General features: G+C 36.8%; 65 protein-coding genes (1 of these 65 running past the window's edge). 60 read left to right on the top strand and 5 right to left on the bottom strand.

Annotated features, from left to right (window positions below; translation table 11 throughout):
* The 6 genes from RV14_RS01950 to deoD form a co-directional block, all read left to right on the top strand.
* A protein-coding gene (locus tag RV14_RS01950) for an ABC transporter ATP-binding protein (RefSeq protein ID WP_071854657.1) crosses the window boundary here: on the top strand, positions 1 to 1,366 show its 3' portion. It extends 197 nt beyond the left edge of the window; 1,366 of the gene's 1,563 nt are visible here — the last part of the coding sequence; the start codon falls outside the window, past its left edge; it ends in the stop codon at positions 1,364 to 1,366.
* Positions 1,359 to 2,492 (top strand): ABC transporter permease, encoded by a 1,134-nt coding sequence (locus RV14_RS01945; protein WP_071854656.1) that lies wholly within the window; start codon positions 1,359 to 1,361, stop codon positions 2,490 to 2,492. The genes RV14_RS01950 and RV14_RS01945 overlap by 8 nt, the downstream gene beginning before the upstream one ends.
* Entirely contained in the window at positions 2,492 to 3,448 is a 957-nt protein-coding gene (locus tag RV14_RS01940) for an ABC transporter permease (protein ID WP_071854655.1), read from the top strand. The genes RV14_RS01945 and RV14_RS01940 overlap by 1 nt, the downstream gene beginning before the upstream one ends.
* A 96-nt stretch (positions 3,449 to 3,544) precedes the next feature.
* Positions 3,545 to 4,711 carry a phosphopentomutase gene (gene deoB / locus RV14_RS01935; RefSeq protein WP_071854654.1) on the top strand — a complete coding sequence of 389 codons (1,167 nt, stop codon included), beginning with the start codon at positions 3,545 to 3,547 and terminating at the stop codon, positions 4,709 to 4,711.
* Between the two features lie 201 nt (positions 4,712 to 4,912).
* The gene (locus tag RV14_RS01930) at positions 4,913 to 5,731 is read left to right on the top strand and encodes a purine-nucleoside phosphorylase (protein ID WP_071854653.1); all 819 of its coding nucleotides are present in this window, start codon (positions 4,913 to 4,915) and stop codon (positions 5,729 to 5,731) included.
* A gap of 20 nt (positions 5,732 to 5,751) precedes the next feature.
* Positions 5,752 to 6,456, top strand: coding sequence for a purine-nucleoside phosphorylase (gene deoD / locus RV14_RS01925; protein WP_071854652.1), 705 nt, complete (start codon positions 5,752 to 5,754; stop codon positions 6,454 to 6,456).
* Positions 6,457 to 6,544: 88 nt separating this feature from the next.
* Here deoD and gpmA read toward each other — a convergent pair whose 3' ends face one another.
* The 3 genes from gpmA to rpiA all read right to left on the bottom strand — a co-directional run bounded on the left by gpmA (position 6,545) and on the right by rpiA (position 8,912).
* Positions 6,545 to 7,231 carry a 2,3-diphosphoglycerate-dependent phosphoglycerate mutase gene (gpmA, locus tag RV14_RS01920; protein ID WP_071854651.1) on the bottom strand — a complete coding sequence of 229 codons (687 nt, stop codon included), beginning with the start codon at positions 7,229 to 7,231 and terminating at the stop codon, positions 6,545 to 6,547.
* A gap of 287 nt (positions 7,232 to 7,518) precedes the next feature.
* Positions 7,519 to 8,100 (bottom strand): recombinase family protein, encoded by a 582-nt coding sequence (locus RV14_RS01915; RefSeq protein WP_071854650.1) that lies wholly within the window; start codon positions 8,098 to 8,100, stop codon positions 7,519 to 7,521.
* Between the two features lie 107 nt (positions 8,101 to 8,207).
* Positions 8,208 to 8,912 carry a ribose-5-phosphate isomerase RpiA gene (gene rpiA / locus RV14_RS01910; RefSeq protein ID WP_071854649.1) on the bottom strand — a complete coding sequence of 235 codons (705 nt, stop codon included), beginning with the start codon at positions 8,910 to 8,912 and terminating at the stop codon, positions 8,208 to 8,210.
* A gap of 303 nt (positions 8,913 to 9,215) precedes the next feature.
* Here rpiA and rpsL point away from each other — a divergent pair, with 303 nt between their 5' ends.
* The 40 genes from rpsL to RV14_RS01710 all read left to right on the top strand — a co-directional run bounded on the left by rpsL (position 9,216) and on the right by RV14_RS01710 (position 35,815).
* Positions 9,216 to 9,629 carry a 30S ribosomal protein S12 gene (gene rpsL, locus RV14_RS01900; RefSeq protein ID WP_002294318.1) on the top strand — a complete coding sequence of 138 codons (414 nt, stop codon included), beginning with the start codon at positions 9,216 to 9,218 and terminating at the stop codon, positions 9,627 to 9,629.
* 88 nt (positions 9,630 to 9,717) lie between these two features.
* The gene (rpsG, locus tag RV14_RS01895) at positions 9,718 to 10,188 is read left to right on the top strand and encodes a 30S ribosomal protein S7 (RefSeq protein ID WP_071854648.1); all 471 of its coding nucleotides are present in this window, start codon (positions 9,718 to 9,720) and stop codon (positions 10,186 to 10,188) included.
* A gap of 78 nt (positions 10,189 to 10,266) precedes the next feature.
* Entirely contained in the window at positions 10,267 to 12,351 is a 2,085-nt protein-coding gene (gene fusA / locus RV14_RS01890) for an elongation factor G (RefSeq protein ID WP_071854647.1), read from the top strand.
* Positions 12,352 to 12,513: 162 nt separating this feature from the next.
* Positions 12,514 to 13,701, top strand: a complete 1,188-nt coding sequence (gene tuf, locus RV14_RS01885; protein ID WP_071854646.1) for an elongation factor Tu — start codon at positions 12,514 to 12,516, stop codon at positions 13,699 to 13,701.
* Positions 13,702 to 13,876: 175 nt separating this feature from the next.
* A complete protein-coding gene (locus RV14_RS01880; protein ID WP_071854645.1) occupies positions 13,877 to 14,056 on the top strand; it encodes a hypothetical protein in 180 nt (59 codons plus the stop codon).
* Between the two features lie 27 nt (positions 14,057 to 14,083).
* Positions 14,084 to 14,206, top strand: coding sequence for a class II fructose-bisphosphate aldolase (locus RV14_RS12965; protein WP_217265344.1), 123 nt, complete (start codon positions 14,084 to 14,086; stop codon positions 14,204 to 14,206).
* 578 nt (positions 14,207 to 14,784) lie between these two features.
* Positions 14,785 to 15,093, top strand: coding sequence for a 30S ribosomal protein S10 (gene rpsJ, locus RV14_RS11970; protein WP_143139719.1), 309 nt, complete (start codon positions 14,785 to 14,787; stop codon positions 15,091 to 15,093).
* A 30-nt stretch (positions 15,094 to 15,123) separates the two neighbouring features.
* A complete protein-coding gene (gene rplC / locus RV14_RS01870; RefSeq protein ID WP_084650232.1) occupies positions 15,124 to 15,753 on the top strand; it encodes a 50S ribosomal protein L3 in 630 nt (209 codons plus the stop codon).
* 27 nt (positions 15,754 to 15,780) lie between these two features.
* On the top strand, positions 15,781 to 16,404 hold the full coding sequence (rplD, locus tag RV14_RS01865; protein ID WP_071854644.1) for a 50S ribosomal protein L4: 624 nt from the start codon (positions 15,781 to 15,783) through the stop codon (positions 16,402 to 16,404).
* Positions 16,404 to 16,694, top strand: a complete 291-nt coding sequence (gene rplW, locus RV14_RS01860) for a 50S ribosomal protein L23 (RefSeq protein WP_002290449.1) — start codon at positions 16,404 to 16,406, stop codon at positions 16,692 to 16,694. Before rplD ends, rplW begins: the two co-directional genes overlap by 1 nt.
* A gap of 40 nt (positions 16,695 to 16,734) precedes the next feature.
* On the top strand, positions 16,735 to 17,568 hold the full coding sequence (rplB, locus tag RV14_RS01855) for a 50S ribosomal protein L2 (RefSeq protein ID WP_071854643.1): 834 nt from the start codon (positions 16,735 to 16,737) through the stop codon (positions 17,566 to 17,568).
* A gap of 42 nt (positions 17,569 to 17,610) precedes the next feature.
* Complete coding sequence (rpsS, locus tag RV14_RS01850; protein WP_016623862.1) at positions 17,611 to 17,889, top strand: 30S ribosomal protein S19; 279 nt, start codon at positions 17,611 to 17,613, stop codon at positions 17,887 to 17,889.
* A 22-nt stretch (positions 17,890 to 17,911) separates the two neighbouring features.
* The gene (rplV, locus tag RV14_RS01845; RefSeq protein WP_071854642.1) at positions 17,912 to 18,259 is read left to right on the top strand and encodes a 50S ribosomal protein L22; all 348 of its coding nucleotides are present in this window, start codon (positions 17,912 to 17,914) and stop codon (positions 18,257 to 18,259) included.
* Positions 18,260 to 18,272: 13 nt separating this feature from the next.
* Positions 18,273 to 18,929 carry a 30S ribosomal protein S3 gene (rpsC, locus tag RV14_RS01840; RefSeq protein WP_071854641.1) on the top strand — a complete coding sequence of 219 codons (657 nt, stop codon included), beginning with the start codon at positions 18,273 to 18,275 and terminating at the stop codon, positions 18,927 to 18,929.
* 2 nt (positions 18,930 to 18,931) lie between these two features.
* On the top strand, positions 18,932 to 19,366 hold the full coding sequence (gene rplP / locus RV14_RS01835) for a 50S ribosomal protein L16 (RefSeq protein ID WP_010720445.1): 435 nt from the start codon (positions 18,932 to 18,934) through the stop codon (positions 19,364 to 19,366).
* The gene (rpmC, locus tag RV14_RS01830) at positions 19,356 to 19,544 is read left to right on the top strand and encodes a 50S ribosomal protein L29 (protein WP_002288664.1); all 189 of its coding nucleotides are present in this window, start codon (positions 19,356 to 19,358) and stop codon (positions 19,542 to 19,544) included. The genes rplP and rpmC overlap by 11 nt, the downstream gene beginning before the upstream one ends.
* Before the next feature lie 24 nt (positions 19,545 to 19,568).
* Entirely contained in the window at positions 19,569 to 19,835 is a 267-nt protein-coding gene (rpsQ, locus tag RV14_RS01825; protein ID WP_010720444.1) for a 30S ribosomal protein S17, read from the top strand.
* A 57-nt stretch (positions 19,836 to 19,892) separates the two neighbouring features.
* Positions 19,893 to 20,261 (top strand): 50S ribosomal protein L14, encoded by a 369-nt coding sequence (rplN, locus tag RV14_RS01820; RefSeq protein WP_002288669.1) that lies wholly within the window; start codon positions 19,893 to 19,895, stop codon positions 20,259 to 20,261.
* 36 nt (positions 20,262 to 20,297) lie between these two features.
* Complete coding sequence (gene rplX, locus RV14_RS01815) at positions 20,298 to 20,606, top strand: 50S ribosomal protein L24 (protein WP_071854640.1); 309 nt, start codon at positions 20,298 to 20,300, stop codon at positions 20,604 to 20,606.
* Positions 20,607 to 20,634: 28 nt separating this feature from the next.
* On the top strand, positions 20,635 to 21,174 hold the full coding sequence (gene rplE, locus RV14_RS01810) for a 50S ribosomal protein L5 (RefSeq protein ID WP_034689410.1): 540 nt from the start codon (positions 20,635 to 20,637) through the stop codon (positions 21,172 to 21,174).
* Positions 21,175 to 21,192: 18 nt separating this feature from the next.
* Positions 21,193 to 21,378, top strand: a complete 186-nt coding sequence (locus RV14_RS01805) for a type Z 30S ribosomal protein S14 (protein ID WP_071854639.1) — start codon at positions 21,193 to 21,195, stop codon at positions 21,376 to 21,378.
* A gap of 36 nt (positions 21,379 to 21,414) precedes the next feature.
* On the top strand, positions 21,415 to 21,813 hold the full coding sequence (rpsH, locus tag RV14_RS01800; protein ID WP_071854638.1) for a 30S ribosomal protein S8: 399 nt from the start codon (positions 21,415 to 21,417) through the stop codon (positions 21,811 to 21,813).
* Between the two features lie 31 nt (positions 21,814 to 21,844).
* Positions 21,845 to 22,381 (top strand): 50S ribosomal protein L6, encoded by a 537-nt coding sequence (rplF, locus tag RV14_RS01795; protein WP_071854637.1) that lies wholly within the window; start codon positions 21,845 to 21,847, stop codon positions 22,379 to 22,381.
* 161 nt (positions 22,382 to 22,542) lie between these two features.
* On the top strand, positions 22,543 to 22,899 hold the full coding sequence (rplR, locus tag RV14_RS01790) for a 50S ribosomal protein L18 (protein WP_084650230.1): 357 nt from the start codon (positions 22,543 to 22,545) through the stop codon (positions 22,897 to 22,899).
* A 20-nt stretch (positions 22,900 to 22,919) separates the two neighbouring features.
* Positions 22,920 to 23,420 carry a 30S ribosomal protein S5 gene (rpsE, locus tag RV14_RS01785; RefSeq protein WP_071854635.1) on the top strand — a complete coding sequence of 167 codons (501 nt, stop codon included), beginning with the start codon at positions 22,920 to 22,922 and terminating at the stop codon, positions 23,418 to 23,420.
* 14 nt (positions 23,421 to 23,434) lie between these two features.
* The gene (gene rpmD, locus RV14_RS01780) at positions 23,435 to 23,614 is read left to right on the top strand and encodes a 50S ribosomal protein L30 (protein ID WP_071854634.1); all 180 of its coding nucleotides are present in this window, start codon (positions 23,435 to 23,437) and stop codon (positions 23,612 to 23,614) included.
* A 53-nt stretch (positions 23,615 to 23,667) separates the two neighbouring features.
* A complete protein-coding gene (rplO, locus tag RV14_RS01775; RefSeq protein WP_071854633.1) occupies positions 23,668 to 24,108 on the top strand; it encodes a 50S ribosomal protein L15 in 441 nt (146 codons plus the stop codon).
* Entirely contained in the window at positions 24,108 to 25,403 is a 1,296-nt protein-coding gene (gene secY / locus RV14_RS01770) for a preprotein translocase subunit SecY (RefSeq protein WP_071854632.1), read from the top strand. Before rplO ends, secY begins: the two co-directional genes overlap by 1 nt.
* 59 nt (positions 25,404 to 25,462) lie before the next feature.
* Complete coding sequence (locus RV14_RS01765; RefSeq protein WP_071854631.1) at positions 25,463 to 26,110, top strand: adenylate kinase; 648 nt, start codon at positions 25,463 to 25,465, stop codon at positions 26,108 to 26,110.
* 191 nt (positions 26,111 to 26,301) lie between these two features.
* Positions 26,302 to 26,520, top strand: coding sequence for a translation initiation factor IF-1 (infA, locus tag RV14_RS01760; RefSeq protein ID WP_002288695.1), 219 nt, complete (start codon positions 26,302 to 26,304; stop codon positions 26,518 to 26,520).
* A 32-nt stretch (positions 26,521 to 26,552) separates the two neighbouring features.
* Positions 26,553 to 26,669, top strand: coding sequence for a 50S ribosomal protein L36 (gene rpmJ, locus RV14_RS01755; protein ID WP_002288710.1), 117 nt, complete (start codon positions 26,553 to 26,555; stop codon positions 26,667 to 26,669).
* 17 nt (positions 26,670 to 26,686) lie between these two features.
* On the top strand, positions 26,687 to 27,052 hold the full coding sequence (gene rpsM / locus RV14_RS01750) for a 30S ribosomal protein S13 (protein ID WP_010734451.1): 366 nt from the start codon (positions 26,687 to 26,689) through the stop codon (positions 27,050 to 27,052).
* Between the two features lie 27 nt (positions 27,053 to 27,079).
* On the top strand, positions 27,080 to 27,469 hold the full coding sequence (gene rpsK, locus RV14_RS01745) for a 30S ribosomal protein S11 (protein WP_002288714.1): 390 nt from the start codon (positions 27,080 to 27,082) through the stop codon (positions 27,467 to 27,469).
* 79 nt (positions 27,470 to 27,548) lie between these two features.
* Entirely contained in the window at positions 27,549 to 28,487 is a 939-nt protein-coding gene (locus RV14_RS01740) for a DNA-directed RNA polymerase subunit alpha (RefSeq protein ID WP_005880735.1), read from the top strand.
* A gap of 27 nt (positions 28,488 to 28,514) precedes the next feature.
* Positions 28,515 to 28,895, top strand: a complete 381-nt coding sequence (gene rplQ, locus RV14_RS01735; protein WP_071854630.1) for a 50S ribosomal protein L17 — start codon at positions 28,515 to 28,517, stop codon at positions 28,893 to 28,895.
* Between the two features lie 273 nt (positions 28,896 to 29,168).
* The gene (locus tag RV14_RS01730; protein WP_071854629.1) at positions 29,169 to 30,008 is read left to right on the top strand and encodes an energy-coupling factor ABC transporter ATP-binding protein; all 840 of its coding nucleotides are present in this window, start codon (positions 29,169 to 29,171) and stop codon (positions 30,006 to 30,008) included.
* A complete protein-coding gene (locus tag RV14_RS01725; RefSeq protein WP_071854741.1) occupies positions 29,984 to 30,853 on the top strand; it encodes an energy-coupling factor ABC transporter ATP-binding protein in 870 nt (289 codons plus the stop codon). Before RV14_RS01730 ends, RV14_RS01725 begins: the two co-directional genes overlap by 25 nt.
* Positions 30,843 to 31,640: an energy-coupling factor transporter transmembrane component T family protein gene (locus RV14_RS01720; protein ID WP_071854628.1), complete on the top strand. Its 798-nt coding sequence runs from the start codon at positions 30,843 to 30,845 to the stop codon at positions 31,638 to 31,640. The genes RV14_RS01725 and RV14_RS01720 overlap by 11 nt, the downstream gene beginning before the upstream one ends.
* Before the next feature lie 15 nt (positions 31,641 to 31,655).
* Positions 31,656 to 32,408 carry a tRNA pseudouridine(38-40) synthase TruA gene (gene truA, locus RV14_RS01715; RefSeq protein WP_071854627.1) on the top strand — a complete coding sequence of 251 codons (753 nt, stop codon included), beginning with the start codon at positions 31,656 to 31,658 and terminating at the stop codon, positions 32,406 to 32,408.
* Between the two features lie 287 nt (positions 32,409 to 32,695).
* Positions 32,696 to 35,815 carry a hypothetical protein gene (locus tag RV14_RS01710; protein WP_071854626.1) on the top strand — a complete coding sequence of 1,040 codons (3,120 nt, stop codon included), beginning with the start codon at positions 32,696 to 32,698 and terminating at the stop codon, positions 35,813 to 35,815.
* Between the two features lie 115 nt (positions 35,816 to 35,930).
* On the opposite strand, the gene RV14_RS01705 is transcribed toward RV14_RS01710, so the two are convergent.
* Entirely contained in the window at positions 35,931 to 38,555 is a 2,625-nt protein-coding gene (locus RV14_RS01705; RefSeq protein ID WP_071854625.1) for a YfhO family protein, read from the bottom strand.
* Positions 38,556 to 38,899: 344 nt separating this feature from the next.
* Complete coding sequence (rpmB, locus tag RV14_RS01700) at positions 38,900 to 39,088, bottom strand: 50S ribosomal protein L28 (RefSeq protein ID WP_010750781.1); 189 nt, start codon at positions 39,086 to 39,088, stop codon at positions 38,900 to 38,902.
* Positions 39,089 to 39,358: 270 nt separating this feature from the next.
* On the opposite strand from rpmB, the gene RV14_RS01695 reads away from it, so the two are divergent.
* The 14 genes from RV14_RS01695 to ftsY all read left to right on the top strand — a co-directional run bounded on the left by RV14_RS01695 (position 39,359) and on the right by ftsY (position 57,601).
* Entirely contained in the window at positions 39,359 to 39,721 is a 363-nt protein-coding gene (locus RV14_RS01695) for an Asp23/Gls24 family envelope stress response protein (protein ID WP_071854624.1), read from the top strand.
* A 51-nt stretch (positions 39,722 to 39,772) separates the two neighbouring features.
* Positions 39,773 to 41,455 (top strand): DAK2 domain-containing protein, encoded by a 1,683-nt coding sequence (locus RV14_RS01690; protein ID WP_071854623.1) that lies wholly within the window; start codon positions 39,773 to 39,775, stop codon positions 41,453 to 41,455.
* 409 nt (positions 41,456 to 41,864) lie between these two features.
* Positions 41,865 to 43,901: an ATP-dependent DNA helicase RecG gene (gene recG, locus RV14_RS01685; protein WP_071854622.1), complete on the top strand. Its 2,037-nt coding sequence runs from the start codon at positions 41,865 to 41,867 to the stop codon at positions 43,899 to 43,901.
* Between the two features lie 47 nt (positions 43,902 to 43,948).
* Complete coding sequence (gene plsX, locus RV14_RS01680; protein WP_071854621.1) at positions 43,949 to 44,941, top strand: phosphate acyltransferase PlsX; 993 nt, start codon at positions 43,949 to 43,951, stop codon at positions 44,939 to 44,941.
* Positions 44,942 to 45,068: 127 nt separating this feature from the next.
* A complete protein-coding gene (gene acpP, locus RV14_RS01675) occupies positions 45,069 to 45,311 on the top strand; it encodes an acyl carrier protein (protein WP_071854620.1) in 243 nt (80 codons plus the stop codon).
* A gap of 272 nt (positions 45,312 to 45,583) precedes the next feature.
* Positions 45,584 to 46,588 carry an ABC transporter ATP-binding protein gene (locus RV14_RS01670; RefSeq protein ID WP_071854619.1) on the top strand — a complete coding sequence of 335 codons (1,005 nt, stop codon included), beginning with the start codon at positions 45,584 to 45,586 and terminating at the stop codon, positions 46,586 to 46,588.
* Positions 46,589 to 47,533: an ABC transporter ATP-binding protein gene (locus RV14_RS01665; RefSeq protein WP_071854618.1), complete on the top strand. Its 945-nt coding sequence runs from the start codon at positions 46,589 to 46,591 to the stop codon at positions 47,531 to 47,533.
* Positions 47,533 to 48,495, top strand: a complete 963-nt coding sequence (gene opp4B / locus RV14_RS01660) for an oligopeptide ABC transporter permease (protein WP_071854617.1) — start codon at positions 47,533 to 47,535, stop codon at positions 48,493 to 48,495. The genes RV14_RS01665 and opp4B overlap by 1 nt, the downstream gene beginning before the upstream one ends.
* Before the next feature lie 30 nt (positions 48,496 to 48,525).
* Entirely contained in the window at positions 48,526 to 49,440 is a 915-nt protein-coding gene (locus RV14_RS01655; RefSeq protein ID WP_071854616.1) for an ABC transporter permease, read from the top strand.
* A 21-nt stretch (positions 49,441 to 49,461) separates the two neighbouring features.
* A complete protein-coding gene (locus RV14_RS01650; RefSeq protein ID WP_071854615.1) occupies positions 49,462 to 51,243 on the top strand; it encodes an oligopeptide ABC transporter substrate-binding protein in 1,782 nt (593 codons plus the stop codon).
* 245 nt (positions 51,244 to 51,488) lie between these two features.
* Positions 51,489 to 52,175 carry a ribonuclease III gene (rnc, locus tag RV14_RS01645; RefSeq protein WP_071854614.1) on the top strand — a complete coding sequence of 229 codons (687 nt, stop codon included), beginning with the start codon at positions 51,489 to 51,491 and terminating at the stop codon, positions 52,173 to 52,175.
* Between the two features lie 21 nt (positions 52,176 to 52,196).
* A complete protein-coding gene (gene smc, locus RV14_RS01640) occupies positions 52,197 to 55,775 on the top strand; it encodes a chromosome segregation protein SMC (RefSeq protein ID WP_071854613.1) in 3,579 nt (1,192 codons plus the stop codon).
* A 7-nt stretch (positions 55,776 to 55,782) separates the two neighbouring features.
* Positions 55,783 to 56,616 carry a Cof-type HAD-IIB family hydrolase gene (locus tag RV14_RS01635; protein WP_071854612.1) on the top strand — a complete coding sequence of 278 codons (834 nt, stop codon included), beginning with the start codon at positions 55,783 to 55,785 and terminating at the stop codon, positions 56,614 to 56,616.
* Positions 56,603 to 57,601, top strand: coding sequence for a signal recognition particle-docking protein FtsY (ftsY, locus tag RV14_RS01630; protein WP_071854611.1), 999 nt, complete (start codon positions 56,603 to 56,605; stop codon positions 57,599 to 57,601). The genes RV14_RS01635 and ftsY overlap by 14 nt, the downstream gene beginning before the upstream one ends.
* Positions 57,602 to 57,671: the final 70 nt, after the last annotated feature.

Raw genomic sequence — 57,671 nt, 5'->3', positions numbered from 1 at the left:
GCATGGAAAAAAAGTAAAAATAACAAGTCCAACAAAAGCTAATCAGTTGGGTATCGGTATGGTTCATCAACATTTTATGCTGGTTGACGCGTTCACTGTTACTGAAAACATTGTATTAGGAAGTGAGCCGAGTCGCTCAGGATTACTTGATCGTCGAAAAGCACGAAATGAAATCAAAAAACTTTCGGAGCAATATGGTTTGTCTGTGAATCCGGATGCTTATGTGCGGGATATTTCTGTTGGAATGGAACAACGGGTTGAAATTTTAAAAACACTTTATCGTGGAGCGGATGTATTGATTTTTGATGAACCGACTGCTGTATTAACTCCTCAAGAAATTGACGAACTGATCATTATTATGAAAGAATTGGTCAAAGAAGGAAAATCCATTATTTTAATTACGCACAAATTAGATGAGATTAAGGCAGTAGCAGATCGCTGTACGGTGATTCATCGCGGCAAAGGAATAGGAACTGTTAACGTTAAGGATGTTACTTCTCAACAGCTGGCAGATATGATGGTTGGACGAACGGTTTCATTTAAGACAATGAAAAAAGAAGCCCAACCGCAAGAAGTTGTATTGTCGATTGAACACCTCGTAGTAAAAGAAAATCGAGGGTTAGATGCAGTTAAAGATTTAAGTTTGGAGGTACGTGCAGGAGAAGTTTTGGGAATTGCTGGTATCGATGGAAACGGACAATCTGAATTGATCCAAGCATTAACAGGTTTACGTAAAACTGAAAGTGGAATGATTCGCTTAAAAGGTGAAGACATTACAAATAAAAAACCTCGTAAAATTACAGAATCAGGTGTCGGACATGTTCCAGAAGATCGGCATAAATATGGGCTAGTTTTGGACATGACGTTAGCTGAAAATATTTCTTTACAAACTTATTATCAAAAACCTTATAGTAGCAATGGCTTATTAAATTATTCTGTGATGAATGACCATGCACGTGAACTGATTGAAGAATACGATGTACGAACGACGAATGAAATTGTTCCAGCAAAAGCTTTATCAGGTGGAAATCAACAAAAAGCAATTATTGCAAGAGAAATTGATCGCAATCCTGACTTGTTGATCGTTGCAAATCCTACACGCGGATTAGATGTAGGTGCAATTGAATTTATTCATAAACGATTGATTGAACAAAGAGATAAATTCAAAGCAGTTTTATTAATTAGTTTTGAATTAGAAGAAATTTTAAATGTTTCTGATCGCATCGCAGTTATTCATGAAGGCAAAATTGTTGGGATTGTTGATCCAAAACAAACCTCTGAAAACGAACTAGGGTTACTGATGGCAGGCTATTCTCTAGAAGAAGCAAAAAGAGAGTTAGAAAAGGTTGGTGGCGTAAATGAATGATCGCAATGAAAAATTTCGCAATCTTCTAGTTCCTATTTTTTCAGTCATTTTAGGATTAATTTTAGGGGCTGCTTTGATGGCTGCTTTTGGATTTAATCCAGTACAAGGCTATTCTTCTATGTTAAATGCCTCTTTGGGGTCTCAAAGAAGTATTGGCGAAACGTTACGTCAAGCAACGCCTTTGATTTTTACAGCATTAGGTTTTTCTGTAGCTAATTCTGCCGGTTTTTTCAATATTGGGCTTTCAGGACAAGCACTTTGTGGCTGGATTGTTAGTGTTTGGACGGCATTAGCTTTTCCTGATCTGCCAAAAGTAGTGTTGCTTCCAATGTGTGTAATCTTAGGTGCATTGGCAGGAGCGATGGCTGCAGCTGTTCCAGGGTTGTTGCGTGCTTTCTTTGGCACAAGTGAAGTAATTGTAACGATTATGATGAATTATATTTTACTTTATGTAAGTACTTTTGTTTTACATGATGTGATGCCGGCGTCTTATCGTTCGAGTCTTGATTCTTCAAATTTGATTAGTCAAAATGCGTCTCTTAGAGTGCCTTGGATGACACAAATGTTTGGCGGTTCACGTGTAAATGCTGGTCTATTTTTGGCATTGATTGCCTTGATTCTTATGTGGTTGTTAATGAAAAAAACGACGTTGGGATTTGAGATTCGTTCGGTTGGTCTAAATCCATTTGCTTCAGAGTATGCCGGAATGAGCAGCAAACGTACCATTGTACTATCAATGGTTATTTCAGGTGCGTTAGCAGGTCTTGGCGGGGTAGTTGAAGGTTTGGGTACTTATCAAAACTTCTTTGTTCAAACCACTTCGCTATCTATTGGATTTGATGGAATGGCGGTATCACTTCTAGGATCAGGTTCTGCTATTGGTATCTTGCTTTCGGCATTGTTGTTCAGTGTATTAAAAATTGGTGGACTAGGGATGCAAACAGGAGCTGGCGTGCCATTTGAAATTGTGAATGTATCTATTGCATTAATTATTTTCTTTGTAGGAATCAATTTCTTAATTCGTTTGATTATGGCAAAGTTCTTTCAAGGAAAAAAACAAGCAGAAATTGTAACGACAATTGAGACGAAACCAACAAGTCAAAATCAAGAGGGAGGAGAGCTATAATGTCAACAATTGAATTAATTGCATTGATCCTCACTTCAACATTAGTTTATTCAACTCCATTAATTCTTACATCTTTAGGTGGCACTTTTTCTGAACGAAGTGGAATTGTCAATGTGGGATTAGAAGGAATCATGGTGATGGGGGCATTTAGTGCAGTCGTTTTTAATTTGACGATGAGTTCGACTTTAGGCAACATGACGCCATGGATCGCTATTTTAGTTGGTGGCATTGTTGGTGTTTTATTTTCATTACTGCATGCAGTGGCAACTATTAGTTTGCGTGCAGATCACATCATCAGTGGAACAGTGATTAATTTAATGGCTCCTGCTTTAGGTGTGTTTTTAATTAAAGCATGGTATGGTAAAGGTCAAACAGATAATATTTCATTGAACTTAGGCTATTTCTCGTTTCCCGGCTTATCAAAGATACCAGTAATCGGTCCTATTTTCTTTAAAAATACTTTCTTACCAGCTTATTGTGCAATTTTAATTGCTGTTCTTGCTTGGTTTATTATCTTTAAAACAAAATTTGGGCTTCGATTGCGTGCTGTAGGTGAACATCCTCAAGCTGCAGATACATTAGGTATTAATGTTTATGCCATGCGTTATTCTGGTGTATTGATTTCAGGTTTGCTTGGTGGCATGGGTGGTGCAGTCTTCGCTCAATCAATTTCAGGAAATTTTTCCGCAGGTACGATTGTTGGTCAAGGATTTATTTCAATGGCTGCAATGATTTTTGGTAAATGGAATCCATTAGGTGCAATGGGCGCCTCTTTATTCTTTGGCTTTGCACAAAGTTTAAGTATCATCGGTGCTCAATTGCCTGTGATTTCTTCTATACCGCCAGTTTTATTACAGATTGCTCCTTATCTATTGACGATTATTGTTTTGGTCGTTTTCTTAGGAAAAGCATCGGGGCCAAAAGCAAACGGTAAAAATTATATTAAATCAAAATAAACGATTAGTGAATAAAAAAGGGTGGGTTACGGGAGATATATTTTCGGCTCGCTCTTTTTATCTAATAGCTATATTAAAAAGAAAGAAGGAAGAATCATGTTTAAACGCATACATTTGATTGTTATGGATTCAGTAGGAATCGGCGAAGCACCAGATGCGGAAAAATTTGGTGATAAAGGATCAGATACACTTGGGCATATTGCAAAAGAAGCTGGTTTGACGATTCCCCATCTTGAACAGCTTGGACTAGGAACAATTCGTCCCTTAGAAGGGGTAGCTAACATAAAAGAACATCAAGGTTATGCGACAAAACTAGAGGAAGTCTCTGTAGGAAAAGATACAATGACGGGGCATTGGGAGATTATGGGTTTAAACATTAAGTCGCCTTTTCGTGTATTTCCTAAAGGGTTCCCAGATGAGCTTTTACAACAAATTGAGGACTTCTCAGGTCGAAAAATCGTTTGCAATAAGCCATACAGCGGTACGGCTGTAATTAATGATTATGGGGAACATCAAATGAAAACTGGTGATTTGATTGTTTATACTTCTGCAGATCCAGTTTTGCAAATCGCCGCACATGAAGACATTATTCCTTTAGAAGAACTTTACCGTATTTGTGAATTTGTTCGTGGAATTACAAAAGATGATCCTTATATGATTGGTCGAATCATTGCACGTCCTTATATCGGTGAACCTAGAAACTTTACCCGAACAAGTAATCGACACGATTACGCATTGAATCCGTTTGGGCACACTTTATTGGATTCATTGAAAGAAGCAAATAAGGATGTAATTGCTGTCGGTAAAATAAATGACATTTTTAATGGACAAGGAATCACAGAATTTGTTCGCACAAAGAGTAATATGGATGGCGTAGACCAATTATTGAAGGTGATGAAGAAAGAGTTTACAGGTATTAGTTTTACCAACCTAGTCGACTTTGACGCATTATTTGGTCATCGTCGTGATGTTGTAGGATATGCTCATGCAATCGAAGAATTTGATTTGCGTATTCCTGAAATTTTAGATGCTATGGCAGAAGATGATTTACTGATGATAACAGCAGATCATGGAAACGATCCAACTTTTGCTGGTACAGACCACACACGTGAATATGTCCCATTATTAGTTTTTAGTAAAAAAATGCAAGGACAAGGGAGTTTACCTCAAGGATATTATTCCGATATTGCAGCTACAATTGCTGAAAATTTTAATGTCTTAGCTACTGAAAATGGAGAAAGTTTTTTGAAGTTTTTGAAATAGAGAAAATTTTTAGCAAATCGGCAAATAGGAATATGATTTGACTGTTACGTAAAAATATTTTTTCATTTTGTTATTTAATATAACTAAAACAACTTCGTGAAAAGAAGGATAAGGATCTATTGAATCGAACAGTAGATAAATAAAAAGAATGATCTAGTGCTAATAAATCCTCCCTTCCATTTAGAAAAAAGGAGAAAGTGAATGACTCAATTAAGTGAAGTATTACAAGAAACGACTCAATTTATTCGATCAAAAGGAGTAAAAGAAATTGATTTTGGTCTGATTTTAGGCTCAGGTTTAGGAGAGTTGGCCGAAGAAATTGAAGAAACAATTGTTATTCCTTATGATCAAATTCCATTTTTTCCAACGTCGACTGTTGTTGGACATGCTGGACAATTGGTTTATGGCAAGTTGTCAGGTAGAAAAGTCTTAGCAATGCAAGGACGTTTCCATTTTTATGAAGGGCATTCGATGCAAACAGTGACTTATCCTGTTCGTGTTATGGCTGCATTGGGGGTACACTCTGTTATTGTGACAAATGCTTGTGGTGGAGTGAATGAATCATTTGTTCCCGGCGATTTGATGGTAATTACTGATCACATTAACTTTACCGGTCAAAATCCTTTAATCGGTCCAAATGAAGAGACGATCGGTCCGCGCTTTCCTGATATGAGTGACGCTTATACTGCTGTTTATCGTGAAATAGCAAAAGAAGCTGCTAAAAAATTAAATCTTTCTCTCAAAGAAGGTGTATATATGGGGTATTCTGGACCAATGTATGAAACACCAGCAGAAATTCATATGTCGCGTATTATGGGGGCTGATGCAGTTGGTATGTCGACGGTTCCTGAAGTAATTGTTGCGGTACACAGTGGATTGAAGGTATTGGGCATTTCATGTATTACCAATCTTGCAGCAGGAATGCAAGTAAATTTAAATCATGAAGAAGTTGTAGAGACAACACAACGCGTAAAACATTCGTTTAAAGCATTGATTAAAGAAACATTGAAATTACTATAATTTTTTACGGAGGAACGAGGATGAGTGTGCATATTCAAGCAAAAACAGGTGAAATTGCAGAGAAGGTTTTATTACCGGGAGATCCTTTGCGTGCAAAATATATTGCAGAAACATTTTTAGAAAAAACTATATGCTATAACAAAGTCCGAGGAATGCTTGGATTTACAGGTATCTATAAAGGAGAACGTATTTCCGTGCAAGGAACAGGGATGGGGATGCCATCTGCAGCGATTTATGCATATGAATTAATTCATTCTTACGGTGTAAAAAGATTGATTCGTGTTGGTACTTGCGGTGCTTTGTCAAAAAATGTACATGTTCGCGATTTGGTTTTAGCACAAGGAGCAGCAACGAGCTCTTCTATGATTGAAAAGGAATTTCAAGCGTTTCATTTTCCGCCAATTAGTGATTTTGAATTGTTGTGGAGGGCTTATAAAATAGCAAAAGATAAAGGTTGTAAAGCGCATGTAGGTAATGTATTATCAGAAGATTCGTTTTATAAAGATGATCTTACTGAAACGTTTAAATTGGCGGATCTTGGGGTATTAGGTGTTGAAATGGAAGCAGCAGCATTATATTATTTAGGAGCAAAGCACCACGTTCAGACGCTGGCGATTATGACAGTCAGTGATCACTTGATTACAGGAGAAGAGACTTCTGCTGAAGAACGACAAACAACGTTTAATGAAATGATTAAAGTTGGTTTGGAAACAGCAATTGCATAGTAAATAGAAAAAGCCTTAGATGAGAACGGGAATGAATTGACTCCCAAAAAGTTCAGCATCTAAGGTTTTTTGTTTTTTAACAAATAGATTATAAGTAGTACTTTTTAGCTACTGTTAAATCATCATTCAATTCATAAACAAGTGGTTGACCTGTTGGAATTTCAAGATCCATGATGTCTTCATCAGAAATTCCTTCAATGTGTTTTGCTAAAGCACGTAAAGAGTTACCGTGTGCTGCTACTAGTACTGTTTTGTTGTCTAGTAAAGCAGGAGCAATTTCGTCTTGCCAGAACGGTAACGCACGTTCTAAAGTAACTTTCAAGTTTTCGCCACCCGGGATGTCGCGCTTGTCTAACATTGCATAACGACGATCGTTGACTGCCGAGCCTTCGTCACTTTCATCCATTAGTGGAGGAAGAGTATCGTAGGAACGACGCCAGATGTGTACTTGTTCATCTCCATATTTTTCTGCTGTTTCTTTTTTGTTTAATCCTTGTAATTTACCATAGTGGCGTTCGTTTAGGCGCCATGATTTAATTTGAGGTACCCAAAGTTGATCGGAGTATTCTAAAATCAGGTTACATGTTTTGATTGCGCGAGTTAAAACGGAAGTGTAAGCGACATCAAATTCAATTCCAGCTTCTTTGATTTTGCGTCCGCCTTCTTTTGCTTCTTCAATTCCTTCTGGTGCTAAGTTTACATCCGCCCAACCAGTAAATTGGTTTAATGCGTTCCATTCACTAAGACCATGACGAGAAAAAACTAATTTTGGCATGTTTAGCTCTCCTTTAAGATAGGTTTTATTTCTGAAAATTTCAGTTCTGCTTTATTGTACAATTTTTTCGATCAAATTTCCATTGAAAAATGAAGTTAGGAAAATAGTAAAGGGAAAATAAGAAATATAAAAATATTTATAAAGAATACAACATTCGGCAGAGTAGTCAGTTCATTTTTGCAACTGACTACTCTGCCGAATGTTTTAAAGCAAATGCAAGTAAGAAGTTTGAATAAAATTAATATTGAAATTTTTTATTAGTTGAAAAATGCATAATGAGTTGTTTCTTAATATAATTGCTGAATTTCTTCTTCTGGGAGATTAATATATTTGTAACAAGTACCAACTGATACGCCGCACTTTGTAGAAATCAACTGAATTGTTTCTTTTTTTTCATAATACAATCGTCGAATTTTTTTGATTGTTTTGAGATCAATTTTTGGGCGTCCACCAATTTTTCCTTTTTTACGGGCTTCGTTGAGACCGATAAGGGTGCGTTCTTTGATTAAAGAACATTCCATGATAGCCAAGCCTTCCATTAATTGAAAATAAGTTCTTCCCATCGGTTTACGTGTATCTATTTTTTCTTGGATGCTTACTAGATGTAAGCCACGGTCATTGAATAATTGTGTTAATTCTGTTAATTGACGAGTAGACTTACCTAATCGATGAAGTTGGCAAATAACTAAAGTATCGCCTTGTTGCATTTCTTTGATTACTTTTTCTAAACAAATATTACTAGATATTGTATCCTTAGACTCATATGTTTCGTGAAAAATTTCATGACAACCAAAATGAGAGAGCTGCTTCACTTGCGGCGTAAGATCAGCATCATTTATGGTTGTGCGTGCATAACCAATAATCTTCATGGTGATTCCTTTCTAGCAATGATTTTCTGCCTATATATAACAGTAAAAATGTAGCATAAAGTTCGTTGAAAAGATAGTTTTTTTGTGTTTTTTTAACAAGTCATTTTTTAATTGTTCTCATGATCTATCTTTAATGAATGCGGTGTCTCAGTAACGGTTACTCCATGCGTTGATGCAACAATTACTTTTGAAACCATATTTAAAAAAAGACCATGTTCCACCACACCTACTAATTGGTCGAGGTACTTTGCTAAGGTTTCAGGAGCATCGATCGTTTGAAGATGCAAATCAATAATGTAATGTCCACTATCGGTTAATAGCGTTTGATTTGATTTTGTTTTACGTAAAACTGGATGGTATCCTTTTTCAGTAAAGAGACGCATCAATTGTTGTGAACCATAAGGAATCACTTCGATAGGAAGAGGAAATTTCCCCAATTTATCTACCAATTTTGATTCGTCAACAATCCAAATGATTTGTTTTGAATACGTCGCAACAATTTTTTCAAAAAGAAGGGCAGCACCTCCGCCTTTAATTCCTTGAAAATTTTGGCTAATTTCATCTGCTCCATCGATGGTCAGGTCAACCTTAGAAACCTCATCGATACTCTTTAAGGGAATATTGAGTTTTTTAGCTTGTTCTTTAGTTGCATTGGAGGTAGTAACCCCCGTAATTTTCAATCCTTCCTCACGTATCCGTCGCCCAATTTCTTCTACCATATAATAAGCAGTAGAGCCTGTACCTAAGCCGATGATCATTCCGTCTTTTACAAATTTAGCTGCTTCAATCCCTGCGGCTTTTTTTAAATTCATTTATTATGCCCACCTTTCTGTTTTATTTATAGTTATTTTATATTGAATCTTAAGAAAAAGATAGCATCCTTTTTTCATTTCAGTATTGTTAAAAAAAATACATAACACTAGTTGACAACTTTTTTTATTCATGATATTCTGACCAAGGTGCTTTATCTACAGGTCTCTAGTTAAAGAGACGTGCTGACTGTTTATTAAAGCATATTTGATAAGGATGCAGGAGCTGCATTTATTTTTTATCGTAAAAAGAACCACCTGGATGTGTGGAACTAGATGCGAATCGTGGGAAGGAGGAAATAAGGAATGCCTACAATTAATCAATTAGTACGTAAACCTCGTAAATCAAAGGTGGAAAAATCTAATTCACCTGCTTTAAACAAAGGATATAACAGCTTTAAAAAGACTCAAACAAACGTGAATTCTCCTCAAAAACGTGGGGTAGCAACTCGTGTGGGTACAATGACACCTAAAAAACCGAACTCAGCTTTACGTAAATATGCTCGTGTTCGTTTGTCAAACTTAATTGAAGTTACTGCTTATATCCCGGGAATTGGTCACAACTTGCAAGAACACAGTGTGGTATTGTTACGCGGTGGACGTGTAAAGGACTTACCAGGGGTACGTTACCATATCGTTCGTGGGGCACTAGATACTGCTGGTGTAAACGATCGTAAACAAAGCCGTTCTAAATACGGTACTAAAAAACCTAAAGCTTAATTTTAATTATTAAACAAATGAAACTTGTCTTACTAATTCAAAGTAGGGCAATTACTTATGAAGAATATTTCGGAAGGAGGAGTTACGGATGCCACGTAAAGGTCCTGTTGCAAAACGTGATGTTTTACCAGATCCTATTTATAACTCAAAATTAGTAACTCGCTTAATCAACCGTGTAATGGTTGATGGAAAACGCGGTGTTGCATCTAGTATTATTTATAACGCCTTTGATTTGATCAAAGAATCTACAGGTAATGATCCATTAGAAGTGTTTGAACAAGCAATGAAAAATGTGATGCCTGTTCTTGAAGTAAAAGCGCGTCGTGTCGGGGGGTCAAACTATCAAGTGCCAGTTGAAGTTCGTCCTGAACGTCGTACAACTTTAGCTCTTCGCTGGGTGGTAAGCTATGCTCGTTTGCGCGGCGAACACACAATGGAAGAACGTCTAGCAAAAGAAATCATGGATGCTGCAAATAACACTGGTGCTTCTGTTAAAAAACGTGAAGACACTCATAAAATGGCTGATGCTAACCGTGCATTTGCTCATTATCGTTGGTAAGATCCTCTCTGCCTGTTGGTTTAAACAACAGCAGAAAGTCAATTTACAATCGATTTAAATGAAGAGAGGAGTAAGAAAATGGCAAGAGAATTTTCGCTAGAAAAAACTCGTAATATTGGTATCATGGCTCACGTTGATGCAGGTAAAACGACAACGACAGAGCGTATCTTGTACTATACCGGTAAAATCCATAAAATTGGTGAAACCCATGAAGGAGCTTCACAAATGGACTGGATGGAACAAGAACAAGAACGTGGTATCACAATTACCTCTGCTGCGACTACTGCGCAGTGGAAAGGTTACCGTGTAAATATCATTGATACACCCGGACACGTAGACTTCACGATTGAAGTACAGCGTTCTTTACGTGTATTGGATGGTGCGGTAACTGTACTTGACTCACAGTCAGGGGTTGAACCTCAAACTGAAACAGTTTGGCGTCAAGCAACTGAATACCGAGTGCCTCGTATCGTATTCTGTAACAAAATGGATAAAATTGGTGCAGATTTCTTGTATTCAGTAAAAACTTTACATGATCGTTTGCAAGCAAATGCACATCCAATTCAGTTACCGATTGGTTCTGAAGAGAACTTCACTGGTATCATTGACTTGGTTAAAATGAAAGCTGAAATCTATACGAATGATTTAGGAACAGATATTCAAGAAACTGAGATTCCTGAAGAATATCTGGAACAAGCACAAGAATGGCGTGAAAAATTAGTTGAAGCGGTTGCTGAAACCGATGAAGAACTAATGATGAAATATCTTGAAGGTGAAGAAATCACTCAAGAGGAATTGATTGCTGGTATTCGTCGCGCAACGATCAATGTTGAATTCTTCCCAGTTTTAGCTGGTTCTGCATTTAAGAACAAAGGGGTTCAATTAATGTTGGATGCCGTTCTTGATTACTTGCCTTCGCCAGTAGATATCGAAGCAATCAAAGGGATTGATACGAAAACTGATGAAGAAACAACACGCCCGGCTGATGATGAAGCACCTTTTGCTTCACTAGCTTTTAAAGTAATGACTGACCCATTTGTAGGTCGTCTAACGTTCTTCCGTGTTTATTCTGGTGTCCTTGAGAGTGGTTCGTATGTATTGAATGCTTCTAAAGGCAAAAAAGAACGTATCGGACGTATTTTGCAGATGCACGCCAATACGCGTCAAGAGATTGACAAAGTGTATTCAGGTGATATTGCTGCTGCTGTGGGATTGAAAGATACAACGACGGGTGATACCTTATGTGCATTAGATGCACCGGTTATTCTTGAATCAATTGAGTTTCCTGAACCAGTTATTCAAGTTGCTGTTGAGCCTAAATCAAAAGCAGACCAAGATAAAATGGGCGTTGCGTTGCAAAAACTTGCAGAAGAAGACCCATCATTTCGTGTTGAAACAAACGTTGAAACGGGCGAAACAGTTATTTCTGGTATGGGTGAATTGCACTTAGACGTTTTAGTAGATCGTATGAAACGTGAATTCAAAGTTGAAGCGAATGTGGGTGCTCCACAAGTTTCTTACCGTGAAACATTCCGTGAAACAACAAAAGCTGAAGGAAAGTTTGTACGTCAATCTGGTGGTAAAGGACAATACGGACACGTGTGGATTGAATTTACACCAAATGAAGAAGGTAAAGGTTTTGAATTTGAAAATGCAATTGTTGGTGGAGTAGTTCCTCGCGAATACATTCCAGCAGTTGAAAAAGGGTTAGAAGAATCTATGAATAACGGAGTACTTGCTGGCTACCCATTGGTAGACATCAAAGCAAAACTTTATGATGGTTCTTATCATGATGTCGATTCAAATGAAACAGCCTTCCGTGTGGCGGCTTCTATGGCTTTACGAGCTGCTGCAAAACACGCACGTCCTGTTATTTTAGAACCAATGATGAAAGTAACGATTACTGTTCCAGAAGATTATTTAGGGGATATTATGGGACATGTAACAAGCCGACGCGGACGCGTTGAAGGCATGGAAGCACACGGAAATTCACAAATCGTTAATGCGATTGTTCCATTAGCTGAAATGTTTGGTTACGCAACTACTTTGCGTTCTGCAACGCAAGGACGTGGTACGTTCATGATGGTCTTTGACCACTACGAAGACGTACCTAAATCCGTGCAAGAAGAAATCATTAAGAAAAACGGCGGAAAAGCTGAATAATTTCTTAAAACTGATAGTCTGCATGACAGATTATTCAAAGAGACTATATTTTTAATATAGTTTCGTGTAAAATAATTATCGATGATATGGGCATGAGTTAGGCGCTAAGTTTACCACATACCTATCAGAAAAATAAATTGTATTTTTAGGAGGACTTTTAAAATGGCAAAAGAAAAATTTGACCGTTCTAAACCACACGTTAACATTGGTACAATCGGACACGTTGACCACGGTAAAACTACTTTAACAGCAGCAATTACAACGGTATTATCTAAGAAAAACGGCGGCCAAGCTATGGCTTACGATCAAATTGATGGTGCTCCAGAAGAACGCGAACGCGGAATCACAATTTCAACAGCTCACGTTGAATATGAAACTGATACTCGTCACTATGCGCACGTTGACTGCCCAGGACACGCGGATTATGTTAAAAACATGATTACTGGTGCTGCTCAAATGGACGGAGCGATCTTGGTAGTGTCTGCTGCTGATGGTCCTATGCCACAAACTCGTGAACACATTCTACTATCTCGTCAAGTTGGTGTTCCTTACATTGTTGTATTCTTAAACAAAGTGGATATGGTTGACGATGAAGAATTACTAGAATTAGTTGAAATGGAAGTTCGTGACTTATTGACAGAATATGAATTCCCTGGCGACGATGTTCCTGTAGTTGCTGGTTCGGCTTTGAAAGCTTTAGAAGGCGATGCTTCATATGAAGAAAAAATTCTTGAGTTAATGGCTGCAGTTGACGAATATATTCCAACTCCAGAACGTGACAACGACAAACCATTCATGATGCCAGTGGAAGATGTATTTTCAATTACTGGACGTGGTACGGTTGCTACAGGTCGTGTGGAACGTGGACAAGTTCGTGTTGGTGACGAAGTTGAAATCGTTGGTATTGCAGAAGAAACAGCTAAAACGACTGTAACTGGTGTTGAAATGTTCCGTAAATTATTAGATTATGCTGAAGCTGGTGACAACATTGGTGCGTTGTTGCGTGGTGTTGCACGTGAAGATATTCAACGTGGGCAAGTTTTAGCTAAACCAGGTACAATTACACCACATACAAAATTCTCTGCTGAAGTGTATGTATTAACAAAAGAAGAAGGTGGACGTCATACACCGTTCTTTACTAACTATCGCCCACAATTCTACTTCCGTACAACTGATGTAACAGGTGTTGTTGAATTACCAGAAGGTACTGAAATGGTTATGCCTGGCGATAACGTAACAATGGAAGTTGAATTGATTCACCCAATCGCTATCGAGAATGGAACGAAATTCTCAATCCGTGAAGGTGGACGTACGGTTGGTGCCGGCGTCGTTACTGAAATCAAAGCTTAATTAATTTAAGCTTCACAAAGTTACATTTATTCGGACGTTGAAGTCTGAAATGAGGATCTTTAGAATCTTCATTTCAGACTTTTTTTCTTAGTTAAAATTTAACTTTGCGATCGTTTTAAGTTATCCAAAGAACAGAACAAAAAATACGTGTAGTATAAACAAGGAGGTCGAATAAATGCCTCTAAATAAAAGAGAAAAAGAAATGATCAAATACTTTGTTAAATATGAATTGACCTTCACTGTTCAAGAGCTAGCTAGATTTGCTCGTGTTTCTACGAAAAAGGTGTATTGCACGATCAAAAAATCAAGAGCTATTAGAAAGAAGAAACATGAATTTACTTTATTTGTTGTTTAAATCACTTAAGATGATGTTTTAGAAAAGATTAAAGAAAAAGACAACGCTTTTCTAATTTTATATGGTGGTTCAGATAATCCAGATGAAGAAATTAAAAAAGCTGTACAAATTGGAATTCAAAAAGTCAATATTTCTTCAGATTCTAAATAATGTTATGAAATTTTAACGTCTACAGAACTGTGGCATCCCAATGCTTTTAATTTGAATGTATGGAGCCCTCAAAAGTAGTTGTGAGACAAAAAATGGTGCTTTTTCATTCTATTGTACGAGCAAAGACATATTGACAAGAAAATACTCAACCTTAGCGTTACGGATTGAGTTAAAAAAGGGAAGATCTTTAGCAGAAAATAGTCTAAGTGGTAAAGTTAAGGGAAACAATGATAGTTCTGCAATCTTTATTAGATAAACAAACACAAAATGTGTGCGAATGAAAAATATGGATTAGAGGGTGTCAAGTAGGAGAAAATTAAGAGAATTTTAGTGAAAATGAAAAACGATGAAAACAAATTATTATTTACAAAGAAAAAGCCTTGATTTGTAGATTTAGATATATTATACTTACAAAGGTGTGTTTACTAAATGTAAATGGCACAGACGTAGTCAAGTTGATTTCGTCGGCTGAGAAGCGAGAGGTTGCGACACGCCCGGACGCTTTGCCACGAACGAGCGTGACGGAAATTTTCGTGGAGCTATGTCTACTTTTTAAAATAGGCGAAGGAGGGAACAAGATGGCAAAACAAAAAATTCGTATTCGTTTAAAAGCGTATGAACATCGTATTTTAGATCAAGCAGCGGATAAAATCGTAGAAACTGCAAAAAGAACTGGAGCTAGCGTATCAGGTCCGATTCCATTACCAACTGAACGCAATCTTTATACAGTTATTCGTGCGACTCATAAATACAAAGATTCACGCGAACAATTTGAAATGCGTACACACAAACGTCTAATTGACATTGTGAACCCAACACCAAAGACTGTTGATGCTTTGATGAAGCTAGACTTACCATCTGGTGTAAACATCGAAATCAAATTATAAAATTAAATTAAAATTAATGGAGGTGTACTCATGACCAAAGGAATCTTAGGGAAAAAAGTGGGAATGACACAAATCTTCACTGAATCTGGTGAATTAATTCCAGTAACTGTTGTAGAAGCTACGCCAAACGTAGTATTACAAGTAAAAACAATGGAAACGGACGGCTACGAAGCCATTCAAGTTGGTTACCAAGATATGCGTGAAGTTTTATCAAACAAACCTGCGAAAGGTCATGTTGCAAAAGCAAACACGGCTCCTAAGCGCTTCATTCGTGAATTCAAAAATGTTGAGCTAGGAGAATATGAAGTAGGAAAAGAAATTACAGTAGATGTTTTCCAAGCAGGAGACATTGTTGATGTAACAGGTACTACGAAAGGTAAAGGATTCCAAGGGGTTATCAAACGCCATGGACAAAGCCGCGGACCAATGGCTCACGGTTCTCGCTACCATCGTCGTCCGGGGTCAATGGGTCCAGTTGCACCTAACCGTGTATTTAAAAATAAACGTCTTGCTGGTCGCATGGGCGGCAACCGCGTAACAATCCAAAACTTGGAAATTGTACGTGTTGATGCAGAAAGAAATGTTATCTTAATTAAAGGGAATGTTCCTGGAGCGAAAAAATCATTAATTACTATTAAATCAGCTGTGAAAGCGAAATAATTGTAGGAAGAAAGGAGGAACTAAGGAATGCCGAATGTAGCATTATTCAAACAAGATGGAAGCCAAAACGGTGAAATCACACTTAACGAAGAAATCTTCGGAATTGAACCAAATGAAAGTGTTGTTTACGATGCAATCGTTATGCAACGTGCGTCATTAAGACAAGGAACACATGCGGTCAAAAATCGTAGTGCTGTTCGAGGCGGTGGACGAAAACCATGGCGTCAAAAAGGAACTGGTCGTGCTCGTCAAGGATCAATCCGCTCACCACAATGGCGTGGAGGTGGCGTAGTTTTTGGACCAACACCACGTTCTTATAGCTACAAACTTCCTAAAAAAGTTCGTCGTTTAGCAATGAAATCTGTATTGTCAGAAAAAGTTGCTGAAAATAATTTGGTTGCAATTGAAGGATTAAGCTTTGATGCACCAAAAACAAAAGAATTTAAACAAGTTCTTGCTAACTTATCTATTGACTCTAAAGTATTGGTTGTTTTGGAAACTGGTAACGACTTTGCTGCTTTATCTGCACGTAACTTACCAAACGTTACAGTAGTGACTTCTGATAATGTGAGTGTTCTAGATGTTGTTTCAAATACAAAAGTGTTAGCAACACAAACTGCTCTTACTCAAATTGAGGAGGTGCTTGCATAATGAACTTATTAGACGTAATCAAACGCCCAGTAATCACTGAAAAATCAATGCTTGCCATGGACGACAAGAAATATACTTTTGAAGTGGATACTCGTGCGAACAAAACTTTAGTCAAACAAGCAGTTGAAGCTGCTTTTGACGTAAAAGTAAAAAACGTAAACATTGTGAACGTACGTGCGAAATTCAAACGTATGGGAAAATATGCAGGATATACAAAAAAACGTCGCAAAGCGATCGTTACATTAACAGAAGATTCAAAAGAAATTCAATTATTCGAAGCTGCTGAATAAGCACTTATTTAGATAATTCATTAAATTAGGAGGGAAAAACGTGGCGATTAAAAAGTACAAACCTACCTCAAATGGTCGTCGTAACATGACGGGTTCTGATTTTGCTGAAATCACAACATCAACGCCTGAAAAATCATTGTTGCAACCATTGAAAAATCATGCTGGACGTAACAATAACGGTCGCATCACAGTACGTCATCAAGGCGGCGGACACAAACGCCAATATCGCGTGATTGACTTTAAACGTAACAAAGATAACGTTGTTGCAACTGTTCAAACGATCGAGTATGATCCAAACCGTTCAGCTAATATCGCATTAGTACACTATGAAGATGGAGTAAAAGCTTACATCTTAGCACCAAAAGGACTACAAGTTGGTATGAAACTTGTTTCAGGACCAGATGCGGATATCAAAATCGGAAATGCACTTCCTTTAGAAAATATTCCAGTTGGTACTGTTATTCATAACATTGAAATGAAACCTGGTAAAGGCGGACAGTTAATCCGTTCTGCTGGTACAAGTGCTCAAGTACTTGGTAAAGAAGGGAAATACGTATTAATTCGTTTAAACTCTGGTGAAGTTCGTATGATTTTAGCTTCTTGCCGTGCAACCGTGGGAGCAGTCGGTAACGAACAACATGAATTGATCAACATCGGTAAAGCTGGCCGCTCACGTTGGATGCGTAAACGCCCAACTGTACGTGGTAGTGTAATGAACCCTAATGATCACCCACACGGTGGTGGCGAAGGTAAAGCACCTATCGGACGTAAAGCACCAGTTTCTCCTTGGGGACAACCAGCTCTTGGTTACAAAACTCGTAACAAGAAAGCTCAATCAGACAAACTTATCGTTCGTCGTCGTAAAACTAAATAATTACTTTGACCATGTGTCGCACATTTTGAGAGGAGGTTCACCATGGGTCGTAGTTTAAAGAAAGGACCTTTCGTTGATGAGCATTTAATGAAAAAAGTTGAAGCTCAAGCAGGGGTTGAAAAGAAAAAAGTTATTAAAACTTGGTCTCGTCGTTCAACCATTTTCCCAAGTTTTGTTGGATATACCATTGCAGTTTATGATGGACGTAAACATGTACCAGTTTATATCCAAGAAGATATGGTAGGACATAAACTAGGTGAATTTGCACCAACAAGAACTTATCGTGGCCATGCCGCAGATGATAAGAAAACAAAACGCTAATTTGAGGGGAGGATAAAACCAAATGGCAGAACAAATCACATCAGCGAAAGCAACTGCAAAAACAGTTCGCACTTCACCTCGAAAAGCCCGTTTAGTAATTGACCTTATCAGAGGTAAAAGTGTTGCGGATGCAATTTCGATCTTGAAATTCACACCAAATAAAGCTGCTGGAATCATTGAAAAAGTATTGATGTCAGCAGTTGCAAATGCAGAAAATAACTTTGACTTAGATGTTGAAAACTTGGTAGTTTCTGAAGCATTTGTTAACGAAGGACCAACAATGAAACGTTTCCGTCCACGTGCAAAAGGATCAGCTTCTCCAATCAACAAACGTACAAGTCATATCACGGTAGTCGTATCAGAAAAATAAGGAGGGATAATCAGTGGGTCAAAAAGTACATCCAATTGGAATGCGTGTAGGCATCATCCGTGATTGGGATGCAAAATGGTATGCTGAAAAAGAGTATGCCGAGTTCTTACACGAAGATTTAAGAATCCGTAAATTTATTTCAACTAAACTTGCTGATGCTGCTGTATCAACTATTGAAATCGAACGTGCTACAGGCCGCGTTAATATTTCAATTCACACAGCAAAACCAGGTATGGTTATTGGTAAAGGCGGATCTGAAGTCGAAAGCCTAAGAAAAGAATTAAACAAATTAACTGGAAAAAGAATCCATATTAACATCGTGGAAATCAAAAAACCAGATTTAGATGCAAAATTAGTAGGTGAAGGAATCGCACGTCAATTAGAAAACCGTGTTGCTTTCCGTCGCGCTCAAAAACAAGCGATTCAACGTTCAATGCGTGCTGGCGCTAAAGGAATCAAAACTCAAGTATCTGGTCGTTTAAACGGTGCAGATATTGCTCGTTCAGAAGGATACTCAGAAGGAACTGTTCCTCTTCATACATTACGTGCAGATATTGATTACGCATGGGAAGAAGCAGATACAACATACGGAAAACTAGGAGTTAAAGTGTGGATCTATCGTGGAGAAATTCTTCCAACTAAAAAAAACACTGAGAAAGGAGGGAAATAATCATGTTAGTACCTAAACGCGTAAAACACCGTCGTGAATTCCGTGGGAAAATGCGTGGGGAAGCTAAAGGCGGTAAGGAAGTAGCATTCGGTGAATACGGTTTGCAAGCTGTTGATTCTCACTGGATCACAAACCGTCAAATCGAAGCGGCTCGTATCGCAATGACTCGTTACATGAAACGTGGTGGGAAAGTATGGATTAAAATTTTCCCTCACAAATCTTATACTGCCAAAGCAATTGGGGTACGTATGGGTTCTGGTAAAGGGGCACCTGAAGGATGGGTTGCACCAGTAAAGCGTGGTAAAATCATGTTTGAAATTGCAGGCGTTTCTGAAGAAGTGGCTCGTGAAGCGTTGCGTCTTGCTTCTCACAAATTACCAATGAAAACAAAGATCGTAAAACGCGAGGAAATGGGTGGTGAATCGAATGAAGGTTAAAGAAATCAGAGAATTAACCACTGCCGAAATGCTTGATCAAGAAAAACAATTAAAAGAAGAATTGTTTAATCTTAGGTTCCAATTAGCAACAGGTCAATTAGAAAACACTGCACGTATTAAAGAAGTACGTAAATCGATTGCACGCATCAAAACTGTATTGCGTGAACAAGCTAAGTAATGATGGAAGGAGGCCATTAAGCGTATGACTGAAGAAAGAAATCAACGCAAAGTTTATCAAGGTCGTGTGGTTTCAGATAAAATGGACAAAACAATTACTGTTTCTGTTGAAACAAAGAAAAATCACCCTATCTATGGCAAACGTATGAACTATTCTAAGAAATACAAAGTGCATGATGAAAACAACACAGCTAAAGTTGGCGACATCGTGAAAATTATGGAAACTCGTCCATTATCAGCTACAAAACGTTTCCGTTTGTTGGAAGTAGTCGAAGAAGCAGTTATTATCTAATAACACGAGATTTTCCTATATAGATTGAATGCAAAATCTGAAAGGAGGATACACAACGTGATCCAAGCAGAAAGTCGTTTAAAAGTCGCCGATAATTCAGGCGCGCGTGAAATTTTGACGATCAAAGTCCTTGGTGGATCTGGTCGTAAAACTGCTAATATCGGTGATGTAATTGTTGCTACGGTTAAACAAGCAACGCCAGGCGGGGTTGTCAAAAAAGGTGACGTCGTGAAGGCCGTTATCGTTCGAACAAAATCAGGAGCTCGTCGTACAGACGGTTCATATATTAAATTTGATGAAAATGCTGCGGTGATTATTCGTGATGATAAAAGCCCTCGTGGAACGCGTATCTTTGGGCCAGTTGCACGTGAATTACGTGAAAACAACTTCATGAAGATCGTTTCACTAGCACCAGAAGTTTTATAATCTTGAGACACTTATCAAAGGAGGTGCGAAACAGTTATGTTTGTTAAAAAAGGCGATAAAGTTAAAGTTATCTGTGGAAAAGACAAAAATAAAGAAGGCGTTGTATTAGCAGCGTTTCCTAAAAAAGATAAAATTATTGTCGAAGGTGTGAATGTCGTTAAAAAACACCAAAAACCTTCTCAAGCTGCTCCTCAAGGTGGAATTGTTGAGATGGAAGCGCCAATTCATGTTTCTAATGTAATGGTGATTGACTCTACTGGCGTAGCTAGCCGTGTTGGCTATAAAGAAGTAGACGGCAAAAAAGTCCGTGTTTCTAAAAAAACCGGTGAAGTTTTAGATAAATAATAAGTTTAAGGAAGGAGGGTCTTACTGAATGAACCGCCTAAAAGAAAAATATCTTAAAGAAGTGACTCCATCATTGATGGAAAAATTTAACTACAGCTCTGTGATGCAAACGCCTAAAGTTGAAAAAATTGTCATCAACATGGGTGTTGGTGATGCGGTATCAAACGCGAAAAACTTAGATAAAGCAGTTGAAGAATTAACTTTAATTACTGGTCAAAAACCAATGATTACAAAAGCTAAAAAATCAATCGCTGGATTCCGTTTACGTGAAGGAATGCCAATTGGTGCAAAAGTTACTTTGCGCGGAGAAAGAATGTATGAGTTCTTAGATAAATTGGTTTCAGTTTCTCTTCCACGTGTACGTGACTTCCATGGTGTAAGTAAAAAAGCCTTTGACGGTCGCGGAAACTATACTTTAGGTATTAAAGAACAATTAATCTTCCCAGAAGTAGATTATGATTTAGTAGATAAAGTACGTGGTATGGACATCGTTATTGTAACGACAGCAAACACAGATGAAGAATCTCGCGAGTTGTTGACACAATTAGGCATGCCATTCCAAAAATAATTAAAGGAGGCGAACTACGTGGCTAAAAAATCAATGATTGCTAAAAATAAACGTCCTGCAAAATATTCAACACAAGCATATACTCGTTGCGAACGTTGTGGACGTCCACATTCAGTTTATCGTAAGTTCCATCTTTGCCGTATTTGCTTCCGCGAACTTGCCTATAAAGGTCAAATTCCCGGCGTGAAGAAAGCTAGCTGGTAAAAAAGTAAATCCGCATAAGAAGGAGGTAAAAGATCAATGGTCATGACAGATCCAATTGCAGATTTTCTAACTCGTATCCGTAACGCAAATATGGTTAAACATGAGTCTTTAGAAGTTCCTGCATCAAAAATGAAACGTGACATCGCTGAAATCTTAAAACGTGAAGGTTTCGTTCGTGATGTTGAATACATCGAAGATGACAAACAAGGCGTGATTCGTGTTTTTCTAAAATTTGGTAAAAACGGCGAACGCGTTATTACTAACTTAAAACGTATCTCTAAACCAGGTTTGCGTGCTTATGTCAAAGCTGATGAAGTACCGAAAGTATTGAATGGTTTAGGTATTGCGATTATTTCAACTTCTGAAGGTGTTCTCACTGATAAAGAAGCTCGTGAAAAAAACATTGGCGGCGAAGTTATCGCTTACGTATGGTAATCAACTAGAATCTACAAGGAGGTGTCTTTAAGTGAGCCGTATTGGAAATAAAGTTGTTGTGATTCCTGAAGGAGTAACGGTTACTCAAGAAGGGAGCAATATTACAGTTAAAGGACCAAAAGGGGAATTAACACGTGCTTTTTCTTCTGATATTAAAATGAATATCGAAGGAAACGAAGTGACATTCACTCGTCCTAATGACAGTAAAGAAATGAAAACAATTCATGGAACTACTCGTGCAAACTTCAACAACATGGTTGTAGGTGTTAGCGAAGGATTCCAAAAAGCATTAGAATTGATTGGGGTTGGATACCGTGCGCAATTACAAGGATCAAAACTTGTATTGAACGTTGGTTATTCCCATCCAGTTGAAATCACACCACCAGCTGGTATAACTGTTGAAGTACCGACAAATACGCAAGTAATTGTTAAAGGTGCAAACAAAGAAGAAGTTGGTGAATTAGCTGCGAATATTCGTGGAACTCGTCCACCAGAACCTTATAAAGGTAAAGGAATTCGCTATGTTGGTGAATTTGTACGCCGTAAAGAAGGTAAAACTGGTAAATAATCGTTTAGAAAAATTTCATAGAAGCCAGCAGCAGGAAAAAAGGATTTTGCAGAAGAGTTTCTTCATTCAAAGGAAATTTGACTTGTATCGCAGCTTCTATTTTTCGAAACTTTTCTGTTATTGCTTAAAAGCAGTATAATAAAAATAAAGAGGTGACAATTGTGATTACAAAACCAGATAAGAACAAAACACGTCAGAAAAGACATCGTCGTGTACGTAACGCTATCTCTGGTGCTGCTGAGCGCCCACGCTTGAACGTTTTTCGTTCTAATAAAAACATCTACGCTCAAATTATTGATGACGTAGCGGGTGTAACGCTAGCAAGTGCCTCTACCTTGGATAAAGAAATTTCAGGTGGAACAAAAACGGAAGCAGCACAAGCTGTCGGTAAATTAATTGCTGAACGAGCAATTGAAAAAGATATTAAAGTAGTAGTCTTTGACCGTGGTGGGTACCTTTACCATGGCCGTGTGCAAGCTTTAGCTGAAGCTGCTCGTGAAAATGGACTAGAATTTTAGGAAAAGGAGGAATACCATTCATGGTTTATATTGATCCAAAACATTTGGAATTAGAAGACCGCGTTGTTGCGATTAACCGTGTAACAAAAGTTGTTAAAGGTGGACGTCGTCTACGTTTTGCTGCTTTAGTGGTTGTCGGTGACAAAAATGGACATGTAGGATTCGGTACTGGTAAAGCGCAAGAAGTGCCTGAAGCAATCCGTAAAGCAATTGAAGACGCGAAGAAAAACTTAATTGAAGTACCTATGGTTGGTTCAACGATCCCACACGAAGTGATTGGTGCTTTTAGTGGTGGTAGAATCCTAATGAAACCTGCTGTTGAAGGTTCTGGGGTTGCTGCAGGTGGACCAGTTCGTGCCGTGTTAGAATTAGCAGGAGTGGCTGATATTACTTCTAAATCTTTAGGCTCAAACACACCAATCAACGTTGTTCGTGCAACAGTTGAAGGATTAAAACAATTAAAACGTGCAGAAGAAGTTGCTCAACTTCGCGGAAAATCAGTAGAAGAATTAATCGGATAAGGAGGACAAAAGTAATGACTGAATTAAAAGTTACTTTGAAACGCAGTATTATCGGACGTCCTCAAAACCAACGTGATACAGTAAAAGCGTTAGGTTTAAAAAAAGTGAACAGTTCAGTGGTTAAGCCTGCTAATGAAGCAATTAAAGGAATGATCAATACTGTTTCTCATCTAGTGGACGTTGAAGAAATTTAATCAAATAAACGAATGGAAACTCAGAACTAGAATATTAAGGAGGTGCCAAACCTATGAAACTTCATGAATTAAAACCTGCTGAAGGCTCACGTCACGTACGTAATCGTGTTGGACGTGGTACTTCTTCTGGTAACGGAAAAACTGCTGGACGCGGACAAAAGGGACAAAAAGCTCGCTCAGGCGGTGGTGTACGTTTAGGATTCGAAGGAGGTCAAACTCCATTGTTCCGTCGTTTACCAAAACGAGGATTTACTAATGTAAATCGCAAAGAATATGCAGTCATCAACCTAGATGTTTTAAATCGCTTTGAAGATGGTGCTGAAGTAACTCCTGTTGCTTTAGTTGAAGCTGGAATTGTAAAAAATGAAAAGGCTGGAATCAAAGTATTAGCTAACGGTGAATTGACTAAGAAATTAACTGTGAAAGCCGCAAAATTCTCGAAAGCAGCTGAAGAAGCAATTGTAGCTGCTGGTGGATCAGTTGAGGTGATCTAATGTTTAAACTATTAAAAGACGCTTTTAAAGTAAAGGACATTAGATCAAAAATCTTATTTACGATATTTGTTTTATTTGTATTTCGTCTCGGCGCACATATTACGGTGCCGGGTGTAAATGCTAGTTCCTTACAAAATCTTTCTTCTTTGCCGTTTTTCAACATGTTGAATTTGGTAAGTGGTAGTGCGATGCAAAACTTTTCTGTCTTTTCAATGGGGGTTTCGCCTTACATTACAGCTTCTATTGTTATTCAATTGTTACAAATGGATATTGTTCCACGTTTTGTTGAATGGTCAAAACAAGGAGAAGTTGGTCGTAAAAAATTAAATCAAGCAACGAGATATCTAACTCTAGTATTGGCATTTATTCAATCTGTGGGTATTACAGCTGGATTTAACCAATATGCTCAGTTAGGTTTTGTAAAAAATCCTAACGTTTCAACTTATGTTACTATCGGTTTAATTTTGACTGCTGGTACAATGTTTGTTACGTGGTTAGGAGAGCAAATTACAGAAAAAGGAATCGGTAACGGCGTGTCCATGATTATTTTTGCGGGGATCATTTCTAGACTTCCGGAAAGCGTCAAAGAAATTTATGAAGATTATTTTGTAAATATTGATCCTTCCAATATCTGGAAATCTGCAATTTTCATTGCTATCTTGATCGTTGCAATTTTAGTAATTGTTACGTGTGTTACATTTTTCCAACAAGCAGAACGTAAAATACCAATTCAATACACGAAGCGTGTAGTAGGTGCGCCAACAAGCAGTTATTTGCCGTTGAAAGTAAATGCAGCGGGGGTTATTCCTGTTATCTTTGCAAGTTCGTTTATTGCAACACCTAATGCTGTTTTACAGGCATTGAGCGGAAAATTTGGAGCTGAAAACTGGTATAAAATAATGATGCAGATTTTTAATTATAATACGGTGCCTGGTGCAACGATTTATACCGTACTGATCGTAGCATTTACATTCTTCTATGCGTTTGTTCAAGTAAACCCTGAGAAGTTAGCGGAAAATTTGCAAAAGCAAGGAAGCTATATACCAAGTGTACGTCCTGGTAAAGGAACGGAAGAGTATGTTTCAAGTTTATTGATGCGTTTAAGTACAGTTGGTGCGATTTTCCTAGGTTTAGTAGCTTTGTTACCGATCATTGCACAAATGGTTTGGAGCTTGCCTCAATCAATAGGATTGGGTGGTACTAGCTTGTTAATCATTATCGGCGTTGCATTAGAAACTGCTAAACAGTTAGAAGGCTTAATGTTAAAACGTAAGTACGTTGGATTTATTGAGTAAGAAAGCGTGTTGAGGTTTTTCCTCAACACCTGTTTTCACATTTATTGGGAGGGAAAACAATGAACCTCATTTTAATGGGGCTGCCAGGCGCAGGGAAAGGAACACAAGCAGAAAAGATCATTGATGCTTATCATGTTCCTCATATCTCAACAGGAGACATGTTTCGTTCCGCAATGCAAAATGAAACAACTCTTGGTTTGGAAGCAAAGTCTTATATTGATAAAGGTGAGTTGGTTCCTGATGAAGTAACAAATGGAATCGTGAAAGAGCGTTTAGCTGAACCGGATACAAAGAAAGGTTTCTTATTAGATGGCTTTCCACGTACACTTGAGCAAGCACAAGCGCTAGATGCAATGTTAAAAGAGTTAAACAAAAAAATTGATGCAGTCATCGATATTCATGTGAGCGAAAACGTGTTGGTTGAACGCTTAGCTGGTCGATTCATCTGCAGCAATTGTGGTGCAACGTATCATAAAATTTTTAACCCTACAAAAGTTAAAGATACATGCGATCGTTGTGGTGGGCATGAATTCTATCAAAGAGAAGATGATAAACCTGAGACGGTTAAAAATCGTCTGGCTATCAACATCAAAAAGAGTGAACCAATCTTAGCTTATTATAAAAAACAAGGTTTACTAAACACTATCGATGGGGATCGTGAAATCGATGCTGTATTTACTGATGTCAAAAAAATCATTGAAAAATAGCACGATTGCCCGTAGCCGACTTGCATTAAGCAGTTACTCTTGTCAAGTTCAATAAATTATGATAGAATATGTCAGTCCGACTTCTAGAGAAATCCTCTAGATAATCCATTTTGAGAATTTTGAGGTGGGAACTGCAGTTTCCGCCATTTTATCGTGTGAAAATGCGAAACAAGTACAAGGAGGTACTGTGCGTGGCAAAAGAAGATATGATTGAAGTCGAAGGTACAGTCGTCGAAACTTTGCCGAATGCAATGTTTAAAGTTGAACTAGAAAACGGACACCAAGTTCTTGCTACTGTTTCAGGTAAAATTCGTATGCACTATATTCGTATCTTACCTGGGGACAAAGTAACGGTTGAATTGTCTCCGTATGATTTAAACCGTGGCCGTATTACTTATCGCTTTAAATAATTGTACTCCGTAAAACTACAGGAGGTATTATCATGAAAGTAAGACCATCAGTAAAACCAATGTGTGAGCATTGTAAAGTAATTCGTCGTAAAGGACGCGTTATGGTGATTTGCCCAGCAAATCCAAAACATAAACAACGTCAAGGATAATTGGAGGTGCAATAAATATGGCTCGTATTGCAGGAGTAGATATTCCTCGTGATAAACGTGTAGTAGTTTCTCTTACTTATATTTATGGTATTGGTAATACTACTGCAAAACAAATCTTAGCAAATGCTGGTGTATCTGAAGATGTTCGTGTTCGTGAATTAACGAATGAACAAACAGATGCGATCCGCGCAGAAGTAGATAAGTTAAAAGTGGAAGGTGACCTTCGTCGTGAAGTGAACTTGAACATCAAACGTTTGATGGAAATTGGTTCATACCGTGGGATTCGTCACCGTCGTGGATTGCCTGTTCGTGGACAAAACACGAAAAACAATGCACGTACTCGTAAAGGTCCAGCTCGCGCTATCGCTGGAAAGAAAAAATAATTCTTAAGTGAAGGAGGTTAAAACTTCATGGCAGCAAAAAAAGTGAATCGTAAACGCCGTGTGAAAAAGAATATAGAAGCAGGGATTGCACATATCCATTCTACATTTAACAACACTATCATCATGATCACTGATACTCACGGGAACGCATTAGCGTGGTCATCAGCTGGTTCATTAGGCTTTAAAGGAAGCAAAAAATCAACTCCTTTTGCCGCTCAAATGGCAGCAGAAACAGCTACAAAAGCAGCAATGGAACACGGATTAAAGACTGTTGAAGTAACAGTTAAAGGACCCGGTTCTGGACGTGAAGCAGCAATTCGTTCATTACAAGCTACAGGTTTAGAAGTGACTGCAATTCGTGACGTGACCCCAGTTCCTCATAATGGTGCCCGCCCTCCAAAACGCCGTCGTGTTTAATGAGTGCCGCTCATTGTGAGTTCTATTAGTAACGTCATTGAACAAGACACTTTTCGTTTTGAAAGGGGTAAAGATAAGAATGATTGAATTCGAAAAACCAAGAATCGCAAAAATTGATGAAGAAAAAGATTATGGCAAGTTCATCGTTGAACCTCTTGAAAGAGGGTATGGGACTACTTTGGGAAATTCCCTACGTCGTATTTTATTATCTTCTTTGCCGGGTGCTGCCATCACTAATATTCAAATCGATGGTGTATTGCATGAATTCTCTACCATCAAAGGTGTAAGAGAAGACGTCACTCAAATCATCTTGAACATTAAGGGCTTAGCACTGAAAATGTATGGTCAAGAAGAAAAAACCCTTGAAATCGATATTACCGGACCTGCTACAGTAACTGCTGGCGATATTATCGTTGATAGTGAAGTAGAAATTCTTAACAAAGATATGTACATCTGTAGTGTCTCTGAAGGAGCTACGTTTCACGCGCGCTTAACTGTAAAACCAGGACGTGGATATGTTCAAGCAGATGAAAATAAAAAAGAAGATATGCCCATCGGTGTACTTCCAGTCGATTCAATCTACACGCCAGTTCGTCGTGTCAACTATCAAGTAGAAAACACTCGTGTTGGTCACCGTGAAGATTTTGATAAATTGACGATGGAAATTTGGACAGATGGTTCAATTGAACCGTTAGAAGCAATGAGTTTATCTGCAAAAATCATGACGGAACATTTAGATATCTTTGTTAATTTAACAGATGAAGCAAAAAATGCAGAAATCATGGTTGAAAAAGAAGAAACACAAAAAGAAAAAATGCTAGAAATGACGATTGAAGAATTAGATTTATCTGTTCGCTCTTACAATTGTTTGAAACGTGCAGGTATTAATACTGTACAAGAACTTACGAATAAATCTGAGCCAGAAATGATCAAAGTCCGTAATTTAGGACGCAAATCATTAGAAGAAGTGAAAGCAAAATTACACGACTTGGGTTTAGGTTTACGTAAAGAAGATTAAAACCTTTTACGAAGGAGGGAAACCAACGTGAGTTATCGTAAACTAGGACGCACATCTAGTCAACGTAAAGCGATGTTGCGTGATTTAACAACTGACTTATTAATTAACGAGCGTATTGTGACGACTGAAGCTCGTGCGAAAGAAGTTCGTTCAACTGCAGAAAAAATGATCACTTTAGGTAAACGTGGAGATTTACATGCACGTCGTCAAGCTGCGGCTTTCGTACGTAATGAAGTAGCTAGCGTGCGTGAAGAAAATGAGGATATCATCATTGAATCAGCTTTACAAAAACTATTTAATGATATTGCACCTCGTTATGCAAAACGTCAAGGTGGCTACACACGTATCTTAAAGACAGAACCAAGACGCGGTGATGGTGCACCAATGGTCGTCTTAGAACTTGTCTAAAATCACACTAATAACATCACTTTATAGATGATTCATTTAGAGTGTTATGATGTTGGAAGTTAACTCTTCCGAGTCTAGCTCAGCACTGCTCCTTAAATTGAAAAATTTGAGGAGCATGCACTCATCATAAAGTGTTTTTTTGTACTTTCAACTAACTGTCTTGACATGATGTTGAAGATGTAAAAAAACACTTTAATTAAAACGGAAACAATTGAAAAAACAGTTTTTTTTTGATAGTGTTAGTAGGAACTTTAGGATGAAGAAGGAGTAATTATGGAGCCAATAATTGAGTTAGGAAAGATTAATTATAAATATCAACCTGATGACCCTCGTCCAGCGCTAAAAGATGTTTCTTTCACCATTAATAAAGGGGAATGGATTGCAATCATCGGACATAATGGATCAGGGAAATCAACACTTGCAAAAACGATTAATGGGTTACTTCTACCTGAGTCGGGTATTGTAAAAGTGGGAAATCAACAATTGAATGAAGAAAATATTTGGTCAATTCGTCGAATGGTCGGCATGGTTTTTCAAAATCCCGATAATCAGTTTGTTGGGTCAACGGTGGAAGATGATGTAGCTTTTGGACTTGAAAATCAAGGAATTCCTCGTGAAGAGATGGTCGTTCGTGTAAAAGATGCACTTGAAAAAGTCCGTATGAGTGACTTTGCTAAAAGAGAACCTGCAAGATTGTCAGGTGGACAAAAACAACGTGTGGCTATTGCAGGAGTCGTAGCGTTGCGTCCAGATATTATCATTTTGGATGAAGCAACAAGTATGCTAGATCCAGAAGGGCGAGAAGAAGTTATTTCAACAATTAAAACCATTAAAGATGAAAGTAACTTAACGGTGATATCTATTACACATGATATTGATGAGGCAGCGAATGCAAATCGCATTTTAGTTATGAAACAAGGAGAGTTAGTCACTGAAGGAACACCGCAAGAAATTTTTTCTGCTGGATCAGAGTTAATTTTTTTAGGTCTAGATTTACCTTTTCCTGAAAAACTAAAGAATGAGTTGAAACGTCGGGGAATTAAAGTACCTAATGAATACATGACAGAAGAAGGGATGGTGCAGTGGATATGGACATCCGTTTTGAAAAAGTAGATTTCACCTATCAGCCAAATACACCATTCGAACAACGGGCGTTATTTGATATTGATTTACTGATCAAAGAAAACAGTTATACTGCTTTAGTTGGACACACCGGAAGTGGTAAGTCAACCTTGCTTCAACATTTGAACGCATTGATCAAACCTACCAATGGGATCGTACATATTGGCGATCGACAAATTAAGTCTGATACAAGTAATAAAAACTTGAAGCCTATTCGTAAAAAAGTAGGAATTGTTTTTCAATTTCCAGAAGCTCAATTGTTTGAGGAAACGGTAGCAAAAGACATTGCGTTTGGACCAAAGAATTTTGGTGTTAGTGAAGAAGAGGCACGCAATCTAGCAAAAGAAACGTTGACTCATGTAGGATTAGATGAATCTTATTTAGACCGTTCCCCTTTCGAGTTATCTGGAGGCCAGATGCGACGGGTAGCAATTGCGGGTGTACTTGCTATGAAACCTGAAGTATTAGTATTAGATGAACCAACAGCTGGACTTGATCCACAAGGTAGAAAAGAAATGATGGAGATGTTTTGGCGATTGCATAAAGAACAACACATGACGATCGTACTAGTTACTCATCTAATGGATGATGTGGCTAACTATGCGGATTATGTGTATGTACTAGAAAAAGGGCGAATTATTAAAAGCGGACAGCCACATGATGTCTTTCAAAACCTGAATTGGCTTAAAGAAAAGCAATTAGGTGTGCCTGCTGCAACGGAATTTGCCGAAAAATTAAACAAGCAAGCGTCTCTTTTTTCAGAGCTTCCGATTACTGCTAAAGAATTAGCGGAGAAGATTGTTATGCTAGTAGGAGGTCATGGCTATGATGAATAAGCTGATTTTTGGTCGTTATATGCCCGGACGTTCATTCATCCATCAACTGGACCCTAGAGCAAAATTATTAGCTAGTTTCTATTTTATTGGCATTATTTTTTTAGCGAATAATTGGCAGACATATGCTCTTTTGGCGGTTTTTACATTCTTTTCGGTTTTTCTTTCGAAAGTGGACATCAAGTTTTTTATTCGAGGGATTCGACCATTTCTTTGGCTAATTCTGTTTACTGTTACTTTACAAGTGTTGTTTACAAGTGGCGGCAGTGTTTATTGGAGCTGGGGAATTTTTAGTATCACGGAATTTGGTGTGATGAACGGCGTGTTCATCTTTTGTCGTTTCGTATTAATCATTTTTATGTCGACGTTGTTAACGCTAACTACGCCACCTTTGGAACTTTCTGATGCTATTGAATATTTATTACGACCTTTAAAAGTAGTGCGCTTTCCAGTTCATGAAATCTCATTGATGTTATCTATTGCCTTACGTTTTGTGCCAACTTTAATGGATGAAACTGAGAAAATTATGAATGCGCAACGTGCTCGTGGAGTAGATTTTGGTGAAGGAAATTTGGTGCAAAAGATGAAGACAGTCATTCCCTTACTGATTCCTTTATTTGTCAGCAGTTTCAATCGAGCAGAAGATTTAGCGACAGCAATGGAAGCGAGAGGTTACCAAGGCGGGGAAGGAAGGACAAAATACCGCATTTTATGTTGGCATAATTGTGATACCTTAACAGTCTGTGGGTTTGTTTTATTGACGATTATTTTGGTCTTTTTAAGAAGTTGATGAGTAGGTGAAAATATGACACGTTATAAAGCAATTATTGCCTATGATGGCACAAATTTTAATGGTTTTCAAAAACAGCCGAATGGTCGAACGGTGCAAGATGAAATTGAAAAAACATTACAAAAGATGGCAAATGGTAAAGAGATAACGGTTTTTGGTTCAGGAAGAACAGATGCAGGGGTGCATGCGTTGGGACAAGTCATCCATTTTGATTATCCCCTAAAGCGTCCTCTAGAGCGTATGCGTTTTGCATTAGACACGCAATCACCAGAAGACATTGCTGTGAAAGAAATGACGATGGTTTCAGAAGATTTTCATGCACGCTACCTTGTGAAAGAAAAAATTTATCAATTTCGAGTAGATATTGGAAAGCCTAGAAGCCCCTTTCGACGACACTATGCGAGTTATTTTCCTTATCCGCTAGATTTGGAAAAAATCAAACAAGCATTGCCAGATTTATTAGGTACGCATGATTTTACTTCTTTTTGTGCCTCTGGTAGTTCAGTTGATGACAAAGTTCGAACCATCTACGAAGCAAAAATGGAAGTAAATCAAACAGGCGATGAGCTGTTATTTACGTTTCGTGGAAATGGTTTCTTGTATAAAATGATTCGTATTATGGTTGGTACTTTATTGAAAATTGGCAATGGTCGATTACCAGAAGATAGTATCCCGACAATTATTGCAAAACGAGATCGAAACGCTGCTGGACCGACTGCACATCCTGAAGGATTGTATCTTTTTGAAGTCATTTATGCTAGTGAATGAATTAGAATTTAAATGGAAAATAAAAAGTTAGTTATTTTATTGATAAAACTTCCTTTATTTTGAATAACGTTATTAAACGTTGTTCAAAATAAAGATTTTTCTATTTTTTGCTAGGAAAAATTATGCATAATTTAGTAAATAGTTTGCAGATAAGAGGGTGAATGCAGCATTTGATTGAGTTGTTTATAGAAAATCTATAAATTCTATAGACAAGTAAAAAATGGTACGTATATAGTTTTTTTTAAATATATAATTTAAGTCAACATATGAAAAGGAGCTGAACTTATTTGAATGAAAAGCAATTAGAAAATATACCTAATAATGAAAATGAAGTAGTGCATGAACGACGTATTTCGTATCTAAGAGATTTAACAGAAAAAGAAAGTGTTCTGAGAAAAAGAAAAAATGAATTAAATGGTCGAATCACTAAGGCATTTAAGGAAAATAAAATTCATACGAAACAAGCGCAAGAAGATTTACAAGAGTTACATAGTATATTGCATTATTTAACGGTGAAAGATAAACTTAAAAAAGTTTTTGGATTTGATGTGATTGATTTTTATCGAACAAAGCATATGGATTATTCGGAAAAGTATTCAAAAACCTATATAAAGATGAGAGAAGATATTGAAGAGTTAATGAAAAGAAGAGTGAGAAATCCAGATACGTTAAAGTATCCGGAAATTCCTTCAAAAGAAAAGAAAAAAGAATTACTCGCTCTATATAAGAAAATGAATTCTTATCAGGCAGATCCGCAACATCTTTCTAAGAATCAGGAAGAACCAGAATATCTTTTTGAGGATCAGGAAGAACCGGAAACTGAAAAGGAATTTGCTAAGGTGTTGGATGAACAGTTAAATAATCTTATGGACCAAGGAGCCCTTCATTATTTTGAAAAATATGATTATTACAATGTGGATAGAAGTAAAACTTTGACAAAATTAGGACTTAATAAGTGGGATCTTAAAGCTTTATTGACTCGTTCAGCTAAAGATGAAGTGGATCAGGGTAAGCTACAAGTATCAGAAATGAATTTTTTTGGGAAATCAGAGAAGGAATTGAGGCAACTTAAGAAAAATTTAAGCAATAAAATCATAAAAGATTCTAATGAAGGAAAAACAGATACGGAGGAATTTGCGAAAAATTTAAATCAGTGGTTTGAGGCTCGGCACCAATTAGCTACCAGAAAAGCATTTAAAAAAATAAGTAATATTGATATGGATGAATTTTGTCAAAAATATGTTTCAAGACTTGGAATAGAACCTAAGCAGCAACTGAATGAGTTTCGCAAAGAAGTATCAACGGTGTTAAGAAATGGCGAAGACCGTATACTGAAAAAAAATCCAGTAAAAAAGGCGGAGTTGAAAGATGAAGTTAAGAGTAACAAAGAATCTATTCGGCTTATGTATGCTAACTTAAAAAAATTTGATAAAAAGAAAGATTGGAATAGCGTACATGAGCATACTAAAGTATTAATTTCAGAAATAGGAAAGGCTCTTCAGATGGAAGCGAAGTTACATGCTTTAGACACAGGATATGATTATAAGCAATTAGGTGATAGTAATACATTAAAAAAATTAAGTGATGAAGTTCAGAAAAAATTTAATATAAAGGATTCCTCGAAGAGTTCCTTAGATTCTAAAGATATTCACTATTTTTCATTTGATGATGACATTAAAATGCCTGACCTGAGTGAGAATAACTTTGAACAACCCGCCGATGCTGTGAATAAAGATGCTATAAAAAATTTGGAAAATAAAATTCAAAAAACAATTGACTTGGAGAAATCCAAAAAATTTGATGGGCTTTTTGATAAAGAAAATCCGAACTCTGACAAAATGGAAAGTTTTCGGATTGAGCTTGAAGAACCAGTGAAAGAAGTAAATAACAATGGCCATTATAAAGAGAGTGATAGAAATGGGGTTGAAATACCGCTAACGGATAAAAGTAGGTGGGAAAATTTACAAGATCAGAATAGTTTAGAAAATCCACAAGTTATTGAAACAACGATTGAAAATAAAATGGTAGATTCTACACAGGAAACAACATTGGCGTCAGCAATCGCATTAAAAGCGCAAGAATTTAGAGCTCGCAAAGAACAACAGTCAGCAAAGGGGATTTCGCCACAATATAAAGAGAGCGAAAAGCGACTAGCAGAACAGAATGGTTTAGAAAATCCACAAATTGCTGGAGAAACGGTAGAAAGTAAAAGGGCAGGTTCTACCTTAGAAGTAGATTTTTTATCGGAAATGAAGTTAAAAGTGCAAGAAATTAGAGCTCGCAAAGAACAACAGCAAGCAAAGGGGATTTCGCCACAATATAAAGAGAGCGAAAAGCGACTAGCAGAACAGAATGGTTTAGAAAATCCACAAATTGCTGGAGAAACGGTAGAAAGTAAAAGGGCAGGTTCTACCTTAGAAGTAGATTTTTTATCGGAAATGAAGTTAAAAGTGCAAGAAATTAGAGCTCGCAAAGAACAACAGCAAGCAAAGGGGATTTCGCCACAATATAAAGAGAGCGAAAAGCGACTAGCAGAACAGAATGGTTTAGAAAATCCACAAATTGCTGGAGAAACGGTAGAAAGTAAAACGGTAGATTCTAACCAAGAAACAGCATTGGCAATTGCATCAAAAGTACAAGAATTGAGTGAGAGAAGAGAACTTTTATCTTATATAAACCGACTATGTGTGGAGGCCCTTGTAAAAGATGATAAATTAATTAGAGAAAATAAATATACAGGTGAAAAATTAGTTGAAAAAAGAATAAAAAATATGGAGAAGTTCTTTGTTAAGAGAAGAGAATATCTTCATAATAACATAAATAGAAAGAACATTTCTGATGAAGCATTGACAGCAATTGAAAACATTTCATTGAAATATGAAAAATTTGATAAATGTGTTTTAAAAAGAGAAAAGAACATCGATAGTGTGAAATATTTACGGAGTGAACTTGAAAAAATAGTGCAAAAAATACCGAAAGAAGAGATTGCGTCTATTAAGAAACAACTAAAAGCATCTCAGTTACAAAAACAAGATTTCACAAAGGAGTTAAAAGTGCCTCCGCGTTTTTCTAAACAACCAGAAATAAATGAACCTGTTATTGTTAATGTGATAGAAAAGGCGAAAGTTTCGTCAGATCTGATAATAGAAACAAAGAGAAAATCAGTAGTAAAACCAGAAATTTCATCAATGCCAATCGTTAATCCAGAAATGATATTAAAGTCAACACCAAAACGTAAATTAGAAAAAATATTGTCTCCACAGCCGTCATTTACTAAAAACGCAGAAGTAGAAAAACAATCGGTTAAAGAAAAAATTAGGTTGTTTGAACAAATGGGAAAAATTAATCAAGAGAAAATCAAAGGTCCAATAAAAAATGGAACAAAAAATCTAGAACGCGGATTATAAATGTTTTCTGATTCAAAATAAAAAACGTAAGTTCAGCAGATAGAAATACTTATTTCTATCTAAAAATTAGGCTGACTTACGTTTTTTGATTAGCCGTTAGTAAGAAAGGACGCTGTTAGCTGTGTTTATATTTTTTATTTGCTAAAGGGTCTTTTTTTAAATACCAGAGATAGATGAAAAAAAGACCGATACAAAGAATAAACAAGAATGCGCCTATTTTAAATCCTTGGGGTAAATAACTGAAAGTGATTGTATGTTTTCCAGCGGGAACGTTGATCATTAAAAAGGCATTTTTGAAATTTTTTACTTTAACAGATTTTCCGTCAATTTTAGCTGTCCATCCAGCGTCATAAGGAATCGTTGTCACTAACATTCGTTCTTTTGAAGTGTCGACAGTTCCTGTGGCTGTTCTTCCGGTTGTTTGCATTTCTACCCCATTTTCTTTAATTTGGTTTATAGCTGCTTGATAAGCAACAACATTTAATCCAAGTACTTTAGGTTCCATGAAACTTACTTCTTTAGTTCCATAAAAACTTGCAGTGAATGTGACTGTTGTGTCTTGTGGATAATATCCTAGGTCGTAATATTGTCCGGAGATATTGATTTGTGTTGTGCGTGATTTACCGTTAACGGTAATGGTTGCGGTTGAACTTTCTAACTGTGCGTAGTTAGTAGGAAATAGACTTAAATAAGCTTGCGTATTGGCAGGAACATGGACTTCCCAAGTTAACGTTTTGGATAGATTATTTACAGTTTCTGTATACGTCACGCCGGTCGTTGTTTTATTGACGGTTACATTTTGTTGGCTTTTCAATGTTGGCGTATAGAAAGTAAAATATCGTTCATTTAAACCAGATAAACGGTTAATTAAATTAGTTTGACTGGTTAAATTATCTGTTAGCGGCTGTTTGATGTCATTGATTGACGTAGGAGCTGTAAATGCTAAAGGTAAAGCATTTAAATTTTTATAAAGTGTGTAATCGCCGCTTTGATCTTCTTTTACAAAGCCATATTTACTAAAAGTGCTGTCATTTTTAGCGATATTGTATTTTATACCGGTAAATCCATCCATCAGCAATGTATTATTGGCGTAGCGAATGTTAAGGTTGGTTCCTCGTGAGCGAAAGCCTAATGTATTGAGATAGGAAGAAGAATTTCGATTTCTAATTGAGGAGAACAAACTTATGCCGCTATAACCGTAATTGATGGAGTCGTTAGGTGAAATAGGATCTAGATTTTCTAAACGATAAAAAGTATCTGATTCTTGTTTGGTTTTATCTACTAGCATTTTTATTGCTGGAGACGGATTGGTATACAAACTTCGGGAAGCGTAATTCCAATCATCTAAAATTCCATGGATCATGCTATTTGTATTAATACTTGCTTCTGCTGTCATAAGTAGCAATAATAATATGCTGAGATGTTTAAACGGTTGTTTTTGCTGTTGATAAAAGCCAATAGTCAAAGCATAGAGTCCTAAGAAAACAATCGTTAAAACAAAAGAGGTGGTTGTGAGATACGTATAGCTATTGTCATCTTTAAATCCCCATGCCATAGCAAAAATAGCTGCTAAAATGATAATTATGCTGAGGAGTGTTCCTTGGTCTTCCTTCGTGAATTGTTCCCAACCTTTTGCTGCTAATAAAAGAACTAAAAAAGAAAATAAATAAGAGTAGCGGAACAAAAACATATTTGGTGCATGCATACCGTGCCAAAAAAGATTGAGTGGAACGAGATAAAAACTAGCAATCAATACAACAAATAGACTGCCAAATAAAAGTTTATTCTTCAATTTAATTTTTCGGCTAACAAAATAAAAAAGACATAAAACTAATGGGAATAAGCCGGCATAGATAAATGGTATCGAACCATATTTTGTTGTGTCGTACACGCCGATCATATTTTTCATCAAAATATCTAAATAAGAAGTTGCTTCTGTTTTTAGTGTAGTGATTTGCGTCAATGCTTCACCATTTGACCGAAGATCAAGGACTGCTGGGAGAATAATGATCATCGAAGCGCCACCAGCTAATACTGAAGTGATCCCGTAAGGAAGAATGGATTTTTTATAAGTAGACCAATTTGTTAAGAGTCTTGCAATAAAATAAAGGAAAGAAAATACACCGATCATAAAGCCCATATAAAAACTTGATAGGAATAATAACAAATAACTAATAAACAATAATGTTGGTCGTTTATATTCCATGACACGATGGATTCCTAAGAATACAAGTGGAAGATAAATAAATGCATCTAGCCACATAATGATTTCTGAATGTGCTGTAATAAATGAAATAGAAGCATAGCTTACACTTAGAGCAACTTGTCCCCAATTAGGAATTTTATAAGTTCGTGCGAGGAACCAAAAGGATAACCCTGCACCGCCTACTTTAAGCAAAGTTAAAAAATATAAAGCATCAGGCATCATCTCGTTTGGAAATAAAAGAACAAGTGGGGTAAAGAGTCCGCCCAGATAATAAGAAATCAAAGATAAATAATTTAATCCTAAAGAAGCATTCCAAGTATAAAAAATACTTTGTTTTCCTAATAGCATATTGCGAAAACTTGCATGGAAATTTGAAAATTGTGAAAAAGCATCACTAGCAAGTATACTTCGACTGCTTCCCGGATAAATTCCAATGCTCAAATAAACGCATGTCAGTATTAAAAGAGGAATGAGAAAACTAGCGAGGGCATACCGGCCATTTTCTTTTAAAAAAAGTTTGAATGTTGTTTTCATTGTTTCGTTCACCAAATTTCTATGAATATAAAGATACTTTTAGTGTATCATATTCATATTTTTATCTACATGAAAAGACTTTAGCTTTTTGTAAAAATTAAACAAGCTTTTTTCATGCTTTAAATGAGAAGAGAGAAAAAATAAGAGAAAAATAGTTTTTTTCGGTTGAAAGTAATGATGGGGGCAAAAAATACCTCTTTAAAAAATAAGCCGAAATTTACAAAAAACGGATGAATCATTTTCGTAAATTTCGACTTATTTCTTGGCGTTAATTACTTCTGTCTCAGTCTCTCTTATAAAAATAAAAACCGTTCAGTACATGAACGGTTCTAAAATTCATTCAATTAGACGCGTTCAACTTTTCCTGATTTCAAAGCACGAGTTGACACCCAAACTTTTTTAGGTTTTCCGTCGATCATAACGCGAACTTTTTGTAAGTTGGGTTTAACAGTACGTTTTGTTGAGTTCATTGCGTGTGAACGATTGTTGCCACTTTTTGTTTTACGACCTGTAAAGTAACAAACTTTTGCCATGTAAATTTCCTCCTTTGCCTTGATTTGGAGCAATAGAATAATTAAGCTCATACCAGACTAACATATCATATAGCCTATTAATTTGCAAGTGTATTTTCTGTGACGAAATTGACAATCCTCAGGAATAATTATAAATTATACAGAGTTGATTCTAAATTTAACAGTAGTTTTTTGGTACTTTAAGGTAACTACCTTTTCATTCAAGTAACGCTATGATAAAATATGATAGAAGAAAAATGGGTATATTTTGCTCGTTAAGGAGGCTCATTCATGGCTGTAAAAATTCAAACGTCAGCTGGAACCATTGAAATTACCAATGATGTGATCGCAACAGTTGTTGGTGGCGCTGCAACAGACGTGTTCGGTGTTGTAGGAATGGCCAGCAAAAATCAAATAAAAGATAATATTACTGAAATTTTGCGTAAAGAAAATTACTCTCGAGGAGTAGTGGTTCGTCAAGAAGCAAATGGCGTGGCAGTGGATGTTTATACGATTATTAGTTATGGAACAAAAATCTCAGAAGTTTCTCGCAATGTTCAAGAAAAAGTAAAATACAATTTGGAAACATTGCTAGGTGTTACGGCCAATTCTGTTAATGTTTTTGTACAAGGTGTTCGCGTGCTGCCAGATTAGGCAGAAGGCTTGCTGGTTGTTCAGCAGTCAATCTGAAGGAGGATTATCTAGGTGAATGTAACAGAAATCAATGCAAGCCAATTCCAGGAAATGGTTCAGGCAGGCATGAAGCGTCTGCAAATAAATGCAGAGTACGTCAATTCGTTAAATGTATTTCCAGTTCCTGATGGTGATACAGGAACAAATATGAATTTATCAATGACAAGTGGAGCTAAAGCGGTTGCCGACGCTACTTCTGAAAAAGTAGGCGAATTAGCCGCAATGTTGTCTAAAGGTTTGTTGATGGGGGCTAGAGGAAATTCCGGTGTCATTTTATCACAGTTGTTTCGAGGCTTTTCAAAACAAATCCCCAATGTGCGAGTATTAAATGCTGTAGATTTAGCTGCAGCGTTTACGCATGGAGTAGAAACAGCCTATAAAGCAGTAATGAAGCCGGTGGAAGGAACGATTCTAACTGTTGCTCGAGAGGCTGCAAAAGCGGGAGAGAAGAAAGCTAAGACGACGGATAATGTTGTAGAAGTGATGGAGGCTGTTGTAAAAGGTGGCCGCCGTGCTTTAGCTAAAACCCCTGAATTGCTGCCTGTATTAAAAGAAGTAGGTGTCGTAGATAGCGGAGGGCAAGGTCTGTTATTTGTATACGAAGGCTTTTTAAGTGCTTTAAACGGCGAGTTTCAAATGGAAGGAGTCTATGAGCCATCTCCAGCAGAAATGGATGAAATGGTTAATGCTGAGCATCATCGAAGCGTGCAAGGCCAATTAGCGACGGAAGATATCCATTATGGATATTGTACAGAAATTATGGTAAAAATTGGAGAAGGGCCGACAGTTGATCGTTCATTTGACTATGAAGAGTTCCGTAACTATTTAAATGGGTTGGGGGATTCCCTATTAGTAGTAAATGACGATGAAATCATCAAAGTTCATGTTCATACAGAAAGTCCCGGAGAGGTATTGAATTATGGTCAAAGATTTGGCTCTTTAATTAAAGTTAAAGTAGATAACATGCGTCTTCAGCATGAAACGATTTTAGAACATGATGAAAAAACACAAGATGTAGCACTACGTAAAACTACACGTGTTCCTTACGGTATTGTAGCGATTGCGGCTGGCAAAGGCGTGCAACAATTATTTGAAAGCTTAGGAGCGAACTATGTAATCAGTGGTGGGCAAACTATGAATCCAAGTACAGAAGAAATTGTGAAAGCCATCCAAGAAGTAAATGCGGAACGAGTGATTGTATTACCAAATAATAAAAACATTTTTATGGCAGCAGATCAAGCAGCAGAAGTAGCCGATATTCCGGTAGCTGTTGTACCATCAAGAACGATTTCTCAAGGACTAACAGCTATGCTTTCGTTTAACGACCAAGTTTCTTTAGAGGAAAACAAAGAAACTATGACGGAAATGCTTGCAAGCGTCATTAGTGGTCAAGTAACACATGCGATTCGTGATACGACGATTGATGGTGTGAAGATCGTTGAAGGAGACTTCTTAGGAATGATTGATGGTAAAATTATCGTCTCTCATCCAGATATTATTGTTGCTTCATTGGTTACTTTGAAAAAAATGGTGACTGAAGATACAGAAATTGTTACCATTTTGGTAGGTGAAGGTGGTTCAATTAGTCAAGCTGAGAAGCTGTCATCTAAATTAGTGGAATACTACCCAGATTTAGAAATTGAGATTCATCAAGGCGATCAACCGGTTTATCCTTATCTATTCTCGGCAGAGTAAAGACAAAATATTTTTTGTTTTTAAGTATTTATGGGAGAAATAAAATGGAGTTACTACTTGGTAGATCAAGGGGAGTTTTTATTATCGTCCTAAGTGCTTTGTCGTTCAAAGTACTAAATGAAGAAAAAACTACGATAAAGCATCATAGGAGTAATTAGCCGGAATATCCTGAAAATTTATAAATAATTTTCGGATATTCCGGCTTGTTGCCGAGAGCGAAGTCTTAGTTGATTTACCTAGGAAAGCAGGCACTTTTTGCTGCTTTAAGCAAAAGGAATAGTAGTAAAATATTTTTTTGTTTCTACAGATTTTTAAAGAATTCACTTAGGAATATCATGTTATTTTATTTTGTATTTTAAGAGTTCTTCTAATAAGATGAATTGCCATACGCAAAGGAGGTTAATAATAGATGAGGTCTTTAAGTGATCCAGTGACTATGTTAGCAGGTGTGGGGCAAAAAAGAGCAGACAGTCTTGCTAGTTTAGGGATACATACAATAGAAGATTTACTGACATATTATCCTTTTCGGTATGAAGACATTCAAGAAAGAAATTTAAATGAGATTTTAGATCAAGAAAAAGTTACTTTAAAAGGTCTCGTGGTTTCTCCACCTGTAATGAGTCGCTTTGGCTATAAGAAAAATCGGATTCAATTTCGCATGAGGCAAGAACATGCAGTATTTAATGTCTCGTTTTTTAATCAACCCTATTTAAAAGATAAAATTATTTTATCAGAAGAGATAGCTGTTTATGGTAAGTGGGATGCTAAACGAAAATCATTAAACGGCATGAAGATTTTAGGCTCACAAACCTTAAATGATTTTTCTCCCATTTATCATGTCAATAAATCTATTCGACAAACAACCTTAGTGGATTTGATTAGGAGAGGATTTGAGGAATATGGAAGTTTGATTGAAGAGAATCTTCCGGTTCGTTTAGTTGATAAATATCGTCTGTTAGATCGTTCAACAGCGGTAAAAAGTATGCATTTTCCTAACAATCATGAAGAAAACCATCAAGCAAAGCGCAGAATCATTTTTGAAGAGTTTTTTTTATTTCAAATGCAGTTGCAAGGACTGAAAGAATCAGAAAAAGCAGAAATAAACGGACTTGAAATTTTATATGACGTTCAGCGATTAAAGCACTTTATTCAACAACTGCCTTTTGAATTAACCGATGCTCAAAAGAAAGTAACGAATGAAATCTGTCGTGATTTAAGAAATCCGCATCACATGCAGCGTCTTTTGCAAGGTGATGTAGGAAGTGGCAAAACGATTGTGGCAGCGATCGCTTTATACGCAACGTTTACTGCTGGTTTTCAAGGTGCTTTAATGGTACCAACTGAAATTTTAGCACAGCAGCACATGGAAAGTCTTCAATCTTTGTTTGATCCTCAAGAAGTAAGAATTGCTCTTTTAACGGGGGCTACAAAGGCTAAAGAACGCAGAGAACTACTTGAAATGTTAGAACAAGGGGAAATAGATATTGCTATTGGCACTCACGCTTTGATTCAAGAAGGAGTTGCATTTCAAAATTTAGGGTTAGTTATTACTGATGAGCAACATCGGTTTGGTGTCAACCAGCGGAAAGTACTTCGAGAAAAAGGCTGGCGTCCAGATGTTTTATTTATGACGGCTACGCCTATTCCTCGGACTTTAGCTATTACAGCATATGGAGAAATGGATGTTTCAATTATTGATGAACTTCCAGCTGGACGTATTCCAATTGAAACTAGATGGGTACGGACGCCTCAATTAAATAATGTATTAGATTGGACAAAAAAAGAATTAGCGGCCGGACATCAAATGTATGTTATTTGTCCGCTAATTGAAGAATCAGAAGCTTTGGATGTCAAAAATGCTGTTGAAATTTATGAAAAATTAAGTACGCTTTTTGCACCTCAGTATGAGGTAGGGTTGTTGCATGGAAAAATGAGAAACCAAGAAAAAGAAGCAATTATGGAAAATTTTAAAGAAAATAAGATGCAGATTTTGGTTTCAACAACGGTGATTGAAGTGGGGGTAAATGTTCCTAATGCTACAGTGATGCTGATTATGGATGCCGACCGCTTTGGATTAGCACAGTTGCACCAATTACGCGGACGCGTGGGACGGGGAAGTGATGCATCTTATTGTGTATTAGTAGCCAATCCTAAAAATGAATTGGGAGTGGAGCGAATGAAAATCATGACGAAGACAAATAACGGGTTTGTTTTAAGCGAGAAAGATTTAGAATTACGTGGTCCCGGTGAAGTGTTTGGGTTTCGTCAATCCGGCTTGCCGCAGTTTGCAATTGCCGATCTTGTGACGGATGGAAATGTCTTAGAAGTTGCACGGGAAGAAGCGCGGAAAGTTTGGCAAATTAAAAATTGGCAGATATTACCTGAATATCAGATATTAGCTAGGAGCTTGCAGACAGAAAATAAAGATAGTCGTTATTTTGATTAGCAGACTATGCTATACTTTACAGTGATGATAAAAAAGGAGTGGAAATAATGAAAATTGCCGTAGATGCAATGGGCGGAGATCATGCTCCACAAGCAATTGTAGAAGGTGTGTCTTTAGCACAAAAAGATTTTCCAGATGTGGAATTTATCCTTTATGGTAAAGAATCAGAGATCAAGAAATATTTAACAGTCCAAAATAATTTCACAATTGTTCACACAGATGAAAAAATCAACAGCGATGATGAACCTGTAAGAGCGATTCGTCGCAAAAAGAATGCTTCGATGGTGTTGGCTGCACAAGCAGTAAAAAATGGCGAAGCTGATGCTGTATTTTCGGCCGGCAACACAGGAGCACTATTAGCAGCAGGTTTATTTATTGTCGGGCGTATTAAAAACATTGAACGCCCGGGGTTAATGTCTACGCTACCTGTTATAGGTAAAACAAATGCAGGTTTTGATATGCTTGATTTAGGTGCAAATGCCGAAAACAAACCGGAACATTTGCTGCAATATGGTATTTTAGGTTCGTTCTATGCAAGAAAAGTACGTGGAATTGGTCGACCTCGTGTGGCTTTGTTGAATAATGGAACAGAAGAAACCAAAGGAAGTGAACTAACAAAAAAAGCATTTGAATTATTGCAAAATGAAACGAGTTTGAATTTTATTGGGAATGTTGAGGCGAGAGAATTATTAAATGGTGTAGCTGATGTGGTGGTAACTGATGGTTTTACTGGAAATGCCGTTTTAAAATCAATTGAAGGAACCGCCATGAACTTGATGGAGCTTTTGAAATCAGCTATTTTAAATGAGGGATTTAAAGGAAAAATGGGGGCTATGTTGTTAAAAGATGGCTTGCGTTCATTGAAGACAGAAATGGATTATTCAAAACACGGGGGCGCAGTTCTCTTTGGCTTAAAGGCACCAGTAATTAAAACCCATGGAGCAACGGGACCGGATGCAGTGAGACATACGATCAGACAAATCCATACGATGCTTGAAACAAATGTGATCGGACAGCTGGTTGAACAATTTGAAAAATAGACAGAATAATTTTTTTGTTTAGCGATAAAAGAAGGGATGAAAAAAAGGTAGACAATTTTTGAAAATGTAAGTAAAATTAGCTGTGGTGAAGGAAAACGGCAATTTGACATTGTTGGAGGTGAAAACATTGTCGCGTGAAGAAGTATTTAACAAAGTAGCAAAAATCATTTCAAATCATTTTGAAATTGATGCGGATAAAGTAACTGATGAATTAAATATCAAGGATGACTTAAAGGCTGATTCAATCAGTATCATGGAATTTGTTTTGGAACTTGAAGATGAATTTGGTACAGAAATTTCTGATGAAGATGCCGAACGAATTGAAACAGTCGGAGGCGCAGTGGATTATATTAGTAGTCATCTTAGCTAGCAATTAGAATAAAAAGTGAGTAAAGACTGATTCAGTCTTTACTCACTTTTTGTTTAATCTTTGTAGGAGTTTATCTATTTCTTGATAGATTTTTCTGATAATTCTGGCAACAATTTGAAATTATCTTGCATTGTAAAAAAGTTTTATATATAATTATTAATAATATATTACACTATTCTTAGAATAATACCTATTATAAAACATTTTATTCTGTGTACTATCATTTTTTATTAAGAAAAACTTCCGTCTAGGGAGCAGAGAGGGGTATTCGATTGTCAAATAACCAACTGTTAGATGTTCAGAACCTACATACGGGCTTTCGTCTTAAAGATGAGTATTACGATGCAGTAGACGACGTTTCTTTTACATTAGATAAAAACGAAATCTTAGCAATTGTTGGAGAATCCGGTTGCGGAAAAAGTACATTGGCTACTACTATTATGGGGTTGCTTGATCCAAATAACACAAAAATCACAGGTGAAATATTATATAATGATTTAAATTTGATCGAATTAAACGAAACTTTGTATAACAAGATTCGTGGAAATGATATCGGCATGATTTTCCAAGATCCCTTATCTGCTTTGAATCCTTTAATGCGAATTGAAGATCAAATCAAAGAAGGGTTATCTTATCATACTAAGATGAATGCAGAGCAAAGGCAAACACGGGCGTTAGAATTATTGAAACAAGTAGGAATCCCTAATCCTGTCAGAGTAGGGCGACAATATCCTCATGAATTATCAGGTGGGATGAGACAGCGGGTGATTATTGCCATTGCTATTGCGTGCAAGCCGCCGATCGTTATTGCAGATGAACCAACGACGGCATTAGACGTAACGATTCAAGCGCAAATTCTTGATTTACTAAAGGATTTACAAGAAGAAACTAAAACAGGCATTATTTTGATTACCCATGACTTGGGAGTAGTTGCTGAGATGGCTGATCGCGTAGCGGTAATGTATGGCGGTCAATTTGTTGAGGTGGCTGATGTAAAAGAATTATTTGAACACCCTAAGCATCCATATACACGTTCATTATTAAATTCTATTCCTCAAGAAGGAAACCATGAAGCAGAACTGCATGTTATTGAAGGTGTTGTTCCTTCTTTGAAAAACATGCCACGTACGGGCTGTCGTTTTGCTCCGCGTATTCCTTGGATCCCTGCCAGCTATCACGAAGAAAATCCGATACTTCATGAAATTGCCCCAAATCATCTTGTTCGCTGTTCATGTTATAAACATTTCCACTTTAAAGACGAAAAAGGAGAGGTGTAGATGTCAGAATTAATTACAATCAACAATTTAAAAGTTCACTATCCTATTCGCAGTGGTTTTTTTAATCGAATAACGGACCATGTTTATGCGGTAGATGGGGTGGATTTCATTATTGAAAAAGGAAAAACTTATGGACTAGTCGGTGAGTCAGGTTCAGGAAAATCAACTACTGGAAAAGCAGTGGTTGGATTGGAAAAAGTAACCTCTGGACAAATTATTTATGAAGGAAAAGATGTTACGAAAAAAAACAACCGTAAAAAAATAGGTTACAACAAAGACGTTCAGATGATCTTTCAAGATTCGATGTCTAGTTTAAATCCTAAAAAACGTGTGTTGGACATTATTGCAGAGCCAATTCGTAATTTTGAACGGTTAAGTGATCAAGAAGAAAAGAAAAAAGTGAGAGGTTTACTAGATATTGTAGGGATGCCAGAAGATGCTTTATATAAATATCCTCATGAATTTTCAGGCGGACAACGTCAACGTTTAGGAGTAGCTCGAGCGGTAGCCACGAATCCAAAATTGATTGTAGCGGATGAGCCAGTTTCTGCTTTAGACTTGTCTGTTCAAGCACAAGTATTAAACTTCATGAAACGCATCCAACAAGAATTTGGCCTTAGTTATTTGTTCATTTCACATGATTTAGGAGTCGTTAAACATATGTGTGATAATATCGCTATTATGTATAAAGGTAGATTTGTTGAAATTGGAACAAGAGAAGACATTTATCATGATCCACGGCACATCTATACTAAGCGTTTACTTTCTGCTATTCCTCGGATTGATGTAGAAAATAGAGAAAAGCATAAAGAAAATCGCCGAAGAGTAGAGCGTGAATATATTCAAAATCAAAAGGAGTACTATGATGCCACTGGTCGCGTGTATGATCTTCGTCCGATCACACCGACGCATAAAGTAGCAGTGAAAGATGGAGGTGCCAGCTAATGTGGAAAACAATTTTGCGCCGTGTGTTATTAATAATTCCACAAGTTATTATTCTTAGTATTTTGATCTTCATGTTGGCAAAAGCAATGCCTGGAGATCCATTTACTGGGTTAATCAATCCTAACCAAGATCCAGCCGTTATTGAACAAATGCGACAAGCTGCCGGATTAAATGATCCCTGGTATATCCAGTATTTTCGTTGGGTAGGGAATGCTTTACATGGAGATTTTGGACAGAGTTTTTTATATAAACGTTCTGTCGCTGATTTAATTGGTGAGCGTATCGTCAATACTCTTTATTTATCTATTTTAACAGTTATTATTACGTATTTGATCGCTGTGCCATTAGGTATGCTAGCTGGTAGATATCAAAATTCAGTTTTAGACAAAATTGTTGTAATTTACAATTTCTTTAGCTTTGCTGTACCATTGTTTATCTTTGGTTTGATTATGCTGTTTGTTTTTGGTTATCGACTAGGCTGGTTCCCAACAAGCGGTTCTCAGACTTTGGGGTTGCAAGGCGGCTTTTTCGCTCAATTAGTTGACCGGATGAAGTATATCATTTTACCATCAATTACTCAAGCTTTTTTAGCGACGGCCGTAACAATTCAGTATTTGAGAAGTGAAGTGATTGACTCGAAAGCTTTAGATTTTGTACGAACGGCTCGTTCAAAAGGAGTACCGACAAATAAAGTATTTAGTCGTCATATTTTCCGCAATGCTGCTTTACCAATGGCTTCACAAATGGGGTATGAAATTACTTCTTTAATTGCCGGTTCAGTAGTTATTGAAAAGATTTTTGGATATCCTGGAGTCGGTAAATTATTTATTGATTCTATCGGACAACGAGATTATACGGTGATTACATCCTTAGTATTGATTTTAGGTATTGCGACGCTGGTAGGAACATTGCTGTCAGATATTATTATGAGCATTGTTGATCCGCGTATTCGTATCCAATAAAAAATCAATTCAGAAAAGGAGTAGAGATAAATGAGTGAAAAAAAGAAAGAAACCGTGCAAGAAAGTATTCCACCTATGGGGATACGAATGATTGCACGTGAATTTAAAAAAGATAAGATTGCCATTTTTTCCCTTGGCTTGCTTATTGTTTTGCTTTTAGTTATTTTTGTCGGTTCGATATTTATTGACCAAGATAAAGTAATGTATGTTAGTATTTTTGATAAATATGCAGCACCGGGTTCTATTTCTGCTGAAGGGTCTAAATTTATTTTAGGTGCAGATGAAGGTGGACGTGATGTTTTAGGGCAATTGATCATTGGTGCTAGAAACTCCATAACGATAGGATTTGCTATTACGGTCATTACTTCGATTATCGGCGTAGGATTAGGAATCATTTCTGGATTTTACGGAGGAATTATTGATAATATTTTAATGCGTGTTGTAGATTTTATTATGATTTTGCCAATTATGTTGATTATTATTGTATTTGTATCAATCATTTCCAAATACAATGTTTGGTCATTCATCTTTATAATGAGTGCTTTTTATTGGGTTGCTAAAGCTCGGTTATTTAGAAGTAAAACTTTGTCAGAAGCCAGACGTGATTATGTCAGTGCTTCAAAGACTATGGGGACAAGTGATTTTGAAATCATGTTTCGTGAAATTATGCCTAATCTCAGTTCATTAATTATTACAAATTTAACCATGAACTTTGCAGCAAATATAGGAATTGAGACGACGTTAACTTTCTTAGGATTCGGATTGCCAACAAATGTTCCAAGTTTAGGAACGTTGATCGGCTATGCTAGCAATGGAGAAGTTTTAGTGAATCGACAATGGATTTGGTTACCTGCATCAATTCTAATTTTAGTTTTGATGTTATGTGTAAACTACGTTGGGCAAGCATTTAAGCGTTCGGCTGATGCACGCCAACGATTAGGATAAAGAAAGAGGGGAAAATAGGAAATGAAAAAAACAATTTTAGGCGTTGCCGCACTGTTTTCAGTAATGGCTTTAGCAGCTTGCGGAAGTGGTGGAGGAACGAACTCTTCAGGAAAGACAACGAGTAATGGGGACAATAAAGATAAATTAACGTTCCCAATTTCAATGAAGAATGATAAAGAAGCAATGAAAGATGGCGAACTTGAAGTTGCAGTAGCGACTGACAGTCAATTTAAAGGGCTATTTCAATGGGAATTTTATCAAGATGCTTATGATGCCGCATTTATGGCACCTTCTCATGAAGCGTTGTTTTCAAATGATGCCGACTTTAAGATTACTGATGATGGCGCAGCAACTTTAAAATTAGATCAAAAGACAAAAAAAGCAACCATTAAAGTAAAAGATAACGTCAAATGGTCGGATGGTAAAGATGTCACAGCAGATGACGTTATTTTCCCTTATGAGATTATTGGAAATAAAGAATACACAGGAATTCGTTACGATGATAATTTCCGAAACGTTGTCGGTATGGAAGAATACCATAACGGCAGTGCGAGTGCGATTTCAGGTATTAAAAAGGTAGACAATAAAACAGTTGAAATTGAATATAAAAAAGTAGAACCAAGCATGCTGCAAGCAGGAGGGGGCATCTGGTCTTATGCTGCTCCAAAGCACGCCCTTGAAGGCGTAGCGATCAAAGATATGGAATCAAGTAATCAGGTACGTAAAAACCCTGTTACTTTTGGACCGTACTATATGAGTAACATCGTAGCTGGTGAGTCAGTTGAATATTTACCAAATCCATATTATTGGAATGGCAAACCGCAATTGAAAAAAATTACGATGAAATCATTGCCAACTGCTAGTGCAACGGAAGCGTTGAACTCAAAACTTTATGATATGATCTTCCAGATGCCTACGGATACGTATGACACTTACAAAGAAATTTCGGGTTATACAAACCTAGGGCGTGAACAAACCTCTTATACTTATTTAGGATTCAAATTAGGAAAATGGAATGCTGAAAAAAGTAGTGTAGATTACGATCCAAATTCGAAAATGGCTGATAAATCTTTGCGTCAAGCAATGGGTTATGCGCTGGATAATAATGCGGTTGGAGAACGTTTTTATGCCGGATTAAGAAGTAACGCAACTTCGTTGATTCCGCCGGTGTTTGAATCTTTCCATGATAGTAATTTAAAAGGATTTACGCAAGATATTGATAAAGCCAATAAATTATTAGATGATGCTGGTTATAAAGACGTAGACGGTGATAAGATTCGTGAAGATAAGGATGGGAAGAAGCTAACGATTAATTTTGCTTCAATGTCAGGCGGCGAAACGGCGCAACCATTAGCCGATTACTATGTACAACAATGGAAAAAAATTGGGTTAGACGTGAAATATACTACAGGACGTTTAATTGAGTTTAATTCATTTTATGACAAATTAAAAAATGATGATCCTGAAGTTGATGTATACCAAGCTGCTTGGAATACAGGAACTGATCCAAATCCAAGTGGATTATGGGGACCCAATGCAGCATTTAACTATACTCGTTTTGCATCTGAAGAAAATACAAAATTAATTGACGATATTAATTCAGATAAAGCGTTTGATGCTGATTATCAAAAAGAAGCATATAAAAAATGGCAAGCCTATGCCTTTAAAGAAGCTTTTGCTATTCCAACGTTGTTTCGTAACGAAGTTTTACCAGTAAATGATCGCGTAAAAGATTGGGATTGGTCATATGATGCACCAAATCCATGGGCAAAGGTTACTGTAACGGCAGAGTCACGTTCATAAGGTATTATTGAAAAGCAACTTTAAGGATTATGCTAGTACAAATAGGAAATACTGAAAAAGTGGGTAAAATCATTGAACTGATTTTATCCGCTTTTTTACGTTTTCTAAATGTGGGGAGAGTAGCTATGTTTATGATAGCTCTTTATTAAAGCTTTGCTTACCTTTTGCCTCAACCATTTCAAATTTATCAAAAAACCAGTATAATAAGAAAGTATTGAAAAAATATCCATAAAGGAATGTGGGAAATGGACAATCAGCTGACAAATGAACTAAAGAAAAAGTATCGTATCGTTTTTCACGATCTCAATTTACTTGAACAAGCTTTTACCCATTCATCCTATGTGAATGAGCATCGCAACCTTCAATTATCTGATAATGAGCGTTTAGAGTTTTTAGGAGATGCAGTTTTGGAATTAATGGTTTCCGAGTATCTTTATCGCTTATACCCGAGTATTCCCGAAGGAAAGCTAACGAAGACACGTGCGGCAATCGTTCGCGAAGACAGTTTATCAAAATTTGCAAAAGAATGCGGATTTGATAAATATATCATGTTAGGCAAAGGAGAAGAAAATTCTGGTGGTCGAAATAGACCGGCTCTTCTTTGTGATTTATTTGAAGCTTTTTTAGGTGCTTTGTACCTCGATCAAGGGTTTAAAGCAGCACATGCATTTCTTCAAACTGTTGTCTTTCCAAAAGTTAAAGCAGGTGCTTTTTCACATGAGATGGATCATAAAACGAAATTGCAAGAAGTTTTGCAAAAATCAGGAGATGTAGTCATTGAATATCGGCTAGTAAAAGAAGAAGGACCGGCTCATGAACGTGTTTTTTGGATTGAAGTATATGTAGATGACAAACTAATTGGCACAGGACAAGGAAAATCAAAAAAACTAGCCGAACAAGCTGCTGCTGAAAATGCGCTAGCAGCATTGTAAAAGTAAGTGAGGGAACGCTTAGTGTATTTAAGACGAATTGAAATAGCTGGGTTTAAATCCTTTGCGGATAAAACAGTGATTGATTTTGAAAATAGTGTGACAGCAGTTGTTGGACCAAACGGTAGTGGTAAAAGTAATATTACTGAAGCAATCCGTTGGGTTTTAGGAGAGCAATCTGCGAAAAGTCTTCGTGGAGGAAAAATGCCGGATATTATTTTTGCTGGTTCAGATTCACGCAAACCTTTGAACGTAGCAGAAGTTACGGTTGTATTAGATAATGCTGATCATTATTTACCATTGGATTATAATGAGATCAGTGTGACTCGTCGTTATCGTCGTACCGGTGAAAGTGACTTTTACATTAATAAACGACCTTGTCGATTGAAAGATATTCAAGAACTTTTCTTGGATTCCGGGTTAGGAAAAGAATCCTTTTCAATTATCTCTCAAGGAAAAGTAGAAGCTATTTTTAGTAGTAAACCGGAAGAACGCCGAGGGATTTTTGAAGAAGCTGCGGGTGTTTTAAAGTATAAGCAGCGTAAGAAAAAAGCAGAACATAAGTTATTTGAAACGGAAGATAATCTTAGTCGCGTGCAAGATATCATTTATGAATTACAAGAACAATTGACACCTTTAGCGGCACAAAGTGAAACAGCGAAGAAATTTCTAAAATTAAAAGAAGAGTTAGCTTACACGGATATTGCTTTAATGATTGTAGAAATTAAATCGGCAAAAAGAGCGTGGGAAGAAAAGAAAACACAATTGACTCAATTTAATCAAGAGTTAATAAGATTAGCGAAACAAATTCAAGAACAAGAAAAATTATTATCAGAAAAACGCCAGCAAAACACGCAAAAAGAACAGCAAATTGAAAAAGGACAACAGACGCTATTAGCGCTTTCTGAAAGGCTAAAACAAGCGGAAGGGCAAAAAGATGTTTTAGTTGAGCGAACAAAACATACGCAAAAAAATACCCAAGAATACCAATCTTCCTTGGTAGAAGCTCAAAAGAAAGTGTCGCATTTTGAAAAATTGCAAGAGAAGTTAGCAAAAGAGGCGGCAGAAAAGGAATTAAAGATTCAAGAAGCACAGACTCAGTTGATGAAGACGCAACAAGAGTTAGAAAAATACCAAAAAACGCCGAAAGAATTATTATCTGAACTACGTGATCAATACGTTGATTTAATGCAAGAACAAGCAAATGTCGGTAATGAATTGAAATATTTAAAACGACAATACTTACAAGAAACTTCTAAAAGTAAACAAACTTTGGTTAAACAATCAGAAATAGAAGTATCTGTGGCGAAGTTATCAGTACAACAGAAAACATTGTCTAAAAAACAAGATGAACTCCAAATGGCACTAATGAAAAATAAAAGGGAATGGGCAGAAGTTCAAGCAACTAGTAAAAAACTACAAGATGAGTTAGCTAAAGAACAGCCCAAAATGTACCAATTGATGAACCAAGTGCAGCAGTTAAAAGCGCGGCAAAAAAGTTTACAAGAAATCCAAGAAAACTATTTTGGTTTTTACCAAGGTGTGCGTTTGATTTTACAACATAAACAACAACTCTCCGGTATTGTGGGAGTAGTTGCTGAATTAATTGATGTGCCCGCTTCTTTTACTGTAGCAATTGAAACAGCTTTAGGCGGAGCGGCACAACATATTATCGTTGAAAATGAAAAAGATGCGCGCCAAGCAATTACTTATTTAAAACAACAAAAAGGTGGCCGAGCCACGTTTTTACCATTAACAACGATCAAATCAAGAAAATTATCTGCGACGATTTGTTCACAGGCGGCAGAAGTTGACGGCTTTTTAGGAATTGCTAGCGAGCAAGTGACTTTTCCTACAAAAGTCCAATCTGTCGTTCATAATCTTTTAGGTACAATTTTATTAGCTAAAAATTTAGAAAGTGCCAATGAAATTGCCAAAAAGATCCATTATCAGTACCGAGTTGTTTCGCTTGAGGGAGATGTGATGAATGCTGGGGGTTCCATGACTGGTGGAGTGAATAAGCGAGGAAATCAGGGGAGTTTGTTCTCACAAAGTCAAGAATTAAAACAATTAACGGCTGCATATGAACAAGTAGATCAAAAGCTACAAACACAAGAAAAGCAAGTACAAGTACTGCAAGAAAAAATGGCAATTTTTACGCAAAGACAAGAAGTTTTGCGAACACAAAAAGAACAGCTGCGTTTTGAAGAACAAGAAGTAATGAATCAATTGAAAAATATTCAGAATGATTTGGTACGCTTTGAGAAAGAAAAACAGTTGTCAAACTTTGCAACGAAAGAACTGCAGCAATTTATCGATTCTTATCAAAAACAACAAGTAGAATTGATTGCAAAGCAAAAGAAAATTGAGCAGCAGCGGCAACGCATTGATGAAGAAATCAAATCACTTAACCAAGAAAGTGATCAGATGGAAGAAAAGCGCACACAAATTCAAGCACAAAAAGCTCAAGAGCAAGCTGCATTAGCGGTGTTGAAAGAACAATTTAATCATCTACAGATTCAATTACGTGGTGCTCGTGTGCAAAAAAATGAAGCGTTAGAACGACAGGAAAGCTTAGAAAAGCAATTAAAAATGTTAACGAAAAACTTTGCCGATCATGAACTCACTGAAGAAAGTCTGAGCCAACAAATTCATAAATTTTCTCAACAACGTGAAGAGTTAAAAGTAAAGCTAGCAGAAATAAAAATACAGCGAGAAAGTCTTCAAAAAGAAATGAATCAATTAGAAGATGTACTTGTTGAACAGAATCGTCAGCAAAAGCAACAATTAACAGAACAATCGAAACTCGAAGTACAAAAAAATCGTTCAGAAATGTTACTTGACCATCATTTAAGTTATTTGCAAAAGGAATATCAACTCACGTTCGAAAAAGCGCTGGTTGATTATGAAGAGACCACTGATGTTAAAAATAGTCGAGCGAAGGTGGCTTTACTGAAAGAACAAATCGAAGAGCTTGGAGTTGTCAATCTTAGCGCAATTGAACAGTTTGAACAAGTCAATGAACGGCATATATTTTTGACTACACAACGTGATGACTTACTTGCTGCTAAAAATCAATTATTTGAAACGATGGAAGAAATGGATAATGAAGTACGCATGCGCTTTAAAGAAATTTTTGAAGCGATTCGTCAAGAATTTAAACTTGTTTTCCCTAATATGTTTGGTGGCGGTCGAGCCGAATTAGTGCTTACTGATCCTAGTAATTTATTGAAAACAGGCATTGAAATCGAAGTTCAACCACCGGGAAAGAAATTACAAAGTTTGAGTTTGCTTTCTGGTGGAGAACGGGCGCTAACAGCAATTGTCTTGCTTTTTTCAATTATTCGTGTTTGTCCAGTACCATTTTGCATTTTGGATGAAGTAGAGGCTGCATTAGATGAAGCAAATGTGAAACGATTTGGACGTTATTTAAGTGATTTTCAAAAGGAGACACAATTTATTGTAGTTACGCATCGCAAAGGAACAATGGAAGCAGCAGATGTTTTGTATGGAGTAACGATGCAAGAATCCGGTGTTTCAAAAATTATTTCAGTCCGTATGGAAGACATCAATGAAGAAGGCAAGATGGAAACGAAGGTGTAGAAGAGTAATGATTAAGTTAATTACGATTGATTTAGACGGTACATTATTAAATGAAGAAAAACAAATTTCACAAGGGAATAAACAAGCTTTAGCTAAAGCAAAAGCTAAAGGAATTAAAGTTATTTTATGCACCGGACGTCCGTTAGCAGCTATGACTCATTATTTGCAAGAGTTAGATTTAGTAAATGAGGGAGATTATAGTATCACGTTCAATGGCGGCTTAGTTCAAAAAAATGATACAGGAGAAATTATAGAAAAAAGGGTGATGAATGTCACAGATATTCACCGTCTCTATCATTTAGCACAAAAATTAAATTTACCGTTAGATATATTATCAGATAATATTGTTTTACAACTTCCAACTGCACCACAGAAACATTCATTATATCATGTATTGAATCGATTACTTCAATTTCAACCAGCAAAATTATCGGATATTACCAACGAGCTTGTTTTAAACAAAGCAGTCATTGCTTATCCGCAAGTAGAATTAGATTCTAAAATTAAAGAAATACCAACTGAATTTCATGAGTATTATGAAATCATTAAGACACGTAGTATGCTTTTAGAATTTATGCCAAAAGGTGTGACAAAAGCCTCTGGAATTTCTTTGTTAGCAAAGAATTTAGGATTGAAACAAGAAGAGATTATGGCAATTGGCGATGAAGAAAATGATTTATCAATGATTAAATACGCAGGTCTTGGTGTAGCTATGGAAAACGCTGTTTCAGTTGTTAAAAAAGCAGCCGATTATGTGACTTTAAGCAATAATAAGCATGGTGTAGCAAAAGTAATTGAAAAATTTGTTTTAAATGAGGGGGAATTAGATGGGATTTTTTGATAAAATTAAACGTGCTTTTACTGGTGAAGCGCAACAACCCGAAGAAATCGAAGTACAAGAAAAATACGATAAAGGATTAGAAAAAACAAGAAAAACGTTTGGCGAACGCATGAATGAACTGTTTGCTAATTTTCGTACAGTAGATGAAGATTTTTTTGAAGAATTAGAAGAAACGCTAATCGGAGCAGATGTGGGTTTTGAAACGGCTATTCAAATTTCAGAAGCTTTGCGGCAAGAAGTAAAACTTAGAAATGCTAAAAAGCCAGCAGAAATCCAAAACGCTATTATTGAAAAATTGGTTGATTTGTATGAGCAAGAAGGTATTAATGAAGTCAACGAATTAAATATTCAAGAAGGGTTAACGGTTATTTTATTTGTTGGGGTAAACGGCGTAGGAAAGACAACAAGTATTGGAAAATTAGCACATCAATATAAAAATGAAGGGAAAAAGGTGTTGATGGCGGCAGCTGATACTTTTCGTGCCGGAGCAATCGATCAACTAGTAGTTTGGGGGGAACGTGCTGGTGTAGATGTTGTTTGCGGGAAAGCTGGAGGAGATCCCGCAGCGGTTGTTTACGATGCAATAAAACGAGCAAAAAATGAACAAGTAGATGTCCTATTAGTAGATACCGCAGGAAGGCTGCAAAATAAAGTTAACTTGATGAATGAATTAGAAAAAATCAAACGGGTCATTCAGCGAGAACTACCAGAAGCACCACATGAAACTTTACTAGTGCTGGATGCTACAACTGGTCAAAATGCGATGGTTCAGGCGAAACAATTTAAAGAAACAACAGATGTTACTGGGTTAGTTTTAACGAAGTTGGACGGTACTGCAAAAGGTGGTATTGTACTTGCTATACGAAATGAACTTCATTTACCAGTCAAACTAGTTGGATTGGGTGAAGGAATTGAAGACTTGGAGCCATTTGATCCGAATGATTTTGTAATTGGATTATTTAAAGGATTATTGAAAGAAGAGTAACGTTAAACAAAAAGAAAACAAAGAGAATAAAGCTATTCTCTTTGTTTTTTTATTATTGTCTTTAGACCTA

The organism is Enterococcus ratti, from assembly GCF_001886195.1.
Classification (GTDB): Bacteria; Bacillota; Bacilli; order Lactobacillales; family Enterococcaceae; genus Enterococcus_B; species Enterococcus_B ratti.
Note: the sequence above shows the minus strand (reverse complement) of the source record. Positions and strands in the feature narration are given on the sequence as shown.

Excerpts from the sequence above, each read along its gene's own strand:
- RV14_RS01725 (WP_071854741.1), top strand. The coding sequence starts at position 29,984 with ATGGACATCCGTTTTGAAAAAGTAGATTTCACCTATCAGCCAAATACA.
- plsX (WP_071854621.1), top strand. The coding sequence starts at position 43,949 with ATGAAAATTGCCGTAGATGCAATGGGCGGAGATCATGCTCCACAAGCA.
- rnc (WP_071854614.1), top strand. The coding sequence starts at position 51,489 with ATGGACAATCAGCTGACAAATGAACTAAAGAAAAAGTATCGTATCGTT.
- rplC (WP_084650232.1), top strand. The coding sequence starts at position 15,124 with ATGACCAAAGGAATCTTAGGGAAAAAAGTGGGAATGACACAAATCTTC.
- gpmA (WP_071854651.1), bottom strand. The coding sequence starts at position 7,231 with ATGCCAAAATTAGTTTTTTCTCGTCATGGTCTTAGTGAATGGAACGCA.
- rplO (WP_071854633.1), top strand. The coding sequence starts at position 23,668 with ATGAAACTTCATGAATTAAAACCTGCTGAAGGCTCACGTCACGTACGT.
- RV14_RS01635 (WP_071854612.1), top strand. The coding sequence starts at position 55,783 with ATGATTAAGTTAATTACGATTGATTTAGACGGTACATTATTAAATGAA.
- rplV (WP_071854642.1), top strand. The coding sequence starts at position 17,912 with ATGGCAGAACAAATCACATCAGCGAAAGCAACTGCAAAAACAGTTCGC.
- RV14_RS01650 (WP_071854615.1), top strand. The coding sequence starts at position 49,462 with ATGAAAAAAACAATTTTAGGCGTTGCCGCACTGTTTTCAGTAATGGCT.
- recG (WP_071854622.1), top strand. The coding sequence starts at position 41,865 with ATGAGGTCTTTAAGTGATCCAGTGACTATGTTAGCAGGTGTGGGGCAA.
- RV14_RS01765 (WP_071854631.1), top strand. The coding sequence starts at position 25,463 with ATGAACCTCATTTTAATGGGGCTGCCAGGCGCAGGGAAAGGAACACAA.
- rpsS (WP_016623862.1), top strand. The coding sequence starts at position 17,611 with ATGGGTCGTAGTTTAAAGAAAGGACCTTTCGTTGATGAGCATTTAATG.
- rpsK (WP_002288714.1), top strand. The coding sequence starts at position 27,080 with ATGGCAGCAAAAAAAGTGAATCGTAAACGCCGTGTGAAAAAGAATATA.
- deoB (WP_071854654.1), top strand. The coding sequence starts at position 3,545 with ATGTTTAAACGCATACATTTGATTGTTATGGATTCAGTAGGAATCGGC.
- secY (WP_071854632.1), top strand. The coding sequence starts at position 24,108 with ATGTTTAAACTATTAAAAGACGCTTTTAAAGTAAAGGACATTAGATCA.
- rpsQ (WP_010720444.1), top strand. The coding sequence starts at position 19,569 with ATGACTGAAGAAAGAAATCAACGCAAAGTTTATCAAGGTCGTGTGGTT.
- rpsJ (WP_143139719.1), top strand. The coding sequence starts at position 14,785 with ATGGCAAAACAAAAAATTCGTATTCGTTTAAAAGCGTATGAACATCGT.
- rpsM (WP_010734451.1), top strand. The coding sequence starts at position 26,687 with ATGGCTCGTATTGCAGGAGTAGATATTCCTCGTGATAAACGTGTAGTA.
- rplP (WP_010720445.1), top strand. The coding sequence starts at position 18,932 with ATGTTAGTACCTAAACGCGTAAAACACCGTCGTGAATTCCGTGGGAAA.
- rpsH (WP_071854638.1), top strand. The coding sequence starts at position 21,415 with ATGGTCATGACAGATCCAATTGCAGATTTTCTAACTCGTATCCGTAAC.
- rplD (WP_071854644.1), top strand. The coding sequence starts at position 15,781 with ATGCCGAATGTAGCATTATTCAAACAAGATGGAAGCCAAAACGGTGAA.
- rpiA (WP_071854649.1), bottom strand. The coding sequence starts at position 8,912 with ATGAATTTAAAAAAAGCCGCAGGGATTGAAGCAGCTAAATTTGTAAAA.
- rpmJ (WP_002288710.1), top strand. The coding sequence starts at position 26,553 with ATGAAAGTAAGACCATCAGTAAAACCAATGTGTGAGCATTGTAAAGTA.
- RV14_RS01930 (WP_071854653.1), top strand. The coding sequence starts at position 4,913 with ATGACTCAATTAAGTGAAGTATTACAAGAAACGACTCAATTTATTCGA.
- deoD (WP_071854652.1), top strand. The coding sequence starts at position 5,752 with ATGAGTGTGCATATTCAAGCAAAAACAGGTGAAATTGCAGAGAAGGTT.
- tuf (WP_071854646.1), top strand. The coding sequence starts at position 12,514 with ATGGCAAAAGAAAAATTTGACCGTTCTAAACCACACGTTAACATTGGT.
- truA (WP_071854627.1), top strand. The coding sequence starts at position 31,656 with ATGACACGTTATAAAGCAATTATTGCCTATGATGGCACAAATTTTAAT.
- RV14_RS01915 (WP_071854650.1), bottom strand. The coding sequence starts at position 8,100 with ATGAAGATTATTGGTTATGCACGCACAACCATAAATGATGCTGATCTT.
- RV14_RS01740 (WP_005880735.1), top strand. The coding sequence starts at position 27,549 with ATGATTGAATTCGAAAAACCAAGAATCGCAAAAATTGATGAAGAAAAA.
- fusA (WP_071854647.1), top strand. The coding sequence starts at position 10,267 with ATGGCAAGAGAATTTTCGCTAGAAAAAACTCGTAATATTGGTATCATG.
- rplE (WP_034689410.1), top strand. The coding sequence starts at position 20,635 with ATGAACCGCCTAAAAGAAAAATATCTTAAAGAAGTGACTCCATCATTG.
- RV14_RS01695 (WP_071854624.1), top strand. The coding sequence starts at position 39,359 with ATGGCTGTAAAAATTCAAACGTCAGCTGGAACCATTGAAATTACCAAT.
- rpsG (WP_071854648.1), top strand. The coding sequence starts at position 9,718 with ATGCCACGTAAAGGTCCTGTTGCAAAACGTGATGTTTTACCAGATCCT.
- RV14_RS01880 (WP_071854645.1), top strand. The coding sequence starts at position 13,877 with ATGCCTCTAAATAAAAGAGAAAAAGAAATGATCAAATACTTTGTTAAA.
- ftsY (WP_071854611.1), top strand. The coding sequence starts at position 56,603 with ATGGGATTTTTTGATAAAATTAAACGTGCTTTTACTGGTGAAGCGCAA.
- rpmD (WP_071854634.1), top strand. The coding sequence starts at position 23,435 with ATGACTGAATTAAAAGTTACTTTGAAACGCAGTATTATCGGACGTCCT.
- rplX (WP_071854640.1), top strand. The coding sequence starts at position 20,298 with ATGTTTGTTAAAAAAGGCGATAAAGTTAAAGTTATCTGTGGAAAAGAC.
- rpmC (WP_002288664.1), top strand. The coding sequence starts at position 19,356 with ATGAAGGTTAAAGAAATCAGAGAATTAACCACTGCCGAAATGCTTGAT.
- rplW (WP_002290449.1), top strand. The coding sequence starts at position 16,404 with ATGAACTTATTAGACGTAATCAAACGCCCAGTAATCACTGAAAAATCA.
- RV14_RS01720 (WP_071854628.1), top strand. The coding sequence starts at position 30,843 with ATGATGAATAAGCTGATTTTTGGTCGTTATATGCCCGGACGTTCATTC.
- RV14_RS01705 (WP_071854625.1), bottom strand. The coding sequence starts at position 38,555 with ATGAAAACAACATTCAAACTTTTTTTAAAAGAAAATGGCCGGTATGCC.
- rpmB (WP_010750781.1), bottom strand. The coding sequence starts at position 39,088 with ATGGCAAAAGTTTGTTACTTTACAGGTCGTAAAACAAAAAGTGGCAAC.
- RV14_RS01730 (WP_071854629.1), top strand. The coding sequence starts at position 29,169 with ATGGAGCCAATAATTGAGTTAGGAAAGATTAATTATAAATATCAACCT.
- rpsE (WP_071854635.1), top strand. The coding sequence starts at position 22,920 with ATGGTTTATATTGATCCAAAACATTTGGAATTAGAAGACCGCGTTGTT.
- opp4B (WP_071854617.1), top strand. The coding sequence starts at position 47,533 with ATGTGGAAAACAATTTTGCGCCGTGTGTTATTAATAATTCCACAAGTT.
- rpsL (WP_002294318.1), top strand. The coding sequence starts at position 9,216 with ATGCCTACAATTAATCAATTAGTACGTAAACCTCGTAAATCAAAGGTG.
- RV14_RS01655 (WP_071854616.1), top strand. The coding sequence starts at position 48,526 with ATGAGTGAAAAAAAGAAAGAAACCGTGCAAGAAAGTATTCCACCTATG.
- RV14_RS01940 (WP_071854655.1), top strand. The coding sequence starts at position 2,492 with ATGTCAACAATTGAATTAATTGCATTGATCCTCACTTCAACATTAGTT.
- RV14_RS01945 (WP_071854656.1), top strand. The coding sequence starts at position 1,359 with ATGAATGATCGCAATGAAAAATTTCGCAATCTTCTAGTTCCTATTTTT.
- RV14_RS01665 (WP_071854618.1), top strand. The coding sequence starts at position 46,589 with ATGTCAGAATTAATTACAATCAACAATTTAAAAGTTCACTATCCTATT.